The organism is Haemophilus sp. HMSC061E01 (assembly GCF_001810345.1).
GTDB lineage: Bacteria > Pseudomonadota > Gammaproteobacteria > Enterobacterales > Pasteurellaceae > Haemophilus_D.
This window is the reverse complement of sequence record NZ_KV800998.1, coordinates 1-57,671: the sequence shown is the minus strand read 5'-3', so window position 1 is coordinate 57,671 and position 57,671 is coordinate 1. Positions and strand designations below refer to the sequence as shown.

54 protein-coding genes (1 of these 54 running past the window's edge) are annotated in these 57,671 nt (G+C 40.2%); 20 read left to right on the top strand and 34 right to left on the bottom strand.

Features of this window, described 5'->3' with window-relative positions; translation table 11 throughout:
* The 3 genes in view from proC to xerD are tightly spaced (at most 2 nt apart) and all read left to right on the top strand, a layout consistent with a single transcriptional unit that may run on beyond the window.
* A protein-coding gene (gene proC / locus HMPREF2732_RS00715; RefSeq protein WP_070590125.1) for a pyrroline-5-carboxylate reductase crosses the window boundary here: on the top strand, positions 1-215 show its 3' end. 601 nt of this gene lie to the left of the window's left edge; the window shows 215 of its 816 coding nt (coding positions 602-816); its start codon lies off the left edge, out of view; the stop codon is at positions 213-215.
* Positions 215-1,375 carry a 3-phenylpropionate MFS transporter gene (locus HMPREF2732_RS00710; RefSeq protein WP_070590122.1) on the top strand — a complete coding sequence of 387 codons (1,161 nt, stop codon included), beginning with the start codon at positions 215-217 and terminating at the stop codon, positions 1,373-1,375. Before proC ends, HMPREF2732_RS00710 begins: the two co-directional genes overlap by 1 nt.
* A gap of 2 nt (positions 1,376-1,377) precedes the next feature.
* A complete protein-coding gene (xerD, locus tag HMPREF2732_RS00705) occupies positions 1,378-2,271 on the top strand; it encodes a site-specific tyrosine recombinase XerD (RefSeq protein WP_005698164.1) in 894 nt (297 codons plus the stop codon).
* Between the two features lie 58 nt (positions 2,272-2,329).
* Here the strand turns inward: xerD and HMPREF2732_RS00700 are convergent, their stop codons facing one another.
* The 9 genes from HMPREF2732_RS00700 to epmB all read right to left on the bottom strand — a co-directional run bounded on the left by HMPREF2732_RS00700 (position 2,330) and on the right by epmB (position 12,661).
* Positions 2,330-3,460, bottom strand: coding sequence for a glycerate kinase (locus tag HMPREF2732_RS00700; protein ID WP_070590119.1), 1,131 nt, complete (start codon positions 3,458-3,460; stop codon positions 2,330-2,332).
* 14 nt (positions 3,461-3,474) lie between these two features.
* Complete coding sequence (locus HMPREF2732_RS00695; protein WP_070590115.1) at positions 3,475-4,731, bottom strand: GntP family permease; 1,257 nt, start codon at positions 4,729-4,731, stop codon at positions 3,475-3,477.
* A 148-nt stretch (positions 4,732-4,879) separates the two neighbouring features.
* Positions 4,880-5,236, bottom strand: coding sequence for a diacylglycerol kinase (locus HMPREF2732_RS00690; protein WP_049364783.1), 357 nt, complete (start codon positions 5,234-5,236; stop codon positions 4,880-4,882).
* A gap of 20 nt (positions 5,237-5,256) precedes the next feature.
* Positions 5,257-7,506, bottom strand: a complete 2,250-nt coding sequence (gene relA / locus HMPREF2732_RS00685; RefSeq protein WP_070590111.1) for a GTP diphosphokinase — start codon at positions 7,504-7,506, stop codon at positions 5,257-5,259.
* 101 nt (positions 7,507-7,607) lie between these two features.
* Complete coding sequence (rlmD, locus tag HMPREF2732_RS00680) at positions 7,608-8,918, bottom strand: 23S rRNA (uracil(1939)-C(5))-methyltransferase RlmD (RefSeq protein ID WP_070590105.1); 1,311 nt, start codon at positions 8,916-8,918, stop codon at positions 7,608-7,610.
* Positions 8,919-8,953: 35 nt separating this feature from the next.
* Positions 8,954-9,658, bottom strand: a complete 705-nt coding sequence (gene recO / locus HMPREF2732_RS00675; RefSeq protein WP_070590100.1) for a DNA repair protein RecO — start codon at positions 9,656-9,658, stop codon at positions 8,954-8,956.
* A 7-nt stretch (positions 9,659-9,665) separates the two neighbouring features.
* Entirely contained in the window at positions 9,666-10,073 is a 408-nt protein-coding gene (locus HMPREF2732_RS00670) for an MliC family protein (RefSeq protein ID WP_049364780.1), read from the bottom strand.
* 105 nt (positions 10,074-10,178) lie between these two features.
* Positions 10,179-11,570, bottom strand: a complete 1,392-nt coding sequence (oapA, locus tag HMPREF2732_RS00665; protein WP_070590096.1) for an opacity-associated protein OapA — start codon at positions 11,568-11,570, stop codon at positions 10,179-10,181.
* A 74-nt stretch (positions 11,571-11,644) separates the two neighbouring features.
* Positions 11,645-12,661, bottom strand: a complete 1,017-nt coding sequence (gene epmB, locus HMPREF2732_RS00660; protein ID WP_070590660.1) for an EF-P beta-lysylation protein EpmB — start codon at positions 12,659-12,661, stop codon at positions 11,645-11,647.
* A gap of 36 nt (positions 12,662-12,697) precedes the next feature.
* Here epmB and efp point away from each other — a divergent pair, with 36 nt between their 5' ends.
* Positions 12,698-13,264 carry an elongation factor P gene (efp, locus tag HMPREF2732_RS00655; protein WP_005695259.1) on the top strand — a complete coding sequence of 189 codons (567 nt, stop codon included), beginning with the start codon at positions 12,698-12,700 and terminating at the stop codon, positions 13,262-13,264.
* Positions 13,265-13,385: 121 nt separating this feature from the next.
* Here the strand turns inward: efp and HMPREF2732_RS00650 are convergent, their stop codons facing one another.
* From HMPREF2732_RS00650 to rdgB, 7 genes are all read right to left on the bottom strand, one after another.
* Complete coding sequence (locus tag HMPREF2732_RS00650) at positions 13,386-13,889, bottom strand: surface-adhesin E family protein (protein ID WP_070582679.1); 504 nt, start codon at positions 13,887-13,889, stop codon at positions 13,386-13,388.
* A gap of 53 nt (positions 13,890-13,942) precedes the next feature.
* Complete coding sequence (pflA, locus tag HMPREF2732_RS00645; protein ID WP_049364777.1) at positions 13,943-14,683, bottom strand: pyruvate formate lyase 1-activating protein; 741 nt, start codon at positions 14,681-14,683, stop codon at positions 13,943-13,945.
* Positions 14,684-14,812: 129 nt separating this feature from the next.
* Entirely contained in the window at positions 14,813-17,125 is a 2,313-nt protein-coding gene (gene pflB / locus HMPREF2732_RS00640) for a formate C-acetyltransferase (protein WP_049364776.1), read from the bottom strand.
* 55 nt (positions 17,126-17,180) lie between these two features.
* Positions 17,181-18,035: a formate transporter FocA gene (gene focA, locus HMPREF2732_RS00635; RefSeq protein WP_049372705.1), complete on the bottom strand. Its 855-nt coding sequence runs from the start codon at positions 18,033-18,035 to the stop codon at positions 17,181-17,183.
* A gap of 218 nt (positions 18,036-18,253) precedes the next feature.
* On the bottom strand, positions 18,254-18,616 hold the full coding sequence (locus HMPREF2732_RS00630) for a helix-hairpin-helix domain-containing protein (RefSeq protein ID WP_070590092.1): 363 nt from the start codon (positions 18,614-18,616) through the stop codon (positions 18,254-18,256).
* A 145-nt stretch (positions 18,617-18,761) separates the two neighbouring features.
* Positions 18,762-19,079 (bottom strand): heavy metal-binding domain-containing protein, encoded by a 318-nt coding sequence (locus HMPREF2732_RS00625; RefSeq protein ID WP_005695251.1) that lies wholly within the window; start codon positions 19,077-19,079, stop codon positions 18,762-18,764.
* Positions 19,080-19,117: 38 nt separating this feature from the next.
* Positions 19,118-19,717, bottom strand: a complete 600-nt coding sequence (gene rdgB / locus HMPREF2732_RS00620) for an RdgB/HAM1 family non-canonical purine NTP pyrophosphatase (RefSeq protein WP_070590088.1) — start codon at positions 19,715-19,717, stop codon at positions 19,118-19,120.
* 131 nt (positions 19,718-19,848) lie between these two features.
* Here rdgB and HMPREF2732_RS00615 point away from each other — a divergent pair, with 131 nt between their 5' ends.
* Positions 19,849-20,220 (top strand): CopM family metallochaperone, encoded by a 372-nt coding sequence (locus tag HMPREF2732_RS00615; protein WP_049357924.1) that lies wholly within the window; start codon positions 19,849-19,851, stop codon positions 20,218-20,220.
* A gap of 48 nt (positions 20,221-20,268) precedes the next feature.
* Here the strand turns inward: HMPREF2732_RS00615 and ispH are convergent, their stop codons facing one another.
* From ispH to glmU, 3 genes are all read right to left on the bottom strand, one after another.
* Positions 20,269-21,213, bottom strand: coding sequence for a 4-hydroxy-3-methylbut-2-enyl diphosphate reductase (gene ispH / locus HMPREF2732_RS00610; protein WP_049376185.1), 945 nt, complete (start codon positions 21,211-21,213; stop codon positions 20,269-20,271).
* Positions 21,210-21,701, bottom strand: coding sequence for a signal peptidase II (gene lspA, locus HMPREF2732_RS00605; protein ID WP_049369834.1), 492 nt, complete (start codon positions 21,699-21,701; stop codon positions 21,210-21,212). Before lspA ends, ispH begins: the two co-directional genes overlap by 4 nt.
* Before the next feature lie 116 nt (positions 21,702-21,817).
* Complete coding sequence (gene glmU / locus HMPREF2732_RS00600) at positions 21,818-23,188, bottom strand: bifunctional UDP-N-acetylglucosamine diphosphorylase/glucosamine-1-phosphate N-acetyltransferase GlmU (RefSeq protein ID WP_049369835.1); 1,371 nt, start codon at positions 23,186-23,188, stop codon at positions 21,818-21,820.
* 258 nt (positions 23,189-23,446) lie between these two features.
* Between glmU and pyrG the strand changes: the two genes are divergently transcribed.
* Together pyrG and HMPREF2732_RS00590 are read left to right on the top strand one after the other, a co-directional pair.
* Positions 23,447-25,084 (top strand): glutamine hydrolyzing CTP synthase, encoded by a 1,638-nt coding sequence (gene pyrG / locus HMPREF2732_RS00595; RefSeq protein WP_070590085.1) that lies wholly within the window; start codon positions 23,447-23,449, stop codon positions 25,082-25,084.
* 122 nt (positions 25,085-25,206) lie between these two features.
* The gene (locus tag HMPREF2732_RS00590; protein ID WP_070590082.1) at positions 25,207-26,142 is read left to right on the top strand and encodes a glycosyltransferase family 2 protein; all 936 of its coding nucleotides are present in this window, start codon (positions 25,207-25,209) and stop codon (positions 26,140-26,142) included.
* Between the two features lie 132 nt (positions 26,143-26,274).
* On the opposite strand, the gene HMPREF2732_RS00585 is transcribed toward HMPREF2732_RS00590, so the two are convergent.
* Entirely contained in the window at positions 26,275-28,044 is a 1,770-nt protein-coding gene (locus HMPREF2732_RS00585) for a DUF4153 domain-containing protein (protein ID WP_070590078.1), read from the bottom strand.
* A 287-nt stretch (positions 28,045-28,331) separates the two neighbouring features.
* Between HMPREF2732_RS00585 and eno the strand changes: the two genes are divergently transcribed.
* The 7 genes from eno to HMPREF2732_RS00550 all read left to right on the top strand — a co-directional run bounded on the left by eno (position 28,332) and on the right by HMPREF2732_RS00550 (position 34,508).
* Positions 28,332-29,642 carry a phosphopyruvate hydratase gene (gene eno / locus HMPREF2732_RS00580; RefSeq protein ID WP_005627703.1) on the top strand — a complete coding sequence of 437 codons (1,311 nt, stop codon included), beginning with the start codon at positions 28,332-28,334 and terminating at the stop codon, positions 29,640-29,642.
* Positions 29,643-29,713: 71 nt separating this feature from the next.
* On the top strand, positions 29,714-30,352 hold the full coding sequence (locus tag HMPREF2732_RS00575; protein WP_070590075.1) for an NUDIX hydrolase N-terminal domain-containing protein: 639 nt from the start codon (positions 29,714-29,716) through the stop codon (positions 30,350-30,352).
* Positions 30,353-30,360: 8 nt separating this feature from the next.
* Positions 30,361-30,780, top strand: a complete 420-nt coding sequence (locus HMPREF2732_RS00570; protein ID WP_049364766.1) for a DUF2251 domain-containing protein — start codon at positions 30,361-30,363, stop codon at positions 30,778-30,780.
* Positions 30,781-30,788: 8 nt separating this feature from the next.
* Entirely contained in the window at positions 30,789-31,496 is a 708-nt protein-coding gene (locus tag HMPREF2732_RS00565; protein ID WP_070590071.1) for an HAD-IA family hydrolase, read from the top strand.
* A 7-nt stretch (positions 31,497-31,503) separates the two neighbouring features.
* A complete protein-coding gene (locus tag HMPREF2732_RS00560; protein ID WP_070590657.1) occupies positions 31,504-32,130 on the top strand; it encodes a DUF1190 domain-containing protein in 627 nt (208 codons plus the stop codon).
* A 2-nt stretch (positions 32,131-32,132) separates the two neighbouring features.
* Entirely contained in the window at positions 32,133-33,314 is a 1,182-nt protein-coding gene (locus tag HMPREF2732_RS00555) for a glutathionylspermidine synthase family protein (protein ID WP_070590068.1), read from the top strand.
* Between the two features lie 48 nt (positions 33,315-33,362).
* Positions 33,363-34,508 (top strand): iron-containing alcohol dehydrogenase, encoded by a 1,146-nt coding sequence (locus HMPREF2732_RS00550; RefSeq protein WP_070590065.1) that lies wholly within the window; start codon positions 33,363-33,365, stop codon positions 34,506-34,508.
* A 155-nt stretch (positions 34,509-34,663) separates the two neighbouring features.
* Here HMPREF2732_RS00550 and rplA read toward each other — a convergent pair whose 3' ends face one another.
* The 8 genes from rplA to lysM all read right to left on the bottom strand — a co-directional run bounded on the left by rplA (position 34,664) and on the right by lysM (position 40,981).
* Positions 34,664-35,353: a 50S ribosomal protein L1 gene (rplA, locus tag HMPREF2732_RS00545; RefSeq protein ID WP_005695230.1), complete on the bottom strand. Its 690-nt coding sequence runs from the start codon at positions 35,351-35,353 to the stop codon at positions 34,664-34,666.
* A gap of 4 nt (positions 35,354-35,357) precedes the next feature.
* Positions 35,358-35,786: a 50S ribosomal protein L11 gene (gene rplK / locus HMPREF2732_RS00540; protein ID WP_005695228.1), complete on the bottom strand. Its 429-nt coding sequence runs from the start codon at positions 35,784-35,786 to the stop codon at positions 35,358-35,360.
* Positions 35,787-35,957: 171 nt separating this feature from the next.
* Positions 35,958-36,515, bottom strand: a complete 558-nt coding sequence (gene nusG, locus HMPREF2732_RS00535) for a transcription termination/antitermination protein NusG (RefSeq protein WP_005695227.1) — start codon at positions 36,513-36,515, stop codon at positions 35,958-35,960.
* Position 36,516: 1 nt separating this feature from the next.
* A complete protein-coding gene (secE, locus tag HMPREF2732_RS00530) occupies positions 36,517-36,933 on the bottom strand; it encodes a preprotein translocase subunit SecE (RefSeq protein WP_070590060.1) in 417 nt (138 codons plus the stop codon).
* Positions 36,934-37,054: 121 nt separating this feature from the next.
* Positions 37,055-38,293, bottom strand: coding sequence for an ATP-dependent protease ATP-binding subunit ClpX (gene clpX, locus HMPREF2732_RS00525; RefSeq protein ID WP_014064253.1), 1,239 nt, complete (start codon positions 38,291-38,293; stop codon positions 37,055-37,057).
* Positions 38,294-38,302: 9 nt separating this feature from the next.
* Positions 38,303-38,884: an ATP-dependent Clp endopeptidase proteolytic subunit ClpP gene (gene clpP / locus HMPREF2732_RS00520; RefSeq protein WP_049364030.1), complete on the bottom strand. Its 582-nt coding sequence runs from the start codon at positions 38,882-38,884 to the stop codon at positions 38,303-38,305.
* Positions 38,885-39,028: 144 nt separating this feature from the next.
* Positions 39,029-40,327 carry a trigger factor gene (gene tig / locus HMPREF2732_RS00515; RefSeq protein ID WP_070590053.1) on the bottom strand — a complete coding sequence of 433 codons (1,299 nt, stop codon included), beginning with the start codon at positions 40,325-40,327 and terminating at the stop codon, positions 39,029-39,031.
* 213 nt (positions 40,328-40,540) lie between these two features.
* Complete coding sequence (gene lysM / locus HMPREF2732_RS00510) at positions 40,541-40,981, bottom strand: peptidoglycan-binding protein LysM (RefSeq protein WP_070590049.1); 441 nt, start codon at positions 40,979-40,981, stop codon at positions 40,541-40,543.
* A 177-nt stretch (positions 40,982-41,158) separates the two neighbouring features.
* On the opposite strand from lysM, the gene HMPREF2732_RS00505 reads away from it, so the two are divergent.
* A complete protein-coding gene (locus HMPREF2732_RS00505) occupies positions 41,159-41,995 on the top strand; it encodes a KPN_02809 family neutral zinc metallopeptidase (protein ID WP_049384849.1) in 837 nt (278 codons plus the stop codon).
* Between the two features lie 102 nt (positions 41,996-42,097).
* Here the strand turns inward: HMPREF2732_RS00505 and ileS are convergent, their stop codons facing one another.
* Genes ileS through murJ form a run of 3 tightly spaced genes read right to left on the bottom strand, consistent with a single transcriptional unit; the run spans position 42,098 to position 47,506 of the window.
* Positions 42,098-44,923 (bottom strand): isoleucine--tRNA ligase, encoded by a 2,826-nt coding sequence (ileS, locus tag HMPREF2732_RS00500; RefSeq protein WP_070590044.1) that lies wholly within the window; start codon positions 44,921-44,923, stop codon positions 42,098-42,100.
* Between the two features lie 32 nt (positions 44,924-44,955).
* The gene (gene ribF / locus HMPREF2732_RS00495) at positions 44,956-45,882 is read right to left on the bottom strand and encodes a bifunctional riboflavin kinase/FAD synthetase (RefSeq protein ID WP_070590036.1); all 927 of its coding nucleotides are present in this window, start codon (positions 45,880-45,882) and stop codon (positions 44,956-44,958) included.
* Positions 45,883-45,931: 49 nt separating this feature from the next.
* The gene (gene murJ, locus HMPREF2732_RS00490) at positions 45,932-47,506 is read right to left on the bottom strand and encodes a murein biosynthesis integral membrane protein MurJ (protein WP_070590031.1); all 1,575 of its coding nucleotides are present in this window, start codon (positions 47,504-47,506) and stop codon (positions 45,932-45,934) included.
* 266 nt (positions 47,507-47,772) lie between these two features.
* Here murJ and rpsT point away from each other — a divergent pair, with 266 nt between their 5' ends.
* From rpsT to rlmB, 3 genes are all read left to right on the top strand, one after another.
* Positions 47,773-48,036 carry a 30S ribosomal protein S20 gene (gene rpsT / locus HMPREF2732_RS00485; RefSeq protein ID WP_070590027.1) on the top strand — a complete coding sequence of 88 codons (264 nt, stop codon included), beginning with the start codon at positions 47,773-47,775 and terminating at the stop codon, positions 48,034-48,036.
* A gap of 159 nt (positions 48,037-48,195) precedes the next feature.
* Entirely contained in the window at positions 48,196-50,541 is a 2,346-nt protein-coding gene (gene rnr / locus HMPREF2732_RS00480; RefSeq protein WP_070590024.1) for a ribonuclease R, read from the top strand.
* Positions 50,542-50,557: 16 nt separating this feature from the next.
* Complete coding sequence (gene rlmB / locus HMPREF2732_RS00475; RefSeq protein WP_005698098.1) at positions 50,558-51,298, top strand: 23S rRNA (guanosine(2251)-2'-O)-methyltransferase RlmB; 741 nt, start codon at positions 50,558-50,560, stop codon at positions 51,296-51,298.
* 65 nt (positions 51,299-51,363) lie between these two features.
* Here rlmB and brnQ read toward each other — a convergent pair whose 3' ends face one another.
* Positions 51,364-52,665, bottom strand: coding sequence for a branched-chain amino acid transport system II carrier protein (gene brnQ / locus HMPREF2732_RS00470; protein ID WP_070590021.1), 1,302 nt, complete (start codon positions 52,663-52,665; stop codon positions 51,364-51,366).
* 202 nt (positions 52,666-52,867) lie between these two features.
* On the opposite strand from brnQ, the gene nhaA reads away from it, so the two are divergent.
* Both nhaA and HMPREF2732_RS00460 read left to right on the top strand, forming a co-directional pair.
* Positions 52,868-54,055, top strand: a complete 1,188-nt coding sequence (gene nhaA / locus HMPREF2732_RS00465) for a Na+/H+ antiporter NhaA (protein WP_070590016.1) — start codon at positions 52,868-52,870, stop codon at positions 54,053-54,055.
* Positions 54,056-54,063: 8 nt separating this feature from the next.
* Positions 54,064-55,596 (top strand): glycosyltransferase, encoded by a 1,533-nt coding sequence (locus HMPREF2732_RS00460; protein ID WP_070590011.1) that lies wholly within the window; start codon positions 54,064-54,066, stop codon positions 55,594-55,596.
* A 78-nt stretch (positions 55,597-55,674) separates the two neighbouring features.
* Here the strand turns inward: HMPREF2732_RS00460 and HMPREF2732_RS00455 are convergent, their stop codons facing one another.
* Positions 55,675-56,814, bottom strand: a complete 1,140-nt coding sequence (locus HMPREF2732_RS00455; protein ID WP_070590008.1) for a DUF2827 family protein — start codon at positions 56,812-56,814, stop codon at positions 55,675-55,677.
* A 132-nt stretch (positions 56,815-56,946) separates the two neighbouring features.
* On the bottom strand, positions 56,947-57,671 hold a 725-nt coding region (locus HMPREF2732_RS00450), incomplete at its 5' end, for a YadA family autotransporter adhesin (RefSeq protein ID WP_261673754.1).

Sequence of the window (57,671 nt, the reverse complement as noted above, 5' to 3'; positions counted from 1 at the left end):
GTGAGCTAGTACAACAAGCTATGTTAGGCTCAGCGAAGTTGGTGATTGAAAACCCACAGACTTCGCTTTCCACATTACGAGAAAATGTGACCTCAAAAGGCGGCACTACTGCAGCCGCATTAAATGTATTCAATCAACACCAATTTAACGACATCATTAAACAAGCGATGCAGGCCTGCGTGGCACGCTCACAAGAAATGGAAAAATTATTCTAATGCAAGTTCGTCCTTTTACTTGGCTCGCTTTGAGCTTTTTTGGCTACTATTGTGCCTATGGTGTGTTTCTTCCGCTTTTCCCTGCATGGTTGAAAACGCAATCTTATAGCGAAGAAAGCATCGGCTTATTGCTCGCCTGTGCCTACATTTTCCGTTTCAGCGGCGGTATTTTATTTTCTGGCTTAATCAAACGTGTTTCCCTCTTAGTAAATGGCTTACGTTATTTAGGTGTGGCCAGTGCCATTACGATGGCCTTAATTGGACTGATGTCGCACAATTTCTGGCTATTATTTATTGGACTTGCGTTGTATTCCATGGTGAATGCGGCCGGAATGCCGATTGGTGATAGCCTCGCCAGCACATGGCAACAACAAATTCATTTAGATTATGGCAAAGCGCGCTTAATTGGTTCCTTTGCATTTGTTGTTGGTGTGATGGTATTCGGGTATTTTGTTGGACTCGTGGGTGAACAATATATTACTTGGATGATCACAGGCATACTCGTTTTTTACTGTATTGTGCAATTACTTCATCCGAACCCAATGCCGCAGGATGAACCTCAAAGTGCAGTCGAAAATTCCGTTGGATTTTTAGACTTGCTGAAAAATAAAACTACCCTTCGCTTGTTTATTGCGATTGCACTGATTCAAGGATCGCACGCAGCTTATTACTCATACAGCACTATTTTTTGGACAAATCATGGCCACTCCGTTTCCGATGCAGGCTTATTTTGGGGAATCAGTGTATTAGCTGAAATCGTGGTCTTTTTCTTCTCTACTCGATTATTCAAAAACTGGACCATTACAGCCCTTTTCTATCTCACCGGTATTGCGGCTATCGTGCGTTGGCTCGCGTTCGGTTATGCCGATACCTTTGTTGAAATCGTCCTATTGCAATGTTTTCACAGTCTTACTTATGTCGTTGGCCATTACGCAACCGTGCGTTACATCACCACTCAACCTCAAACCCATATTGCGAAATTACAAGGCTTATACAATGCCTTGGCGGGATGTGCAGCCATTGCGATTTTCACTGCGCTTTCTGGCGTACTTTATCCAATTTTGCCAGTTTATGCCTTTAGTTTAATGGCCGCCTTTGCTTTCATCGGATTATTTATCACTCCACGTGGCGTGAAAGCCTTTTTGGTACATAGAGTGTAAACATGAATAACCTTACGCTAGTCGATTTATTCTTGAATGAATATTGGATTGAAAAAGGATTGTCTGAAAACACCGTGCAGTCTTATCGTCTCGATTTGACTGCACTTTGTGATTGGTTGGATAAACAAAATTTATCCCTCGAAACCCTAGAACCCTTAGATCTGCAACAATTTTTGGGCAGCCGTTTAGAACAAGGCTACAAAGCCACTAGCACCGCGCGAATGTTGAGTGCGATGCGGAAATTATTCCAATATTTGTATCGTGAAAAGTATCGTACGGATGATCCGAGTGCCGTACTGAGCTCGCCTAAATTGCCAAGCCGCTTACCTAAGTATTTAACCGAGCAACAAGTCACGGATTTATTAAATACACCTGATGTCGAAATTCCGCTCGAGTTACGCGATAAAGCCATGTTGGAATTGCTATACGCCACTGGATTACGTGTCACGGAATTGGTCACGCTCACTATTGAGAATATGAATCTGCAACAAGGTGTCGTGCGTGTGATTGGCAAAGGCAACAAGGAACGCATTGTACCAATGGGGGAAGAAGCCGCGTTTTGGGTGCGACAATTTGTACTTTATGGTCGCCCCATTTTGCTTAATGGGCAAAGCTCTGATGTAGTCTTTCCCAGTCAACGGGCTCAGCAAATGACTCGACAAACCTTTTGGCATCGTATAAAGCATTATGCCGTATTAGCGGGAATCGATACGGATGCGCTATCTCCACACGTTCTCCGTCATGCCTTTGCGACGCATTTAGTTAACCACGGTGCGGATCTCCGTGTTGTGCAAATGCTCCTCGGACACAGCGATCTCTCTACCACGCAAATTTATACTCACGTGGCTAAAGAACGCTTGAAACACCTTCACGAAAGATTTCATCCGAGGGGATAAAATAAAAAAGTGCGGTCAAATTTATCATTATTTTTGAGCGCACTTTAGTATGAAAAGCTTATTTCAATGACAACAATCTCGCCACATTTTGAGCTGTTGAGATTAAATTCTGCTCGCCTTGCTTGAGAATTGTCGGTAAATCACTCAGACTTCGAATTATCGGGAACACCGCATCAATTCCATGTTCATACACCACTTCATAATCCTCACGCAAACAACCTACAATCGCGATAACAGGCTTATTAAATTGTTTTGCTGTGCGTGCCACACCGATTGGGGTCTTACCTAAGATACTTTGCGCATCCATACGGCCTTCACCAGTAATCACTAAATCAGCCTCTTTAACTTGCTCAGCGAGTTTCAAATTATCTAACACGATCTGCACACCGGCTTTGAGTTGCACATTAGGTAAGAGCAATAAACCACCGCCCATACCACCAGCCGCCCCCGCACCTGGTTGCTCTTGAATTTGTTTACCACAATCCCGCTCGGCAATTTCGGCGAAATGGGCTAACGCAGTATCGAGTTCCTTCACCATCTCAGGCGTCGCACCTTTTTGAGGACCAAAAATCGCAGAAGCGCCTCGTTCGCCACAAAGTGGATTATTCACATCACAAGCTACTTCGATTTGTACGTGTTGTAATCGAGGATCTAAATCAACCAGTTGAATTTCAGTAAGATTGGATAATTCCGCACCGCCAAAGCCAATGGATTGACCATTTTTATCCAATAAACGTAAGCCTAATGCTTGTAGCATACCTGCCCCACCGTCATTTGTGGCACTCCCACCAATCCCTAAAATGATGTGTTGAACACCCAGGTCAAGGGCTTGCTTAATCAGTTCACCCGTACCAAAACTGGTGGTTTGACAAGGATTGCGTCTATCCATTGGAACAAGATGTAATCCCGATGCGGCCGCCATTTCGATGATTGCTGTTTTACCATCACCCGATAAACCGAAAAAGCTTTTTACTTGGTTGTCTAACGGTGCAGTGACTTCTGCCTCAATTAAGCGCCCCTGAGTAGCATCTACCAAAGATTGTACGGTTCCCTCTCCCCCATCTGCCATTGGTAGTTTCACATATTCAGCGTTTGGGAAAATACGTTTAAAACCAGTTTCAATCGCATTAGCCACTTCAAGTGCGGTTAAACTTTCTTTAAATGAATCAGGCGCAATGACAATTTTCATATTCTCTCCTTAAACTAACTAAATACACCAAAAATTAAGGTGGACACAATGGTCATCATTAACCCCACTGCACTTTCATAAGGAATCAATTTTAAGCGCTCTTTCATGTCCATATTTACGCTACCACCAGTTGCATGGAAAAAAGAACCATGTGGCATATGATCGAAAACTGTTGCCCCCGCATGAATCATCGCCGCACCAGCTAGACTACTCACCCCCAACTCTAATAGCGTTGAACTAAACACATTCGAAGCAACAGCAGTACCTGCAGTTGTTGATGCCGTCGCAAGCGACATGAGTGCACCTGAAATTGGCGCAAGGATATAAGAAGGTAAACCCGAATGTTTTAAGCCTTCAATGAGCACATCTTTCATGCCGGAATTGGCAATAATACCGGCTAAAGCTCCCGTACCAAGTAGCATAATCGCCACCGGAGCCATTTTCCCTAAACCGCTAATCGCATAGTTATTGGCTTGGCGAAGCTTGCCCATACATAATGCGCCAATCAGACCACCAAGTGGTAAAGCGATTAAAGGATCGACTTTAATATCGGCTAACGGACGAAGTGCCAGTAAGAAGATGGCAACCAAAGGTGCCACAAGTGCGGTTAAAAATGAGGGTAAATTCTGCGTTTCGACTGTTACAACTTCTTGGGCAGAAACGCGCGAACCTTTGTTTCTTAACCGTTTTGCTAAGAAATACGTCAATATTAAGCCAAAAATAGCGGGGATAATCCCTGCCATCATCACTGACGTTAAAGGAAGATGGAATGTATCTGCTGCAGCAATCGCATTAGGATTCGGTGACATTAAGTTTCCTGCTTTTCCCCCACCAATCATCGCTAAGAGAATAGCGGGTTTTGATAAGTCAGTACGACGAGCAAGTGCTAAGGCAATTGGAGAGACCGTAATCACGGCAACATCAATAAATACACCAACAGCGGTTAAAATTAATGTAGCCAACGCTAACGCTAATAATGCTCTGGTTTCACCTAACTTGTTGGTAATGGTTTCAGCAATGGTATTAGCCGCACCTGATTCAATCAGTACTCCCGCCAATACCCCTGCTGCAAGAATTCGCATGACTGCGGTAGTTATACCTTGAGCGCCTCCGATCATGAGACTCACGGTTTGAGATAAATCAGCGCCGCCAACTAATCCCCCTACTAAAGCCCCGACTAACATACCATAGGCTGGTGAGACTTTTTTCAAAATAAGGAAAATAGCGACAATGAGTGCAATGAGTGCACCTAAGGCTGAGACTGTAGGCATAGCGTCCTCCTGTTGATATAAATATGCAAAAATCTTTCTTATTTATATCAGCAAAAGTAGAGGAATAAAATCTTGTCCGACTTCCACCAACAAAAACGGCTTATGTAAAACACATAAGCCGAAATTATTACTGAAAATTGACCGCACTTTAGAAAAATAAAATACTTCCCCAAACCACGACAACAATGCAAAGTGCAATGAATACCGCTGCTGAGCCTTGGTCTTTGGCTCTCCCTGAAAGCTCATGTCGTTCTGTGCCAATGCGATCCACCACGGCTTCAACGGCGCTATTTAAGAGTTCTACTGCCATCACAAGTAAAACCGATGAAATCATAAGTGCGATTTCAATTTTAGTGTCACCCAGCCAAAATGCGAGCGGAATCAGAATGCACGCAAGAAAACATTCGTGGCGAAATGCGGTTTCATTTTTGAATGCACTTTTTAAGCCTTGTAAAGAATATTTTGTAGAGTTAATTAAATGGGTTAATCCCGTGGTTTTATACATAAAAGTTCCTATGTTGTAATCTATAAACGTTTTGCTTCGATAACGTCGTCTAACTTCGCTAATCTGGCCAGTATTTTACTTAAACTTTCGACATTTTTCAGTTCAATTTCCATGTCCATCGTTGCCACTTGTTTTTTGGTGTCTGCACGGCTTGAAACCCCTAACACGCTGACTTTTTCATTTGCAAGCACGGTCGTAATATCGCGCAATAAACCGTTACGATCACTGGCCACAATGCGAATATTAATATGAAAACCAGCCGCATAATTATCCCCCCAAAGGGCTTCTACTACACGTTCCGGATGGGCAGCTTGTAATTCAATAAACTGTTCACAATCGCAACGATGAATTGAGATACCTCGTCCCATCGTAATGTAACCTGCAATCGCATCACCTGGAATTGGCTGACAACAACGTGCCATGTGGTGCATTAAATTACCGACCCCTTCAACAATGACATAGCCTTTATTCTGTTGTTGCTCGGCTTTCTGCTGCGCCTTTTGCTGTGCAGTATTTGCACTTTTACTCGCCACATGACGGAGAATTTCTTGATCTGCTTCTTCAGCCGTCACTTTGATCAATCGGCTTTGCAAGAAATTCATTAACTGATTTAAACGGATATCCCCACTACCAATACCCGCGTATAAATCTTCAAGGTTTTTTAAGTTATAACGCGGCAAAGCAAGCTGCTCAACCTGTTTCAAACTTATATTCAAACGAGCAAGTTCATTATCTAACTGCTCTTTACCCGCTGGAACGTTTTTATCACGATCTTGTTTCTTAAACCACGCTTGGATTTTGGCGCGCGCTTTTGAGGTATGGGTAAAGCCTAAGTTCGGATTGACCCAATCTCGGCTTGGGTTAGGATTTTTCTGCGTGATGATATCCACTTGCTCACCCATTTGCAGGTGATAAGTGAATGGCACAATACGTCCCCCAACTTTCGCCCCGATACAACGGTGGCCAATCTCACTGTGGATCGCATAAGCAAAATCGAGAGGCGTGGATCCCGCAGGTAAATCAACCACTTCACCTTTCGGTGTAAACACATATACGCGATCATCAAAAACTTGGCTACGTAATTCAGCCATCACTTCGCCAGAATCCGTAATATCATCTTGCCATGCAAGTAATTTACGCAACCAAGTGATTTTTTCTTCGTAAGCGGAAAGGCTACCTGTCGTACCCTCTTTGTATTTCCAGTGAGCCGCTACACCAAGCTCCGCATCATCATGCATTTGCTGGGTTCGAATTTGCACTTCGATTGGCTTACCACCTTTGCCTAACACCACAGTATGAATGGATTGATAGCCATTTGGTTTCGGGTTGGCGACATAATCATCAAATTCTTTTGGCAAGTGTTTGAAATGTGTGTGGACGATACCGAGCGCCGTATAACAATCTTGCAATTTATGTACGATCACCCTAACCGCTCTGACATCATATAAGCCACTGAATTCCAAATGTTTCTTTTGCATTTTTCGCCAAATGCTATAAATATGTTTCGGACGGCCGTAAACCTCAACCTGGTCGATATTTTCTTTTAAATAACCGGTTAACTCTGTGACGAAATCTGCAATATACTGCTCACGATCTAAACGGCGCTCATGTAATAATTTGGCAATATTTCGATATTGTTCTGGATGCAAATAACGGAAGCAGTAATCTTCAAGCTCCCATTTCAATTGACCGATACCTAAACGGTTCGCCAACGGGGCATAAATATTGGAACATTCTTTGGCTGCCAACACTTTTTCTTCTTCGCAAAAATGATTTTCCGCATCGCGAAGAAACGTAATACGTTCAGCAAGTTTGATGATCACACAGCGGAAATCGTCCACCATCGCGAGGAGCATACGGCGCACATTATCCACTTGGGAAGCATTGGCAGAATGACTGGCGTTGAGCTGACGGATGTTATCCATCTCTTCCACACCTTTGAGTAATTTGGTGATTTTAGGACCAAAATCTTCTTGAATTTGTTCCCAATCTACGAGCTGGTTGGCTACTAATGGGAATAGCATCGCAGTGAGCAAACTCTCACTGTCCATATTCATTTCATGCAGAATTTCCACCATTTCCACACCAGATTGCAATGTGAGCACTGCATTTTCCATTTTATCGGCGTGTTCAGCTATTTTAGCTTGAGCGTAATACCAGGCATCAATCAGGGATTTTTCAGTGGCGGCAGGAAGTTTAAGGCTCGAACACCATTGCTCGATCACAAAATCTTGCGGATTTAATAAGTGAGAACCACGAACTGCAACCATAATACCCCCTTGTTGATGAATATGGCTCGGTGACATCCTGTCAACCGAGTTGTCTTTTTAAGACAACAAAAAAGTCTGACTATTCTATCAGAATTTACACCTTATTTGATAAATAATGTCACTGACTCCAAATGACTGGTATGCGGGAACATATCAATCATGGCCGTTTTGATGATGCGATACCCGAAAGAACGGAGAATTTCTGCATCTCGTACTAAAGTTGCAGGATTGCAAGATACATAAAGAATTTTTTCTGCACCAAGCTCACATAACGCATTCAGCGCAAAAGCGGCACCACTGCGAGGCGGATCGAGAAGAATTTTATTGAAATGTTGTTTTGCCCAAGGTTGTTCTGAAAAAGCTTGGTCTAAATCGGCTTGATAAAATTCAACATTCTCAATGTGATTAAATTGTGCATTCGATTGGGCTTTTTGAACCATATCAAAAACACCTTCAATTCCAACCGCACTTTTCACGCGTTTGGCTAAAGGCAACGTGAAATTGCCCATGCCGCAGAATAAATCTAAGACATGATCATCCTGATTCAAATCAAGCCAATCTAAAGCCGTCTCAACCATTTGCTGATTTAGATGAGTATTCACTTGAATAAAATCGCGGATATCAAAAGATAAACGAATACCGTCTAACGCATAATAAGGCATTTCACCATGCACAAGTTGGATGTTTTGATCATCTTGCAGAAACAAATTCACAGCATTTACGCGTGCAAACTCGAGCAACAAAGTGCGGTCAGTTTCGGCTAAATTTCCTTTGTAACGTAACAACATGGCTACGCCATTATCCGCTGAAACTAATTCAATATGCCCTAATTGTTTCGGGGTTGAATATTTAGCCCAAAGTGCGCTCAATTTGGGGATAAGATGATTAATCGCAGGCTCTGCGACTAAGCATTGCTGAATACTCACTAGCTGATTGGAGTTTTTCTGACGAAATCCCATTTCAACGGTTTTGTTTTTAGCATTCCATAGCAAACTTAATCGTACACGACGGCGATAGCCCCATTGTTCGCCACAAATCATTGGCATTAATTGAATAGGCTCTGCCTGCAGTTTACTTAATCGAGAAAAAAGGGCTTTCTCTTTCGCTTTACGTTGCATTTCCACAGGAATATGTTGGCCTTGACAACCACCACAACGTCCATAATAACGACATTGTGGCTCAACACGCTGACTACTCTTTTGTAACCACTTTTGCGCCGTGGCTAAACCATATTGACGCTTTTCATCAGTCACTACCGCTTCCACTTTTTCCATTGGCAAAGCATTTTCAATGAACCAGGTTTTACCTTGAACTTTGGCGACACCTAACCCTTGATAATCTAAATCCTGAATCTCAGCGACAACTTTTTGGGTGGTTTTCTGTTTTTTTTGTGGAGCGTAAAGTAAAGCCATGATGGTGTATTAATCTGTTTATATCAAAGAAAGGATTATTTTAAATAAAGCACGTTTTGCGTAAATAACTCTCGACTTTTCAGCGGCTTATCGCCTAAATAAGGTTTGAGCGCGATTCGAGTAAAGCGCTTTGCTGCTTGCAAGACGGACTCATCGGTGAATTCCAAACGGTCAAAAGCAAGCAAATCTCGCCCATAAAAGGTTAAGTTATCTTTCACTAACGAGGCGATAAACCCCTTTTCCGCACGGTATTGGTAAGTCATCGATTCATCTACTGGTAAACCTGAGCCTGCACAATGCAAAAAATCGATGCCATAACCTAAGATTTTAAGTAAATGAAATTCAAATAGACGCAGTGTAGGCTCAACCTGTGGTTGAGTGGCTAAGCCTGTTAAGCATTGAAGATAATGCTGAAAAAGTTGTGAATTGGCCGTTTCGGGCTCGATCACTCGAGTAATCAGCTCATTTACATAAAACCCGCTATATAAAGCCGTTTGCTGCAAAGGCAACGTAATTGCTGCGGGCTCTGCTTTCGTGAGTGTTTTTAATGCGCCTTTTCCTGACCAACGAAGAAGTAATGGCGTAAAAGGCTGTAAGACAGATTTCCATGCCGAACGTTTCGCACGTGCACCTTTTGCAATAACCGTCAAACGTCCCGTTTCTTCAGTGAATAAATCCACCAAAAGGCTGGTTTCACTATAAGGACGACGATGTAACACAAAGCCGCGTTGGAGATCCATAAAAGAATTATTTGCCTGATTTTAATTCACTTGGTTGTTTAACACAGCGTTCCGCGAGCACTTCACCTACGCTAGTTTGTAATTGACTGAAGTCATCACGCTCCTGCCAATACCAACGAATATTCGCATAATTTCTCCCACGCTCAGAAATCACTCGTGTCAATTTTTCGGTTACATCATTAAAAGTAACGGTCACCTGGCTGAGTGTTTTTTTACTTTTTTGTTTTTGCTTGGTATGAACCACACTCACTTCTTTATTGCCTTTACACAAATAAACCGTCGCTGAACCCTTTTGGGATTTTTTATCAACGGTTTGCACTTTCATTTTCTGTGGTGCGGGTTTGCTTAATTCAACATTTTGTGAACAAGCGGAAAGACAAAGTGCGGTCAAAATTACGCTTAACTTTTTTAACATGAATTCTATTTCCATCAAGGGTTGTTTATGATTGCTCACTTTGCGAAATGAGCAAGGATAAACAATCTTATCTAGAAAAATGGGCGATTACTCGCCCACTAAAAATTATTTTTTATACTGATATGAACCGTCGGCTTGACGAATGAACTTGCCGCCATTTGATAAGCGAAGCTCACTTACTCGACCTTGACTATTCACAGAAACCTGTACTTTATCACCAGGTTTGAAACTGCTTAATGCATTACCAGCACCGCTTGCTTTGGTCATCGCATTCACATCTGAAATATTCAGTTTATTATCACGGAATACTTGCATAAGTGACACACCTTGTGGCACCGTTAATGTTTTTGTTGCACCAGTTGAAGCGGTTTGTGCTGCCGGTTCAGCTGCTTTCACTGCATTGTGGGTTGCTGATTTCGCTTCCACAATTTGAACCTTACTGTCTTTAGTCGCAACAGGTTTCGCTTCTTGAATTTTGCTTGACTCTTTTTTCACGGTTTGAGTCGGTTGAGCTGTCGCTTTTTCAGTTACTGGTTTAGGTTGTTTTTTCTCTTGAACCACTGGTGTCTGTTCACGACGTGGTTCTACTTTATGCTCAACCATTGCGGTATGTTTTTCTACAGTTGGTTGTACTGTTTTCACTGGTTCTTTAACTGGTGCTGGTGCAACAGCTGGTTGAACCGGCGCAGGTTGTGTCGCTGGTTGTTGAGTAACAGTTTGTTGTGCAGGTTCTGCAGTTTGTGATTTAGCGGCATCTGCTCTATCACCTACATATTCCATTGCTGGAGGTGTATCTGATTTAGCATCATTTGCTGTTTGTTCTGTGGTTGCAGGAGCCGTAGTATTATTGTTATCTAATACTGTAGTTTCAACTGGTTGAGACTGATCCAATGATTGGAATTGAACTGGAATTTCATTACTGGTTTGTTGTTCAAAAGACTCCACCGTATCTGAGTTTGGTTTTAGGGTGAAGAAAATGATCAGTAATACCACTAAACCTAAAATTGCAATAAATAAACGACGATGTTTTTCTGGTAACATTTGTAGAACCTTCCATTTTTCAGGTGATTTCAAGCTTGCTGCCGCAGCGGCTGCCGGTGCAACTGTTTCAGCTTGAGTTGTCACTTCTTCCACAATCTCTTCTGCAGGCGAATTTTCAAAAATCACTTTTTCTTCCGCTACGTTTTCTACCTGAACATTCTCAACGGGCTCTTGAGTTCCGAAAGCACTTGATGGCGCTGATTGTTCAGTATTTTCACTTTGAAATGCTTGAGAAGGTGAAAAAGGTTGGCTTGCTGCCGCACCAAAAGTTGGTTCGCGACGAACATGGAATTGCGTATCTGGTTGCTCTTTTTTACCAAATAAACCTTTGGCTTTATCAAAAATTGAGCCACTTTGTTGAACCGGTTTTCTTGGGGTCACAGAGTCAGAGTGATTAAATCCTAAATCTAATTCATTTTGAGATGAATTGTCGTTAGGTTGATTTTTATTATCCACGGTATTACCTCGATTTGCTAAACTAAAGATCGCACAAAAGTGCGGTGAAAAATTGAATCGTATTTTATCGGATCTTAAGCGGTGTATAAAGTCTTATTTGGCTCTCCACCGATTTCTCGTGCTAATTTGGGCACTAAATAGCCAGAAGTGAGCGTCTGCAATTCTTTATAAATTTGTAAGGCACGCTCATCCGAGATATAGAAATGGCTCGCCCCCTGCACTTTATCCAATAAATGCAAGTAATAAGGCAGAATACCCGATTGAAACAACTTATCGCTCAATACTTTTAATATATATGGGTTATCATTCACATCTTTTAAAAGGACTGATTGATTGAGTAAGGTAACTTTAGCGCCTACCAGTTTTTGCATAGCCAAAGAGAGCGCCTCATCAATTTCATTTGGGTGATTGATATGCGTTACAAACACCGCTTGTAATCGGCTTTTTAGCAATAAATCACAAAATTCATCCGTAATGCGATCTGGAATCACGACTGGCAAACGAGAGTGAATACGTAAGCGCTGTAAGTGCGGTATTTTTTCAAGGCGTTCTAATAGCCATGCCCATTCACTATCCTTTGCCATCATCGGATCGCCACCCGAAAAAATCACTTCTTCAATTTCTGAATGGGTCGCAATATAGTCTATTGCTTGTTGCCAACTCGTTTTATTGCCTGGGTTTTGATCATAAGGAAAATGGCGACGGAAACAATAGCGGCAGTTAACTGCACAGCCCCCTTTTGCCATGAACAGCAAGCGATTTTGGTATTTATGCAGAATATTAGGCACGGCATTTTTTTGCTGTTCATCTAAAGGATCTTGGCTAAACCCTTCGGCCTCAATAAATTCTTGTTGAGCCGTCATCACTTGTAAAAAAAGTGGATCTTTCGGATTCCCTTTTTCCATTTTTTCAACAAAAGGCAAAGGCACTCGCATAGCAAAAAGTTTACGAGCGGCGATATCCTCGGCAAAATCGTCAACGGGCAGATTTAAGGTTTTTAATAAGATTTTCGGATCAGAAATCGCATTTTTTAGGGTTTCTAACCAATTTTGTTCTTCTCTAATCGCAATATTTCGGGTTAAAATACGCACTTTCAAACAATCTCTATTTTTTAGGATATTTTTAATATGGCTACATATACTACCAGTGATTTCAAACCAGGTCTAAAATTTATGCAAGACGGTGAGCCTTGTGTGATCGTTGAAAACGAATTCGTTAAACCAGGTAAAGGCCAAGCTTTTACTCGTACTCGTATTCGTAAATTAATTTCAGGCAAAGTATTAGATGTAAACTTCAAATCTGGTACTTCGGTTGAAGCTGCTGATGTTATGGATCTTAACCTGACTTATTCATACAAAGATGATGCATTCTGGTACTTCATGCACCCAGAAACATTTGAACAATACTCTGCTGATGCAAAAGCAGTGGGTGATGCTGAAAAATGGTTATTAGACCAAGCAGATTGTATCGTGACTTTATGGAACGGTGCGCCAATTACTGTCACTCCACCAAACTTCGTAGAATTAGAAATCATCGATACTGACCCTGGTCTTAAAGGTGATACTGCGGGTACAGGCGGTAAACCAGCAACATTAAGTACTGGTGCTGTGGTGAAAGTACCTCTTTTCGTTCAAATCGGTGAAGTAATTAAAGTCGATACTCGTTCAGGCGAATACGTTTCTCGTGTGAAATAATCTTTCATTGAGAGATAAAAAGAGCGGTCAATATTTGATAAATATTGGCCGTTTTTTATTGCCTGCTCATTAGTTTCATAGAGATAAAAAATGCGGTTATTTCTAACCGCACTTTGATTGATTATTTCGCTTTTGAGCCTTCTAAATCTAAAGAAGGTTTTCTATCTGAGTTAACACAAATGATTTGTGCCGCCGCATAAAGCGTTGTATTAGGTTTTAAGCTAATAGTGTATTTCTCTTGTTTTTTCGGTGCGGCACGTAAGCCTTCGCCCCAGAAATCATCATAAAAATCAGTACGAACTTGGGTTAAATGGTAGTTCTTACAGTTTAAGATTTTATATTGGCGAACAGAACGTGCATAACGTCTTTTCTCATTTGGATACACATATAAACCTTTATCCAAATTCACCACGGCATCAAAATGCACTTGGTTTAAATCTTGGTTGTCCACCCAAATTGAATCGGTATCAATGTAGTAATTTTTATCTTTTACTAATCGAACATACCCTACTCTATCTTTTGAAGGGGGCGTTAATGTCACCTCTTCTTGTGTAACTGGCGATTGAACAGCTGAACAGCCTGCTAAAAGGGCTACACCTAAAAACGTTAATGCTAATTTTTTCATTTTTCCTCCTTAAAGCTTTCTAAAGCCTGCTGTTAATCTTTTTACACCTTAGCTTAATATTTTACCGTATGTCCATATCCTTCAAGGATTGTTTTAATATGCTCAAGTGATTCTTTCGTCGGTGGTAAAACATCTGCGAGCTCATATTCAAAACCAAGGGTTTTCCATTTATGAGCGCCTAATCGATGATAAGGGAGAAGTTCGACTTTTTCAATATTGGTCATACCTTCAATAAACTGTCCGAGCAGATGAACATCATGATCGTTATCGGTATAGCCAGGAACCACTACATAACGAATCCAGGTTCGCTGATTACGTTTTTGCAGATATTTTGCAAATTCCAACGTACGTTTGTTTGGCACTCCAATAAGATTTTGGTGCACTTGATCGTTCAGTTCTTTTAAATCAAGCAAAACAAGATCGGTTACATCGATCAGTTCATCAATAATGTGATCATAATGACGTACAAACCCATTAGTATCTAAACAAGTATTAATGCCTTCTGCTTTACAAGCTCGGAACCAATCTCGTACAAACTCAGCTTGAAGAATGGCCTCACCACCTGATGCTGTTACACCACCACCGGTTGCATTCATAAAATGGCGATAGCTCACGACTTCTTTCATGAGTTCTTCCACACTAATTTCGCGACCACCATCAAGATCCCAAGTATCACGGTTGTGGCAATATTTGCAACGCATTAAACAGCCTTGCATAAATAAAATAAAACGAATGCCGGGACCATCCACGGTTCCACAGGATTCAAAAGAGTGAATTCTTCCTAGAACAGACATACATAAATTTCCAAAAAATAAATCTAGCTAAATTTTACCAAAAATATCATCTATAAAAAATGAGCCTGACTTAAATCAGGCTCATAATTTTTATGTTCCCGCTAAAGTGCGGTTAAATTTTATCGTGTTTTAGAACGATTCTGTGAATGTACGAGTTACAACGTCTTGTTGTTGCTCTTTAGTTAAAGAGTTAAAACGCACTGCGTAACCAGATACACGAATAGTTAATTGCGGATATTTATCCGGATTTTCCATCGCATCTAATAACATTTCACGGTTTAATACGTTCACATTTAAGTGTTGACCACCTTCTACTGCAGCTTCGTGGTGGAAGTAACCATCCATTAAGCCTGCAAGGTTGCGACGTTGTGCTTCTGGATCTTTACCTAATGCATTTGGTACGATTGAGAAGGTATAAGAAATACCATCTTTCGCGTAAGCAAATGGAAGTTTAGCTACAGAAGTTAATGATGCTACCGCACCTTTTTGGTCACGACCGTGCATTGGGTTAGCACCTGGTCCAAATGGCGCACCTGCACGACGACCATCTGGGGTGTTACCTGTTTTCTTACCATAAACTACGTTAGAAGTAATGGTTAATACAGATTGTGTAGGCACAGCATTGCGGTAAGTTTTAAGTTTTTGAATTTTCTTCATGAAACGTTCAACTAAATCACAAGCGATGTCATCAACACGGTTGTCGTTGTTACCATATTGTGGATATTCACCTTCGATTTCGAAGTCGATCGCGACGTTGCTTGCTACAACATTGCCATCTTTATCTTTGATGTCGCCACGAACTGGTTTAACTTTCGCATATTTAATTGCTGAAAGTGAGTCAGCTGCAACAGAAAGACCTGCGATACCACAAGCCATGGTACGGTATACATCACGATCATGTAATGCCATTAATGCTGCTTCGTATGAATATTTATCATGCATATAGTGGATGATATTTAAGGCAGTCACATATTGTTTTGCCAACCAATCCATAAAGCTGTCCATACGAGTCATTACGGTGTCGAAATCTAACACTTCATCAGTGATTGGTGCAGTTTTCGGACCTACTTGCATACCTAATTTTTCATCGATACCGCCGTTGATTGCGTATAACAATGTTTTCGCTAAGTTTGCACGCGCACCGAAGAATTGCATTTGTTTACCAACAACCATTGGTGATACACAACATGCGATTGCGTAGTCATCATTGTTGAAGTCTGGACGCATTAAATCATCGTTTTCGTATTGAACTGATGAGGTATCAATCGATACTTTCGCACAGAAACGTTTGAAGTTTTCAGGTAATTGTTCAGACCAAAGAATGGTTAAGTTTGGTTCTGGAGAAGTACCCATGTTGTAAAGGGTGTGTAAAATACGGAATGTATTTTTGGTTACTAATGTACGGCCGTCTAAACCCATACCTGCGATGGTTTCAGTTGCCCACATTGGGTCACCAGAGAATAACTGATCGTATTCAGGTGTACGTAAGAAACGAACCATACGAAGTTTCATGACTAAGTGGTCAACTAATTCTTGCGCTTCAGTTTCAGTAAGTTTACCTGCTTTTAAATCACGCTCGATATAGATATCGATGAAGGTTGCAGTACGACCGAATGACATCGCTGCACCATTTTGTGATTTGATTGCTGCTAAGTAAGCAAAGTACATCCATTGAATTGCTTCTTTAGCGTTAGTTGCAGGGTTAGAAATATCGTAACCGTAGCTTGCTGCCATTTGTTTCATTTGGCCTAATGCACGGTGTTGTTCTGCGATTTCTTCACGTAAACGAATAGTTGCTTCTAGATTTACGCCATCTTCTAAGTCTTTTTGTAAAGAAGAGAATTGTGCGTATTTATCTTTCATTAAGAAGTCAACACCATAAAGTGCGACACGACGATAGTCACCGATGATACGACCACGACCGTAAGCATCTGGAAGACCAGTTAATACACCTGATTTACGACAACGTAAAATGTCTGGCGTATAAACATCGAATACACCTTGGTTGTGGGTTTTACGATATTCAGTGAAGATTTTTTTCACTTCAGGATCTAATTCACGACCGTAAATTTTGCATGACCCTTCCACCATTTTAATACCACCAAATGGCATAATAGCACGTTTTAATGGAGCATCGGTTTGAAGACCTACGATTTTCTCTAAGTCTTTATTGATATAACCTGGTGCGTGAGAAGTAATCGTTGAAGGCGTATGTTCGTCAAAGTCTAATGGCGCATGTGTGCGGTTTTCAACTTTAATTCCTTCCATTACGGTTTCCCAAAGTTTTGTTGTCGCTTCGGTTGGACCTGCTAAGAAAGAATCATCACCTTCATACGGGGTGTAGTTCTTTTGAATAAAATCACGCACGTTGACGTTTTCTTGCCAATCACCGGCAACGAATCCTGCCCACGCAACTTTTTGTGCTTCATTAAGTTCTGACATAGTCATTTCCTTTTTTAATTGATAAAAAATAAGTCTTGTTTAGTTCGTTAGTACATTAGTGAGCTTTGGTTAAATAACGTTGGAATAAGCCGATACAAACCGCACCACCCACAATGTTTCCTAACGTTACTGGAATCAAATTCTTCACAATGAAATGATAGAGATCTAAATCTGCATATTTCATTGGATCCACACCAATTTGTTGCCAAAATTCTGGCGTACTAGAATGAGCTGTGATAATGCCTAGTGGAATCATAAACATATTTGCCACACAGTGTTCAAAACCAGATGCGACAAATAAACCAATCGGCATGATCATAATAAATGCTTTGTCTGTAACAGTTTTACCGGAATAAGACATCCATACCGCTACACACACCATAATGTTACATAAAATACCAAGGTTAAATGCTTCAAACCAAGTATGATGAATCTTATGTTGAGCGGTTGCCAAAATGGTTAAACCCCATTGACCATTTGCTGCCATGGTTTGTCCCCCAAACCAAATCACTGCAGCAATAAATAAACCGCCCACAAAGTTGCCCAAATATACCACAATCCAATTTCGGATCATTTGAGTTGTGGTTATCTTACCGCCTACGCGGGCAACTAAGGTTAAAGTAGAAGAGGTGAATAATTCAGATCCTAAAATTACCACCATAATTACGCCTAAAGAGAAGACTAACCCACCGACTAACTTGGTTAATCCCCAAGGCGCTCCTGCGCTTGCTGTTTGTGTCGTCGTATAGAATACAAAGGCTAAAGCAATACAAGCCCCAGCACTAATACCAGACAGAAATGATAAAAATGGGCGTTTTTGCGCTTTATACGCAGCGACGCTTTCAGCATAATCCGTTGCTTCAACTGGTGTGAGAGCAACAGAAGATTGATTTAAATTTTCTGATGCCATATCTAACTCCAAATAGTTGGTTTATTATTTCTTATACTACAACATAGGTATTCCTATACCCATTTGGTATTCTACTCTCTTATAAAACCATTGCAAGAAATCCCCAACTTATTCCAAAAAAATTTGATATTTTGCAAGTTTTGGTAAATTTTCTGCTCAAAAAATAAAAAAGCGGAATATCATATCACTATTCCGCTTTTCATATAAAAATAACAACATTAAAACACGATACGATCTCGGTTTTTTTCTAACGTAGCTTTACCAATGCCTTGTACTTCAAGTAGTTGTTCTGCCGCAGTGAAACTACCGTGTTTTTCACGGTATTGCACAATGGCTTCTGCTTTTTTCGCCCCAATACCAATCAGCGCTTTTTGAATGTCTGATACGCTAGCGGTATTGATATTTAATTTATCACTCACCGTTTGTTGTACTGTTTGTGATGGTGCTTGTACAGCTGTTTGTTGCTGCACTTGCGTTTGCGGTTGAGCCTGCTCAGCTGTTTTTTCTTCTGCAAGCGCTTCTGTGCTCAACATCGCGCCTGCAATAAATAATGAACTAAATAAATGTTTCATCAATTTCATAAAAATGTCCTTTATTAACAAATAAGTACCGTTGATTCATATCAACAGTGACATTTTTAAGAAACACAGAAAACACGCAAGAAATCAACCGCACTTTTGCGATCTTGATCGCAAAAATTACATTTAAGCAAATAAAAAAACGACCTTATCGCACCACTACAGCTGTGCCACTCGCAATCACCATAAACATACTTTTATTGCTTACTGTTGCGTAATTAATCTCTACGCCAACCACAGCATTTGCCCCTAAAGCAATTGCTTTTTCTTCCAACTCTTTCAAGGCATCTTGGCGTGCACGACTAATACGACGCTCATAAACACTCGAACGCCCACCAATCACATCGGTAATAGCCGCAAAAAAATCACGGATGAAGTTTGCCCCAGCAATCACTTCCCCAAAGACGACTTGTTTATATTCTACGATTTGTTTACCTTCAATATTAGGCGTAGTGGTAATAATCATTTTGTATCCTTTAATTCTCGTTAAAAATCAACCGCGCTTTAGGCCGTTAATTTTGATTTCAAAACAGCTAATGCCTTCGCACGATGAGAAATTTTCTTTTTCTCTACGGTTTCTAATTCGGCAAAAGTACAGCCTTTTTCAGGGCTAAAAAAGAGCGAGTCGTAACCGAAACCATTTTCACCTTTTTCTTCATAAATAATCTGCCCGTCACATTCACCTTGAGCAATGATCGGAGAAGGATCACTTAGGTGTTGTAATAACACAATCGTACTCACAAATTTTGCTTGGCGACGTTCAGTCGGTACATCGGCTAATTCTGCCAATAATTTTTCTCGGTTTTTCGCATCAGCTTCGTCACCATCCACACCGGCATAACGAGCAGAATACAATCCAGGCGCACCATTTAACGCATCCACTACAAGACCGGAATCATCTGCAATGGCCGGTAAACCTGATTTTTCAGATGCATAACGTGCTTTCAAAATCGCATTTTCAACAAACGTTAATCCTGTTTCTTCTGGACTTTCGATGCCTAAATCCGTTTGAGCAATGACTTCAAAACCGAAATTGGCTAATACATCCGCCATTTCTTTTACTTTGCCTTTATTACCTGTGGCAAGCACAATTTTTTGTTTCATGATTCTGTCCCTCATATCAAACATTGTCTTATTTTAGCATCTCACCAAAAATTTTCGGAATAAATATTGACCTTAACCTTAGGTCAAAGTTTATGATTGGTGCGCATTCAGTTATCACATAGGAGAAAAACATGAAAAAACTTATGACTTTTATCACACTTAGCGCTGCTGCAGTTTCAATTTATGCCCAAGCGAATGAACAACCGCATCAAGCACACATGAATATGCCAATGTCGACAGATTCTGCAATGCAACAAGAATTAATGCAAGGTATGAGTCAAATGCATCAAGACATGATGGCAGCTGCGCAATATAAAGATCCTGATGTTGCTTTTGCAGCAGGTATGTTGCCACACCATATTGGCGCAGTAAAAATGGCGGAAGTTGAATTAAAATACGGAAAAGATCCTGAGATGCGTAAGCTTGCTGAGAATATTATTAACGCTCAACAGGCAGAAATTGAACAAATGCAAAAATGGCTTAAAGTGCACAATAAAAAATAAAATAACACAAAAAAAGTGCGGTAAATTAACCGCACTTTTTTAATAGAATTAGTTTACTTCTTTTATTCGTAGCTCTTTTGGCACTTCAAAGAACATATTCTCTTCTAAGCCTTGAAGCTCTTCGATACTATCCGCACCAAATTCTTTTAATCGAGCAATTACGGATTGCACCAACTCTTCCGGTGCTGAAGCCCCTGCTGTCACACCAATTGTTTCAACGCCTTCAAACCAATCTGCTGCCACATCATTTGGATCATCAATCAATTTTGATTTCACGCCCATACGCGATGCCAACTCAGCTAAGCGGTTAGAATTCGATGAGTTTTTAGAGCCTACAACAACCACTAAATCACATTGTTTTGCTAATTCACGCACCGCTTCTTGACGATTGGTTGTGGCATAGCAAATATCGTTTTTATGTGGGCCTTGAATAGCAGGATATTTGTCTTTCAATGCACTGATAGTTTCCGCCGTATCATCAAGAGAAAGTGTGGTTTGTGTCATAAAGGTTAAATCATCATTTTCTTGAACCGGCAAACGAGCAATATCTTCCACGCTTTCAATTAAGAAAATACCACCTTCAGCGTTATTATACTGCCCCATTGTGCCTTCCACTTCGGGATGCCCTTTGTGTCCGATCAAAATCGCTTTCGTCCCTTTGCGGCTCGCACGCGCCACTTGCATATGTACTTTGGTTACCAACGGACAAGTTGCATCAAATACTTTTAACTGACGATCTTTCGCTTCTTGACGAACGGCTTGTGACACACCATGAGCAGAGAAAATCACAATAGCGCCATCAGGCACTTCGCTCAGTTCTTCCACAAAAATCGCTCCACGCTCACGCAAACCATTTACCACGAAACGATTGTGCACCACTTCATGACGCACATAAATCGGTGCGCCATGAATTTCAAGCGCTAATTCAACAATGCTAATGGCTCGATCGACACCTGCGCAAAATCCGCGAGGATTGGCTAAAATTATCTTCATTTTTGACCGCTCTTTTTATCACCTTTAAAGGCATCTAATGCTAATAAACCCGCACCAATACAAATCGCAATATCTGCTACATTGAATACCGGATAATGATAAATATCCCAATAAAAATCTAAGAAATCCACCACAAAACCGTTGTACACACGATCTACCATATTCGCTAACGCACCGCCAATAATCAACGCATAAGCCGAGTTTTGTAATTTTTGTTCTGCAGAATTCTTTTTCATAAAGTAAGCCAGCATTAAAGAAATCCCGATTGCTAGCACGATAAAGAAATATTTCTGCCAACCATCATGCTCAGCTAAAAAGCTAAACGCTGCGCCATAGTTACGCACATAGGTTAAATTAAAAACGGGTAATAGGTTCACGCTTTCATAGAGATCAAAGCGTTGCACTACGATATATTTGGTCAGTAAATCAAGGATAAATGCGACCGCACTTAACCAAAGGAATGAAAGTCCTGTTTTATTTTTTGTCATAGGAAATTATCTGTCTTTATAAATGGACGATGATTTTAGCAACTCGAACAACCTTTATAAAGTAAAAGGCATCAAATCATAAAAGGCGAACACATTGGTTCGCCTTTCAATGTTAATTACTTTTTCTTCACCGGTCTTTGCCAACCTTGAATATGACGTTGTGGCACACGAGTAATCACAAGCTCATCTTTCTCAATATTTTGAGTAATCGTTGAACCAGCACCAATGGTTGCTCCATCTGCGACGGTAACTGGCGCGACTAACTGCGTATCCGATCCAACAAATACATTGTTACCAATGATTGTTTTAAATTTATTCGCACCGTCATAGTTACAAGTAATAACACCAGCACCGATATTACAGTTTTCACCTATTTCGGTATCACCGACATAAGTGAGGTGGTTTACTTTAGAACCTTTACCTACTGTGGATTTTTTAATTTCCACAAAGTTACCCACATGGGTTTCAGCGGCTAATTCAGCACCTGGACGTAAACGAGAGAATGGACCAATCGCTGCTTTCTCACCAATTGTGGCATCTTCTAAAACAGAGTAAGGCTTGATCTCAACATCATCACCAATGGTTACATTTTTCAATACACAACCCGCACCGATTTTTACACGATCACCTAAACGCACATTGCCTTCCACAATTACGTTCACATCAATTTCAACATCTTTACCGTGTTCTAATGTACCACGTAAATCAAAACGCTCAGGGTCAATTAACATCACGCCTGCAAGTAAAAGTTTTTCTGCTTGTTTACGTTGATAAAAACGCTCTAATGCAGCAAGTTGTAAACGGTTATTGGCACCTTCTACTTCCATAAATTCAGAGGCTTGAACGGCAGTAACCTGACAACCATCTTGATTTGCTAAACCAATCACATCCGTTAAATAAAACTCGCCTTGTGCATTGTTATTTTTCACACGAGAAAGCCAGTTTTTGAAATGTGCGCCATCTGCTACTAATACGCCAGTATTCACTTCTTGGATTTTTAATTGCTCTGCGTTGGCATCTTTTTGTTCTACGATCGCCACCACATTGCCATTTTCACGAATAATACGACCGTAACCCGTTGGGTTATCTAAATTGACAGTAAGTAATGCAATCCCATTTTCTGGTTTCGCTGCAATGAGTTTTTCCAATGTTTCTTTGGTCACTAATGGCGCATCACCATATAAAATCACAATATTTTCATCATCTTTGAAGAATGGTGCTGCTTGTTGAACCGCATGGGCTGTACCTAATTGTTCTGCTTGAACGACCCAGTTCACACTTTCATTTGCCAAACGTTCACGCATTAATTCGCCACCGTGACCATAAATTAAATGCACGTTTTCTGCACCTAATTGATTCGCCGTATCGATCACATGTTTTACCATTGGTTTACCTGCCACTTTATGCAAGACTTTAGGTAAATCAGAATACATACGAGTGCCTTTACCGGCCGCTAAAATCACCACGCTTAATGCTTTATTTGTCATAAATTCTTCTCTTCTTTATAAAAAATTTGGGCGTATTCTATCGTAGAATGGAGAATATGATAAGCCATTTAATTTTCATACATTCCTGACAAGACAAGATTGTATAAAAATCTCAAATCCTGTAAACTATCCTCCCGTCTTGATAGCTAATCATCTTTTTCTTTTATTTTTGGCCGCACTTTTCAGCATTCTGCACAAATTTGCATAAAAGATGATTGGCTATAATCATTTTTATCCCAACATTTTAGGTCTCTCACTATGGCTACAAATTATATTTTCGTTACAGGCGGTGTGGTTTCATCGTTAGGTAAAGGTATTGCTGCAGCATCATTGGCAGCAATTTTAGAAGCACGTGGCTTAAACGTGACTATTATGAAATTAGACCCTTACATCAACGTGGATCCGGGTACAATGAGCCCAACCCAACACGGCGAAGTATTCGTGACACAAGACGGGGCGGAAACCGATTTAGACTTAGGTCACTACGAGCGTTTTATTCGTACCAAAATGACAAAACGCAACAACTTCACCACAGGTAAAATTTATTCTGAAGTATTACGCAAAGAGCGTCGTGGTGATTATTTAGGTGCGACAATTCAAGTTATCCCACACATCACCAATGAAATTAAAGATCGCGTGATTGCCGGCGCACAAGGCCATGATGTGGTTATCGTGGAAGTAGGCGGAACAGTGGGTGATATTGAATCGCTTCCATTCTTAGAAGCACTTCGTCAACTTGCCGTACAAGTGGGCCGTGAGAATACTCTCTTTATGCACTTAACGTTAGTGCCATATATTCCAACGGCAGGCGAAGTAAAAACCAAACCGACACAACATTCTGTAAAAGAATTACTTTCAATTGGTATTCAGCCAGATGTGCTTATCTGCCGTTCAGATCGTATGATTCCACCAAACGAGCGTGCAAAAATCGCCTTATTCTGTAACGTACCAGAACGTGCGGTCATCTCATTAAAAGATGTGAATTCGATCTACCAAATTCCGGCATTATTAAAATCACAAGGTTTAGATGAATTCATCTGTCAACGTTTCCACTTAGACTGTCCTGAAGCTGATCTTTCTGAATGGGAACAAGTGCTTTATCAAGAAGCCAACCCTGTGGGCGATGTCACCATTGGTATGGTCGGTAAATACATTGAATTACCTGATGCCTATAAATCAGTGAATGAAGCCTTAAAACACGCAGGTTTGAAAAACCGTTTAAGCGTGCATATCAAATATATTGATTCACAAGATGTCGAAACCAAAGGCACTGAAGTATTGAAAGGCGTCGATGGTATTTTGGTACCGGGCGGCTTTGGCTATCGCGGTGTAGAAGGCAAAATCTTGACTGCAAAATATGCGCGTGAAAACAATATTCCTTACCTAGGCATTTGTTTAGGGATGCAAATTGCATTAATCGAATATGCGCGCAACGTTGCTGGTCTTGAAAAAGCGAACTCATCTGAATTTGATCGCCACTGCGAACAACCAGTAGTTGGTTTAATTACAGAATGGCAAGATGCGGAAGGCCACATTGAAACCCGTGATGATAATTCAGATCTGGGTGGTACGATGCGTTTAGGTGCGCAACAATGTCATTTAATTGAAGGCTCAAAAGCGCGTGCATTATATGGTAAAGAAACTATCGAAGAGCGTCACCGTCACCGTTATGAAGTGAACAATAACCTGCTTCCACAAATTGAAAAAGCGGGACTTAAAGTGACTGGCTTATCTGCGGATCGTAAATTAGTGGAAATTATTGAAGTACCAAACCACCCATGGTTTGTAGCATGTCAATTCCATCCAGAATTTACGTCAACGCCACGTGATGGCCACCCATTATTCGAAGGCTTTGTCAAAGCAGCCAGAGAAAATCAGTTAAAAACTGAAAAGTAATTTACTGATAATTCAATAAACAAGTGCGGTCAAAAATTCTTGTGTTTTTGACCGCACTTTGTATTAATAAGGAATAATGTCATCTGTGCCTTATTCACTCATTTAATAATGGATAACTAAAAATGAAACTTGCTGTTATTTTACCCGCATATAATGCAGAAAATTTTATCACTGAATGTTTAGATTCATTATTGAATCAAACCTTTAGTGATTTTTGTATTCTGGCAGTTAATGATGCTTCTACCGATAACACAGGTGACATTCTCGAAAGCTATGCGACAAAAGATGCTCGCTTACGTGTTTACCATTTACCTCAAAACCAAGGTGAACCAGCTGTCATGCAATTTGCCATGGATATGCTTAACTATATGAATGTTGAATATGTTGCACGTATGGATGCCGATGATATTTGTGTGCCACACCGTTTTGAAAAACAAGTTCAATATTTAGATGAGCATCCCGAAATTGATATTTTAGGAAGTAATGCACTGCTCTTTAATGATGGGCAAACTGATAAAATGTCTAAAGTAAGTACACTTCCTCTTTTAGATAAAGATATAAAAGCACATTTTTCTTTAGCTCGTGACCATATAATTAACCCATCTTCAATGTGGCGACATTCTAGTATCAAAGCACTCAACATCAATTATGCACAAACAGCCACAGCGCCCGATTTTCACATGTGGGTACAATGTGCATTGCACAAAAAGACATTTGCGAATTTACCGGAGCCCTTGTTGCTTTATCGACTACATCCAGGGCAAGAAAGTAAAAAACATGACAAAATTAGCGAATCTGTTCAATACTCTATGGAACTCTGGATCAGTCATTTATTTCCAGAATTAACACCTAAAGAAGTCAGCCTATTAAGTCTTATACTGCACGGGAAAACCATTAAATTACGCACTGAAGAGTTTGAAATCGCTTTTTCTGCTTATGACAAGGTTCGTTCAAATAATGAAATCTCACTATTTGGTGAAGATCGGGAAACGATGTTTAGTATTTTAGATGCACATACACAATTTTTGAAAAAGCTTTTGTATCAAAGAACGCAATAAAGCTTTTACTTCATCAGACTACTTCCCCAATCTGAATAGGATTAGGGAAATTTTTATCCGTTTTAATATCAAAGTGCGGTCATTTTTAGCCAAATTTTTTGCAATAACATCACCGTACTTTACATATCTAACCTATTTCTCAAAAATGGCTTCGACGGTTAATTCCTTGTAGTGATAGCCCTTTTCTTGACTAAATTGCATTTCAAGTGAACCTAAATAGATAGCAAAACTTGGTGCATCAATTTTTAGTAAGTCTTTACGGATGAGTTTAAGATCTGATTCCGCCAGTTTTTTCATTGAATCTAAATGATGTTGTTGAAAGACCTGTTTAATATGCTGATCCATATTGGTACAATATCTATCATGCTCTTCAACAAAACAAACTTCGGCTCGTTCTTTTGGCTCATTCTCTTCTTTTTTCGAGCTGTTATCGTCCACACGATAGAATTGATAGACTGGCACATGGATCCATTTTTTATACGAACTCACATCAATTGATGACCATTCAAACTCCGCTTCTCTAATCGGACTATTTTGCAGAGCCATAATGTCGCTATCATTGATACGGAAAGAATGCTCATAAACATCCAATGAAATCAGTTCATTCGCTTTTTCACCATATTTTTTTACAAAGGCTTTTCGTTTCTCTTCATAACTAGAGCTGTCATAAGGCCCTAAGTCCAAACGATGGACTAAATAATCAGATACATCATCTAATTCACTCCAATCTTGACGTTCGTTTTCGGGCATATTTTCTAAACGACTTAAAAAATCCACATCATCACGAATTTTTCCTTGTCCATCAGATAAATTAAGCTTTGTGAGTAAATGCTCAAAACGTTCCGTTTGGCTTTGATAAGCAATTTCTTTGGGTTTCACCACCCAAGTCATGGCAAAAATTGCGGCCATTACAACGACAGAAATCAAACGATATTGACGAATTTTAGGGATGATTAAAATAGCATAAGCAATCGTAATCGCCGAGGCTAATGCCACTAAATAAATCCGTTGTTCAGTCCAAGCATAGGCACTAATTCGACGGTCAATTGCCAACCATAACAATGCAATTGGCACAATGGAAAGGTATGGGAAAAACTTAAAGAAACCATCCCAATTTGGTTTAACACTAATACTACGTAAAGCGTAAACACCTAAGCCACCAACTAAATAAGGCAACGCAATATTCGACACCATCCCTTTTGGCAACGCCCCTGCTAAGATAATTTTGCCAACGTAAGCATAAAGTAGAACAGTAAAAATCATTAAGGCTGGCACTAAGATCAAATTTACTAAAATTTCAATGCTACGATTTAGCGTCATCTCTGTATTTTCTTGGCGCTGTTGAAAGACCAAAAAGAACAAAGGAAGACAAAATGCGGTAATTGAGGAATAAAGATGCTTTTGAAACCATTCACTAAAATCAATGTTAAATAATGCACTGATTGAAGCTAAAATTGCAGCGACCAAACCAGAAATGAGCCCCCAACCAGCAATGGATGACGTGATGTAATATAGCGTCGTAAAATTACGATAAGTAAAGGCTTGATTGTTTCTGACAAATGGAAAACCACATAATATCAATAATACAATAAATTGAGCGCCCCAAAACTTAGGACTATAAGCATAAAAATCAGCATTATCATTCACTTGCCAAATGGTGAAAACGGCAATAAGCGGCACAATCCACGAAAAACGATACCAGGCATAAGGACGAGACAAATAAACAAAGGCAAACAGCATCGGCTCAAATAGCCAATAAGCTAAATGATCTTTTTCTGAATTCATATCCACAAACCAAATTCCAAGAGCAAACGTAGCAATCATGAAGATTTCAATCGGATGAGTTGATATCGCTGATTTTATTTGTGTTTTGATCTGCTGAAAAAAAGTCGAAAGAGACATAATGATTCCTTTTTCAATGCTAGAAAGTCTCAATTAAGAATAAATAATTCGTCGTAAAATAATACGAAATTTCGGGCAACTTTAACCAACTTTTGAAGGCAATTCCACTGAAATAAAAGAAATAATTGGCGAAAAAGAGATAAAAACTAACCGCACTTGATTGAAAAATAAGATACAGATCAAAGTGCGGTCATTTTTCCAAGACAAATTTCTAAATTTGCTTTATTATATTCCCGTTTTAGGTTCGCCTAACTAATTTTAATTAACTTTAAACAGAGGAAAACAAAATGGCAAAAATCGTTAAAGTCATTGGTCGTGAAATCATCGACTCTCGTGGTAACCCAACTGTAGAAGCTGAAGTTCATCTTGAAGGTGGTTTCGTTGGTTTAGCAGCTGCTCCATCAGGTGCATCTACTGGTTCTCGTGAAGCATTAGAATTACGTGACGGCGACAAATCTCGTTTCTTAGGTAAAGGTGTATTAAAAGCGGTTGCGGCTGTAAACGGTCCTATCGCAGATGCATTAGTGGGTAAAGAAGCGTCTAACCAAGCTGAAATCGACCAAATCATGATCGATTTAGACGGTACTGAAAACAAATCTAACTTCGGTGCAAACGCAATCTTAGCGGTATCTTTAGCAAACGCAAAAGCTGCTGCAGCGTCTAAAGGTTTACCACTTTACGCTTACATCGCAGAACTTAACGGTACGCCAGGCGTTTACTCTATGCCATTACCAATGATGAACATCATCAACGGTGGTGAGCATGCAGATAACAACGTTGATATCCAAGAATTCATGATTCAACCAGTTGGTGCGAAAACATTACGCGAAGCACTTCGTATTGGTGCTGAAGTATTCCACAACCTTGCGAAAGTATTAAAATCTAAAGGCATGAGCACTGCTGTAGGTGATGAAGGTGGTTTCGCACCTAACTTAGCCTCTAACGCTGACGCTTTAGCATGTATCAAAGAAGCTGTAGAAAAAGCAGGTTATGTATTAGGCAAAGACGTCACTTTAGCAATGGACTGTGCATCTTCTGAGTTCTATAACAAAGAAACTGGCAAATACGAAATGAAAGGCGAAGGCCGTTCATTCACTTCTCAAGAGTTCACACACTATCTTGAAGAGTTAACTAAACAATACCCAATCGTGTCTATCGAAGATGGTCAAGATGAATCTGACTGGGATGGTTTTGCATACCAAACTAAAGTGTTAGGCGACCGCGTTCAATTAGTGGGCGACGACTTATTCGTCACTAACACCAAAATCTTAAAAGAAGGTATCGAAAAAGGTATTGCAAACTCTATCTTAATCAAATTCAACCAAATCGGTTCTTTAACTGAAACTTTAGCAGCAATCAAAATGGCTAAAGATGCAGGTTACACTGCTGTTATCTCTCACCGTTCAGGTGAAACCGAAGATGCGACTATCGCTGATTTAGCGGTTGGTACAGCAGCAGGTCAAATCAAAACTGGTTCTATGAGTCGTTCTGACCGTATTGCGAAATACAACCAATTAATCCGTATCGAAGAAGCATTAGAACGCGCTGGTACACCAGCTCCGTTCTTAGGTTTAAAAGCGGTTAAAGGTCAAGCATAATTTTTGCTTAATTTAAGGTAAAATAGCACCGCACTTTGCACAAAAGTGCGGTGTTTTTTTAAGGTGTTTTTATGAAGACACAATCTGATTCACTGCTTACTGAACCTTGGTTATCTTGGGCAATCGAAATTCAAAGCATTGCACAAAACGGGCTAACTTATTGCAAAAATATCTATGATATTGAACGCTATGAACGCTTGCGTGATTTGTCGGCTGAAATGCTCTCTTATAAAACAGCAATCCCAAAAGAAACCGTTAAATCACTTTTCTGCAATGAGGCTGGTTATCAAACTCCTAAAATCGACTCGCGGGCAGCTATTTTCAAAGATGATAAAATTTTATTAGTACAAGAAAATGATGGACTTTGGTCACTGCCTGGCGGCTGGATAGATGTGCTAGAAACCATTCATAGTAATACGATTAAAGAAGTACGCGAAGAAGCGGGGCTTAATGTTAAACCGACTTTCATTATTGCTATTCACGAACAACATAAACGCAATTTTCCGCCTTTTGCGCATCCTGTACTCAAAACCTTCGTCATGTGCGAACCATTAAGTGGTGAATTTCAACCAAATAGTGAAACCGTTCAATCTGCCTATTTTGCATTAAATGAACTGCCACCAATGAATGAAGAAAAAAATACGCCCGCACAGGTTGAACTTTGCTTTCAAGCACACCATAGTAGTCACTGGACTACACAATTTGATTAGGAAATACCATGTTACATTTAACCCTCGAAGACCAACTTTTTCTCGGTCAACCAAAGCAAGTCGGCACACACTCAACTGTGCATGATCACCTAGCAGTGATGTTTGAAGATGATGGTGAAACGGGCTATTTTTATGCGTTAGATATGCGTCAAAATGCGCAGCCTATTGTCGATTGCTTACATGTTTATAACGTCGATAACACTCGCAATCACCACGAAGCACGTAAATTAGAAATCTGCTGGGATGAAAGTGGTTATTTAGCCTTATTGCTTATTAACGGCTATCCACACGCTGTATTTGATTTTGCTCATTTGATCGGCTATAACACCAACAAGCATCCTCAGCCTGACTTAATGAGCATGTGGACACACGAAGAAATCACCAATGAACGTGCAACAGCATGGCTTGGTGTGAATACCATTAAATAGGATTAACTATGCGATTTTACCGCGGTCTTCAGCCTTTCAAGGTCATGAGTTTTGATCTTGATGACACCCTTTACGATAACAGTGACGTCATTCGTTTAGCCGAAGAACGCTTTCTTCAATGTGTGCAAGAACAGGCTCAACTGAGCGACTTCACTCTAGAATATTGGCGAGAATGGAAATGGCAACTGGCGGAGAAAGATCCCTTGATTGCTGAAGATGTGATTGCCTGGCGTGTCGAAACGTTACGGCACTTACTGACGCATCATGGTAAAAGTGCGGTTGAAATTGACCGCACTTTAGCGATTGCCATGGAAGAGTTTATTGAATGGCGACATAAAATTGATGTACCCGCAGAAAGTATTGAAGTGCTGAATCAACTGAAAGATCGCTACCCGCTTAGCGTGATTACCAATGGTAATGTAATTGCAAAACGCATTGGGTTTGAACACTTTCAGCTGAACTTACGTGGTGGAGAGCAAGGCAGAGCGAAGCCTCATCAAGATTTGTTCCACCAAACCGCCCATTATTTTGGCGTAAAACCAAGTGAAATTTTACATATCGGTGACAACTTAACCACGGATGTTCAAGGCGCCATTCAAGCCGGGTGCCAAGCTGTATGGATTAATTTATCAGGCAAAAACCTCAATTCATTTACTGAAGCAAGTGTTTTGCCTACATTAGAAATCAATCATTTAACTGAATTATTAACACTTTAACCCTATGATGAAAAAGAAAAATCAAGTTCTCGTCAGCCTTTCCATTGTGGCTTTATTGGGCGGCTGCTCAGAAGAGCAAGTTCAACGAGATGTTTATAACAGCCTTGAGGATTGTTTAGCCGATTGGCAAAAAATTGAATTGTGCGAAGCTGACCAATCTAGTGAAAATAATAGCGGCACAACTGCACATGCTGGATCTGGCTCCTCTCTCTCGGGCAATTTAAATACACGTCCAAGCAATAATAGCGAATGGTCAGAAGATAATCAGACCGTTAAACAAACCTTAAATCCAGATGGAGCAACTCACTCTGGCAATTCAAACAGCACTGAGGGAACAAGCCACACTAGCTCTGCAACAGGAGAAGGACACGGCAGTATGGGCAGTGCGATTGCTGGTGCCGCAATGGGTTATATGATTGCGCGTACTATGGGTTCATTTTTAGGCCCTAGCTACAATCCGAGCAATCGGGCCGTTTCAACACCAACGGGGCAAGTTATTCAACCGCAAACTAATCGTTCTGTCGGTAAGCCCGTATTAGTTAAAGGCAATGCAGGCAGCACTTACAGCAGACCAGTTTCACGCGGCGGCTTTAAAAGTTCTAACTCAAGCAGCAGCCGTAGCTCAGGCGGTTAAATATGAAACGAATCACGGGCTTTCCTACTCGTCCCAATATGGTGCAACAATTATTAGATGTGGGCTTTGATTACTATAATCTGCCTTCCTCTGATGGCTCCCATTATTGGTCGGACAATGTGGCGTATGAATTTACCCTAGCGGAAATCGATCATATTGAAGACGCCACCAACGAATTGCACGCTATGTGTATGGACTTTGTTGCCGATGAAGTGAAACAAGGTGATTATGCCCATTATCGCTTCACCGATTTACAGAAAAATTTGATTGAACAAACATGGGCTAAAAACGTACCGCACTTATATGGTCGTTTTGATTTTGGTTATGACGGCGAAAACCTCAAAATGTTTGAATACAATGCCGACACGCCCACTTCCCTGCTTGAAGCTGCCGTGGTGCAATGGCAATGGTTAGAGCAAATTGAAGGCTTAGCACATCGTGACCAATTTAATTGGATTCACGAAGAATTGCTTAATCGCTTTCAGTTTATTCAACAGCAAACTGGACTAAACGATTTCCATTTTAGTGCCATGCAAGAAGCGGGGCGTGAAGATTGGGGCAATATTGATTACCTGGCGGATGTGGCTTACAACGCGGGTTGGCATATTCATCAGCTTGCCATTGAAGATGTAGGCTACGATAAAGACAGTCAGCAATTCCTCGATCTGAATAATCAACCTATTGATTGTTTATTTAAGCTCTATCCGCTTGAATGGATGACCACGACAGAATATGCACCACACATGCTTAATTCATCCACCACCTTTATTGAACCGGCGTGGAAATTACTATTAAGCAATAAAGTACTATTGGCAAAATTATGGCAAAAACATCCAAACCATCCTTTATTACTACCCGCTTACTTTAGTAAACATGATATTACTGATCGCCAATCAATATGGGTGAAAAAACCGACCTTAGGTCGTGAGGGCGCCAATGTTTCTTACTATGAAAAACGTAATGGTCTAGAATTTGCTGCCAAAGGCAGTGAACATTCAGCCTTTTATGATCAAGCAGGCTACATCTATCAACAAAAATTTGAACTGCCAAATTTTGATGGTATGTATCCAATGATTGGTTCTTGGGTTATTGGTGATGTGGCTTGTGGCATCGGATTGAGAGAAGATTTCACCCCAGTTACCGGCAATGATAGCCACTTCATTCCGCATTACTTTGTGGAATAAAAACAACGCAAAAACTGACCGCACTTAACTGATAATAAGGAGATAAATATGTATCCATTTAGTTTTCAAAACCCTACTCGCATTGAATTTGGTCTCGATAAAGAAAAAGAGATGGGTCAATATATGCACGAATACGGTGCAAAAAAAGCCTTGATTATCTATGGTAGTGAGCGTGTCAAACAATCCGGTTTATTTGAAGATGTGGCGAAAAGTTTGCGTGAGCATGGCATTGAATACATTGAATGTGGTGGCGTAAAAAGCAACCCAACAATCAGCAAAGTCCGTGAAGCCGTTGCAATGGCTAAAACCTTTGATGCAGATAGTGTGCTGAGTATCGGTGGAGGCTCTTGCCTTGATAGTGCGAAAGCAATCGCGGCAGGTGCGTGCTATGAGGGTGATACTTGGGACTTCTTTAAAGGTACACCTGTGCAAAAAGCGTTAATGATTTTCGATGTCATCACTCTTGCGGCAACAGGCAGCGAAATGAACTGGGGTTCAGTCATTACCAATGAAGAAACACAGCAAAAATATTCGATTCATAGCAATCATTTATTCCCAAAAGTATCAGTCATTAATCCGAAATTACAAGCGACTGTCAGCCGTGATTATTTAGTGTATTCTGCTGCAGATATTATTGCTCATTCGATTGAAGCCTATTTCACGGCGGAATATCGCCCTGAAATTATTGATTTCTTAGTAGAAAGCAATATTAAAACCGTTATTCGTACGACTGAAATCCTGCTCAATGATCCACAAGATCTCAATGCACGTGGTGAATTTGCCTGGGCAGCTACACTTGCGTTGAACGGTTTAACGCATTTAGGTATCTCACCTTACGGTTTCCCAAATCATATGATTGAGCATTCCATGAGTGCGATTTCAGATGTGCCACATGGCGCGGGCCTTTCCGTGATTATGCCTGCGTGGATGCAATGGTATCAATCTCAAAGACCTGCTCAATTCAAACGCTTTGCTAAAGAAATATTTGGTTTAGATAAGGCTGAAGACGGTATCTTCGCCTTAAAAGCCTGGTTTGATAAAATCGGCACACCAACTCGTCTTGAACAACTTGGTATTGATGATGAAACCTTAGCTGAAATTATTGAAAATGCGGCTCAAACTGCAATCAGAGCGAAAGTGGAAAAAACGTATACTAAAGAAGCTATTGAAGCCATTTTCGCTTTAGCGAAGTAATCTCTCATAAAAAAGAGCGGTCAAATTCATTATGCTTTGAATTTGACTGCTCTTTTTATATTCTCAATATTTCACTTTATTGAAAAGCATGTAAAAAATAACCGCACTTTAGTTACCCAAAGTGCGGTTATTTTGAATTAAGTTTTAACGCTTAATTATAGTGAAGCTTGATCAACAGCCACACCAGCACCCATAGTTGTAGAGATGCTTACTTTCTTGATAAAGATACCTTTTGCAGTAGTTGGTTTTGCTTTGTTTAAAGCAGCCAATAATGCTTGAAGGTTTTCTTTTAATTGAACTTCAGAGAAGTTTGCTTTACCAATTGTTGTGTGGATGATACCGTTTTTATCGTTACGATAACGGATCTGACCAGATTTAGCATTTTTAACTGCTTCAGCAACGTTTGGTGTTACGGTACCAACTTTAGGGTTTGGCATTAAACCACGTGGGCCTAATACTTGACCTAATTGACCAACAACACGCATTGCATCAGGAGAAGCGATAACAACGTCGAAGTTCATTTCGCCTTTTTTGATTTGCTCTGCTAAATCTTCCATACCGACTAAATCAGCACCAGCTTCTTTAGCTGCATCTGCGTTAGCACCTTGGGTGAACACAGCTACGCGTACTTCACGACCAGTACCGTGTGGTAATACAGTTGCACCACGAACGTTTTGGTCTGATTTACGAGGATCGATACCTAAGTTTACTGCAACGTCAACACTTTCAACGAATTTAGCCGTTGCGAATTGTTTTAATAACGCGATTGCTTCGTTGATTTCGTATGCTTTAGTAGAATCTACGCCAGCTTTGATTGCTTTCATTTTTTTAGTCAATTTAGCCATCGTATTATTCCTCCACCACTAAGCCCATTGAGCGAGCAGTACCAGCAATTGATTTCATTTTAGTTTCGATAGTCGCGCCAGTCATATCTGCTGCTTTAGTTTCAGCGATTTGACGAACTTGATCTAAAGTTACTTTACCCACTTTATCTTTGTTCGGTTTACCAGAACCAGATTTGATACCTGCAGCTTTTTTCAATAATACTGCTGCTGGTGGAGTTTTAGTAATGAAAGTGAATGAACGGTCTGCATATACAGTGATAACAACTGGAATTGGTAAACCTTTTTCAATGCTCTCAGTACGAGCGTTGAATGCTTTACAGAATTCCATGATGTTCACACCTTGTTGACCTAATGCTGGACCAACTGGTGGTGATGGGTTTGCCATACCAGCTGCAACTTGCAACTTAACGTATGCTTGGACTTTTTTTGCCATTTTTTAGTTTCCTCTAAATGGGTGATAACGCCGAAATCGGCTCCCCTGTTAATTAAAGGCTGTATTTTAATTAATCAGCCTCGAAATATCAAGTAGAAAAACTACTCGAAAAACAACCGCACTTTATTGCTTAAGTGCGGTCATTAAATCTCTTGTTTTGGAAAAGGGAAATTAACGTGTTTTTTCCACTTGACCAAATTCAAGCTCAACTGGTGTTGCACGACCGAAGATAGATACAGACACTTTTAAGCGACCTTTTTCGTAATCCACTTCTTCAACCGTACCATTAAAGTCTGCGAATGGACCTTCTGTTACACGTACTTCCTCACCAGGTTGATATTCTTTACGATGACGCGGTTTTTCAGCACTTTGCTCTAAACGATTTAAAATTAAATCTGCTTCACGTTTAGAAATTGGTGCTGGCTTATCTGGAGTACCACCGATAAAGCCCATTACACGTGGTACACTTTTCACTAAGTGCCATGTGTCATCGTTCATTGCCATTTCAACTAATACATAGCCAGGGAAGAATTTACGTTCACTTTTACGACGTTTACCTGCTACGTTTTCAACGACTTCTTCAGTCGGCACTAACACTTCGCCAAACTGATCTTCCATTTGTTGTTGTTTGATATATTCACGCAATGTGATTGCTACACGACTCTCAAAGCCTGAGAATGCTTGCAATACATACCAACGTTTTTTGGATACGTTTTCAGTTTCGCTCATTTTAGAATCTCAAATCAGTTAAGAAGTTAATCAATGCAATGATAATTGAATCAATTGCCCAGAAGAATAAAGAGGTAAGCACGGTTACCGCAATCACGATTAAAGTGGTTTGACGTGTTTCTGCACGAGTTGGCCATACCACTTTACGACCTTCAACTTTTGCTTCGCTAAAGAATGTACGTGCTTTTGTACCTTGGTTAGTAATTACAGCGAAACCAAAGGCAATTAATAAGGCGACAACTACGCCAACTACACGTACAGGTAAAGAGAAGGCGTCTTTAAAATAAACGTTACCAATTGCTGCAGCGGTAAAAAATGCCACAGAAAGAATCCAAAGAAGAGTGTTTAAGCCTTTTGATTTTCCTTCTACGACTTGTTCTTGGTCGTGTTTCTTTTTCTCAACAATTTCAGTTGCCATAAGTGAATCCGTATAAAATAAGGGATAAATAATTTTTAGATTAATTTTAGAACGTGCGATTGTAGCATTTTCTTTCGGGATTGCCTATGAAAAATATTAGAAAAAACAACCGCACTTTCTGTTAATTTTTATATTCGAGTTTTGGTGGTTTGTTATCAACGATGGTTTCTTCATCCACAATCACTTTTTGCAAGTTTTCGATTGAAGGTAAATCATACATCGTATCTAACAACACAGCCTCAACGATTGAGCGTAAACCACGCGCACCGGTTTTACGTTCAAGGGCTTTTTTCGCCATTGCTTTTAATGCTTCTGGGGTGAATTCAAGTTCCACATCTTCTAAGCCAAATAATGCTTGATATTGTTTGGTCAGTGCATTTTTCGGTTGAGTAAGGATCTGAATCAACGCCTCTTCATCCAATTCGCTTAATGGCGCAATCATTGGAAGACGACCAATAAATTCTGGAATCAAGCCAAATTTCATTAAATCATCCGGCTCAACTTGACGGAATAATTCAGAAAGATTTTCTTTGTCTTCTTCTTTCTCTACTTTCGCATCAAAACCAATTCCAGTATCAGTTTGTGTACGTTTACCGATGATTTTATCTAAGCCAGCAAATGCCCCACCACAAATAAAGAGAATTTTCGAAGTATCCACTTTCAACATTTCTTGTTGTGGGTGTTTACGTCCACCTTGTGGTGGTACAGATGCGATAGTGCCTTCAATTAATTTTAATAAGGCTTGTTGTACACCTTCACCAGACACATCGCGAGTAATAGACGCCCCTTCTGATTTACGGCTGATTTTATCAATTTCATCAATATAGATAATGCCCTGCTCTGCTTTTTCTGTATCATAATCGCAGTTTTGCAATAATTTTTGCAGAACATTTTCCACGTCTTCGCCCACATAACCAGCTTCAGTTAACGTCGTCGCATCAGCCATAGCAAAAGGTACATTTAAACGACGCGCTAAGGTTTGTGCTAATAAGGTTTTACCGCTACCTGTTGGACCGATTAACAAGATGTTACTTTTACCTAATTCCACATCATTGCTTTGGTGGTTCGTGCGTAAGCGTTTATAGTGATTGTAAACCGCCACTGACAAGACTTTTTTCGCATAATCTTGCCCAATTACATAATCATCTAAGTGAGCACGAATTTCGTGCGGTGTCGGTAATTTTTCTTCAACTGCCAGTTCGCTAGGTGTTTCGATTTCTCCACTGTCTTCTAACATACTGTGGCAAAGCTCGATACACTCGTTACAAATGTAACCATCTGTACCTGCAATTAATTTACCTACTTCACTTTTTTCTCTTCCGCAGAAAGAACAGTGAAGATCATTATCATTTGTTGTCATGTTAAATCCTTAACGTTTAATCAACACATCGTCCACTAAGCCGTAAGCTTTTGCTTCTTCTGCCGACATAAAGTTGTCACGATCGGTGTCTTTTTCGATACGCTCGATGCTTTGACCTGTATGGAAAGCAAGACGCTCGTTTAAGGTTTGTTTAATTTTTAAAATTTCTTGTGCGTGGATCTGAATATCTGATGCTTGTCCACGGAAACCACCTAACGGTTGGTGAATCATCACTCGTGCATTCGGTAATGCAGCTCGTTTTCCTGCTGCTCCCCCTGCAAGTAAAAATGCGCCCATTGAGCAAGCTTGACCAATGCAAAGAGTACGCACATCCGGTTTAATAAATTGCATGGTATCGTAAATTGCCATACCCGCAGTCACCGAACCGCCTGGTGAGTTAATATAAATATTGATATCTTTTTTCGGATCTTCTGATTCTAAGAAAAGTAGCTGTGCCACGATCAAATTTGCCATACGATCTTCTACCTCACCACTCAAGAAGATCACGCGCTCTTTTAATAGGCGGGAATAAATGTCGTACGAACGTTCACCACGAGAGGTTTGTTCGACAACCATAGGAATTACACTCATTTTTGCCCCTAAATATGTGCTAAAAAATCGGGCAATATTCTACCCGAAAATCAGTAAAAACAAAAATGCGGTCGCTTTTCATTGAAAAAACAACCGCACTTTTCGATGATATACCTGTGAATTTAATTCACATTCTATCAATTATTATGCTTGTGGATTCATGATCTCATCAAATGAAGACGCTTTTTCAGTCACTTGAGCTTTAGCAAGAACGGCATCAACTGCTTGTTCTTCTAATACTACGTTGCGAATGTTGTTCATTAACTCTTCATTTTTGCTGTAATATTCAACTACTTCAGCTGGTTGTTCGTAAGCAGAAGCGATATCCGCGATCATTGCTTTCGCACGTTCTTCATCCGCTTTCAATTCGTTTGATTTGATTACTTCAGAGAATAATAAACCTACTTGAACACGACGTTTTGCATCAGCTTCAAATAATTCACGTGGTAATTGTGCCGCTTGTTGCGCATTGCCACCGAAACGTTGTGCAGCTTGGTTACGTAATACATTGATTTCTTCTTCTACTGCAGAAGCTGGAACATCAATTGGGTTTTGTTCGATTAAACCGTTGATTACTTGTTGTTTAACACGAGAAACTAATGCATTTTTCAATTCACGTTCCATGTTTTTACGGATTTCTGCACGTAAATCTGCCACAGTTTTGGTGTTTGGACCAAATTTAGCAACGAATTCATCTGTTAATTCTGGTAATTCCATTTCTTCTACTTTTTTCAAGGTAATCACAAATTTTGCATCTTTACCTTTTAAGTTTTCAGAATGGTATTCCGCTGGGAAAGTCACATTGATATCGAATTGTTCGCCTGCTTTGTGACCTACGATACCCTCTTCAAAACCTGGGATCATACGACCTTGGCCCATGAATAGAACGAAATCAGTTGCTTTACCGCCTTCGAATTCTTCGCCATCTACTGAACCAACGAAGTCGATTGTTACGCGAGAATCTGCTTTCGCTGCGGCTTTGCTTTCAACCCAAGTGGCTTGTTGTTTACGTAATACCTCAATCATTTTATCGATATCAGCTTCAGTGATTTCAACAGTTGGTTTCTCAACTTTGATATTTTCTAAGCCTTTTAATTCAACTTCTGGGTACACTTCGAAAGTTGCAGTGAATGATAAATCTTTACCTGGTTCGAACGTTTCGATAGCGAAAGTTGGACGACCTGCGATGTTGATTTTCTCAGCGATTACTGCGTCAAAGAAATGACGTGGTAATAAATCGTTTAATACATCTTGACGGATTGATGCGCCAAAACGTTGTTCAATGATGTGAGCTGGCACGTGACCTTTACGGAAACCATCAACACGTACATTTTTTGCTGCACGTTTGAATTCTTCACGAGTTGCTTTTTCTACAGCTTCAGCTGGAACGGTGATCGTCACACGACGCTCTAAACCTTGAGTTGTTTCAATATTTAATGACATTTGTAACCTCAATTAATGTTGCACTCGGTAAAAACCACACCGAACACGTTATTGTTTGTAAAAGTAAAAAACCGCCAAATTATAGCGAAAGAAAATCAAACAGTCGATAGAAACCGGAAAATTCACTGGAAAACCGGCTAAAATTGCACAATTTATCAACAATTTTAGATAAAGAAAAAAGTGCGGTCAAAAATAACCGCACTTTTTATCGAATTATAAACCTTTCGGTAAACGAATTTTTTGACCTGGGAAAATCTTATCCGCGTCTTTAATCACTTCTTTATTTGCTTCAACGATCGCGGTGTATTTTGCGCCATTTCCGTAAGCTTTCTCAGCGATTTTCCACAAGGTGTCACCTTTTTGGATTACATAGAATGTATCATCACTGCTTAAGGTTTCACCGTTATTGATGCTTGCATCACTTGTTACTGAGTGGATACCTTGAATGTTACCTGCCATTAATACTGCTTTTTCTAATGCTGCTGCAGTTGATGCCACACCTTGGATATTTGCTACACCATTTTCAACGGTAACAGATAAGTTTTCTACACCTGGATTGTCTTCCGCGATGTGTTGAGTCACTGCTTTAGACGCCTCTTCTTCTTTAGAGAAAACTTTCTTACCAATGTCACTGACAAAATCAAATAAACCCATTTTAAAGTTCCTTTTGTATGTTTGTTTAAGGGATTGTTACGATACTGAAATTCCCTTAAGAAGTCTATAAATCAGAGTGTAAAGCTATGTAAATATTTCAAGAAAACGGATCTAAAATTAACCGCACTTTGATAGAATACGCCGATTTTTAATTTACTCACTCAAAAAGGACAATTTATGCGTTGGGAAGGTCGTAGAGAAAGCTCAAATATTGAAGATAGACGTGGCTCTGGCGGCGGTAACTTTGGTGGCGGAAAAGGCACCGGTGTGCTCGGTATTATCATTCTTTTAGTCGGCGCTTATTATGGCGTGGATCTTTCAAGCTTAGTGGGTACACCTGATTTTTCAGGACAAAGCTCTCAACAATTAGAAACCCAAGAAGAACAGCAGCTTGCGAGTCTTTCTAAAGTTGTATTAGCTGATACTGAAACCGTTTGGGGACAATATTTCAGACAAATGGGGAAAACCTATAGCGAGCCAACCATGGTACTTTACAATGGTGTAACGCCAACCGCTTGTGGTACGGGTCAATCTGCAATGGGCCCATTCTACTGCCCGAGCGATCGCAAAGTTTACCTTGATTTATCATTCTATAATGAAATGAAAAATAAACTGGGTGCCGCAGGTGATTCAGCCTTTGCTTATGTGATTGCACACGAAGTTGGTCACCACGTACAAAATATGCTTGGAATTCTGCCGCAAGTGAATCGCGCACAACAAAGCAGCGATCGTAAAACAGCAAATCAACTTTCTGTTCAATTAGAACTTCAAGCTGACTGTTTTGCCGGTGTTTGGGCTAGCCAAGCGGTGAAAAGTGGTTTATTTGAACGCGGCGATGAAGAAAAAGCGTTTAATGCAGCAGAAGCTGTGGGCGATGACCGTTTACAAAAACGCAGCCAAGGTTATGTGGTACCTGATAGCTTCACTCACGGCACATCGGCACAGCGTCTAGAATGGTTCAGAAAAGGCTTACAAAGTGCCAACCCTTCTGTATGTAATACCTTTAACCAATAAGATCTTTAAGGCTGGTTAATATCAGCCTTTTTTATTTCTGTTCATTTAAACATAAAAAAGTGCAGTCAATTTCGACCGCACTTTTTCTTTATGATATTAAGATTACGCAAACTGACGTACTTCGCCGTTACCCGCTACGTTTTCCACACAACGTGGACAAAGTGTCGGATGTTCAGGGTTCACGCCGATTTTGTTAGAATAATGCCAACAACGTGGACATTTTTCACCGTTAGAACGTGCAACGCTTACCGCAATTCCCTCTAACTCGCCCGTAGCTACATCTGCAGGTTTGTCAGCTAATGGTTTCACTTCCGCTTTTGAGGTAATTAACACGAAACGTAATTCATTGCCTAATTGCTCTAACAATGCACGATATTCATCGTTAGCATAAACCGTTACTTCTGCTTCTAAACCACCACCGATCACTTTGTCGTTACGGGCGATTTCTAATACACGGTTCACTTCAGAACGAACTTTAATCAGTTGTTGCCAGTAAGCATCATCTAATTTTTCATTCTCGCCTAAACCAAATAAGCCTTCGTAGAATTCTTCAGTAAAGACAAATTCAGCACGTGGCGTCGCCGTTTGTGGCAAGTAGCCCCAAATTTCATCTGCAGTGAATGACAAGATTGGTGCCATCCAACGAACCAATGCTTCTGCAATGTGCCATAACGCTGTTTGGCAGCTACGACGCGCAAGGCTGTCTGCTTTGGTGGTGTATTGACGGTCTTTGATAATATCAAGGTAGAACGAGCCCATTTCCACAGAACAGAAACGCATTAAACGTTGTACCACAGTGTGGAATTGATAGTTATCGTACGCGTCTTTAATTTCTTTTTGTGCATCTAATGCACAAGCTACCGCCCAACGATCCAAGCTAATCATGTCTTCCGGTTTAACGGCATCACGTTGTGGATCGAAACCATTCAAGTTAGCTAGTAAGAAACGTGCGGTGTTACGAATACGACGATAGCTATCCGCGGCACGTTTTAAGATCTCATCAGAAACGGTCATTTCACCGGTATAGTCGGTAGAAGCGACCCATAAACGTAAAATATCACCACCGAATTTATCCATGACTTCTTGTGGGGTTACGATGTTACCGATAGATTTTGACATCTTACGGCCTTGACCATCCACCGTGAAACCATGGGTTAATACTTGTTTGTATGGTGCTTTACTGTCTGTTGCGGTAGAAAGCATTAAAGAAGACATAAACCAACCACGGTGTTGGTCAGAACCTTCTAAATACATATCGATATCTTGACCGTTAAATTCTGGGCGATTCGCCACAACAGAAGAATAGGTTGATCCTGAGTCAAACCATACGTCAAGGGTATCAGGCACTTTGCGATAAGTTTCTGCATCAGCCCCTAATAATTCTTTTTCGTCTAAATCCCACCATGCTTGAATACCCGCTTTCTCTACACGTTTCGCTACTTCTTCAAGCAACTCTAAGGTACGCGGATGAAGCTCTTCGGTTTCTTTGTGCACGAATAAGGTCATCGGCACGCCCCAAGTACGTTGACGGGAAATACACCAGTCTGGGCGGTTTTCAACCATTTTCTCGATACGTGCTTGACCCCAATCTGGAATCCAACGTACACCTTTGATTTCGCCTAATGCTTGTTGACGTAAACCCTGTGTTTCCATACCGATAAACCATTGCGGTGTCGCACGGAAAATAATCGGAGTTTTGTGGCGCCAGCAGTGTGGGTAGCTGTGTTTGATTTTCTCAACTTTTAATAAGTTGCCCACTTCTTGTAATTTTTCAACAACCAATGGATTCGCTTCAAATACGCCTTTGCCTGCAAAGAATTCAGTCGTTGAAATAAATTTACCGTCATTAGATACAAGACCCGCCATCGGTAAATTATATTTTTGTCCTACAATAAAGTCGTCCAAACCGTGGTCTGGTGCGGTGTGAACTAAACCCGTACCACCATCAGTAGTCACGTGATCACCTAAAATCACTGGTACAGTGAAATCATAGAACGGATGATTAAAGCGTACTAACTCAAGCGCTTGACCTTTTACTGAACCTAACACTTCAACGTGTTCTACACCCACCGCTTTCGCCACAGACTCAACTAATTCAGCAGCTAAAATCACACGCTCATCGCCAAGTTGTACTAAGTTGTATTCTAAGTCTGCATTTACCGCAATCGCACGGTTAGATGGCATTGTCCAAGGTGTGGTTGTCCAAATCACCGCAGATAATTTGCCATGGCCTTTGCCTACTGCGTTAAATTTCTCTTCAATTTCAACCGCACTTACTGCTGGGAAACGAACATAGATAGATGGAGAAACTTTGTCTTCATATTCCACTTCTGCTTCTGCTAAAGAAGAGCCACAATCCAAACACCAATGCACTGGTTTTGAACCTTTGTATAAATGGCCATTCGCAATCACTTTACCGAGTGTACGGATGATGTTTGCTTCTGTGTTGAAGTTCATTGTTAAATAAGGATTATCCCAATCGCCTAACACACCTAAACGGATAAAATCTTTTTTCTGACCTTCTACTTGCTCTGCGGCGTATTCACGGCATTTTTGGCGGAATTCAGCTGCAGTCACTTTCTCGTTTGGTTTGCCCACTAAACCTTCTACTTTTAATTCAATTGGCAAGCCATGACAGTCCCAACCTGGGATATAAGGCGAGTCAAAACCTAATGCAGTTTTAGATTTAACAATAATATCTTTCAGAATTTTATTAACGGCGTGACCGATATGAATATTGCCGTTCGCATATGGAGGGCCATCATGCAAAATAAAGGATTTTTTGCCTTTAGTCGCTTGGCGGATTTTTTGATACAACTGTTTGTCATACCAATTTTTTAACATTACAGGTTCGCGTTTGGCTAGATCGCCACGCATTGGGAAACCTGTTTCAGGTAAATTTAACGTGTTTTTGTAATCAACTGTCATGTTATTTTCCAATTTTATATTTCAATATAATTCTATTTTGCAAAAAAGGCTTTCGCTGTTTTTACGTCTTGTTCAATTTGAGCTTTCAACGCTTCAAAAGAAGGAAACTTTATCTCATTGCGAATCTTATGGCAGAATTCCACTTCAACCATTTGCCCATAAATATTCTGAGAAAAATCAAATAAATGGACTTCTAATAATTGTATCGTACCGTTAATAGTTGGGCGTTTTCCCATGTTTGCAACGCCGTTAAAAATCTCGCCCGATTTTAACCGCACTTTCACCGCATAAACCCCTTTTACTGGGTTCACTTGGCGATGTAAGCGAACATTCGCGGTAGGAAAACCAATGGTTCGCCCTAATTTATTACCGTGTATCACACGACCAAAAATACGATAAGGCTTACCGAGTAAATTTTCCGCATGCTGTAAATCATCTTTAGCCAACGCTTCTCGAATAGCGGTGCTACTGATACGTAACTCATCTAAACAGAAGGTGCGACTGTCTTCGACTTCAAAACCAAACTGCTTTCCTGCTTGTTGCAACATCGCAAAATTGCCTAAACGTTTCGCACCAAATTTGAAATCATCGCCAATGCTGAGAAACTTCACATTTAATTTGCGTACAAGCCAATCTTCAATAAATTGTTCTGCTGGAAGATCAGCAAAAGTGCGGTCAAATTTCGCGACGATCACCACATCCACACCCGCCTGAGCCAAATAATGCAATTTATCTCTTAATCGCATTAAGCGCGCAGGGGCTTTGTCGCCCATAAAATATTCACGCGGTTGTGGTTCGAAAAGCATCACCGCCATAGGTAAATTCAGCGCATTCGCTTTCTGACGAAGATGACGCAAAATCGCCTGATGCCCCAAATGCACCCCATCAAAATTGCCAATGGTTAATGCGCACCCTGACAAATATGGCTGTGAATTATGAAGCCCACGAATTAATTGCATTACATCTTATCCAAAAAACAAAAAATAATCGGTGCATTATAGCGGTAACTTAATGTTTTGTCAGTAAATGGTGTTTACGAACACCCAAGAGCACCAATACGCCTAAATAAACGACCGCAGCCAGCCCAATTAACCAAACCAACCAATAGATACGTATTAAAAATGTCATGGCAGCCCATTCTTGAATCAACGGGCAGTTATACCAAACCACACCGCCCATGGCTAAGGCTGCGCCTAAAACTTTCAGAAAAAAGACCGCACTTTTACGTGAAAAATGGTATACATCTTCTTTCGCTAAACCACGATAAAGCAAATAAGCATTTAAGGTTGCTGACATGGCAGAAGCAATCGCTAAACCCACATAACTAAATGGAATCGCCAAGACATTAAAGCCCATATTGCTCACCATGGCGATGATCCCGATTTTTACAGGCGTTTTAGTGTCTTGGCGTGCATAATAGCCATTAGCTAGGATCTTAATCAGCATAAAACTAAGCAAACCAGCATTGAATGCCCATAAAGAATAAGAGGCTGCGTGCACATCTGTTAAGGTAAAACTGCCACGCATAAACAATACCAGTAACATCGGCTGGGCTAACACGGCAATCCCAATAGCGGCAGGCACGCCGAGTAATAAAATCATTCTTACACCCCAGTCCATGGTGTTGCGAAAATCAACCGCACTTTGGGAAGAATTATCTTCTCGATTTACATGATGGCGAGCAAGCGTCGGTAAAATCACGGTGGAAATGGCGATACCAAATAGACCAAGTGGAAACTCTAATAGACGATCAGAATAATAAAGCCAACTAATAGAGCCCGTCATTAAGAAACTAGCAATGACCGTATCAAGCAGCAAGTTAATTTGACTTACGGAAACCCCGAACAAGGCAGGAATCATCAATCGACGGATTTTGGCTACTCCTTCATCATGCCATGCCCACTTAGGTTTTACGAGCAAGCCCGCTTTCTTCAAGAAAGGGATTTGGAATAAAAATTGTAATAAACCGCCTAAGAAGATCCCGATAGCAAGGGCAAGATCGGGATTGTCCAATCTTGGCGCGAGGAAAAGTGCGGTTGCAATCATGGCGATATTGAGTAAAACAGGCGAAAACGACATCACGCCAAATTTACCTATCGTATTTAAAATTGCGCCAGAAAGTGCCACAAAGGTGACAAACCATAAATAAGGAAACGTAATTTTTAAGAGTAACGACGCTTGTTCAAATTTGTGTGCATCAGGTCCGTCATTTAGCCAATCGGTAAACCAGCCCACCCCGAAGATCGCCGCCACAACAGGCGATCCCACCATAGCAAGCAAGGTGACAATACTGACTAATCCGCCAAGTGTACCCGACACTTTCCCGATAAATTCTCTCGTTTTAGAAAGATCGCCCGATTTTTGATATTCGGCTAACACAGGGACAAAAGCCTGAGAAAATGCCCCTTCCGCAAATAAACGACGTAAAAAGTTTGGGATACGGTTAGCGAATAGAAACACGTCCGCCGCTGCACCAGCACCGATTAAATGGGCAATCACCACATCGCGGACTAAACCTAACACACGGGACACTAATGTCATCCCACTCACGATAATGCCGGATTTTAAAAGTCGTTTACTCAAAATAGGGGTCTCTTCAAAAAAATTTGCCTTAATTGTATAGAATTTTTGTTTTTACGCTATATTCCAACGAAAAAAACTGATAAAATCCTGCCCACATCGTTTGTGTGAGCCAATAGAAAGCGCTTTTTTTAAATAACGATGCTTACTTTCGGTTGTGTCTCACCGAAATCAACACAAATTATTCATTGACAAAAGTATAAAAAATCGGCATATTCTACGCCCTTATTTTGTCATAATCATCTAACAGAAATTTTAGGAGTTTGACCTTGGCTAATATCAAGTCAGCAAAAAAACGCGCGGTTCAATCTGAAAAACGCCGCCAACACAACGCAAGCCAACGCTCTATGATGCGTACTTACATCAAAAAAGTATATGCTCAAGTAGCAGCAGGTGAAAAAGCAGCAGCTGAAGCAGCATTCGTTGAAATGCAAAAAGTTGTTGACCGTATGGCTTCTAAAGACTTAATCCACGCTAACAAAGCAGCAAACCACAAAGCTAAATTAGCTGCTCAAATCAAAAAATTAGCGTAATTAAAGCATTAAAACAGCTTAAAAATAAAACCGCACTTTGGTGCGGTTTTTGTTTGCCGTAAACCTCCTGCCACAAACACCTCATAACGAGCTTGCATTCCCTCCTTTAACCTGTAAACTACCCCACAACTTAAAAATTAATCATAAAATAAACAATAAATGACCAAAAAATCTTTTAAAAAAGCGGATCCAAATTATCAAAAAGAATTAGCCAAATATGGTAATCCGATCCCAAGCAGAGACTACATTCTGCAAATCATCCGTGAAAATAATGCCCCGATGAGTCGGGAAGAAATTCTGACCGCACTTTCAATTAAAAGTGATGAACAACAAGAAGCCATGCGCCGCCGCTTGCGCGCCATGGAGAATGATGGACAATTAGTTTTCACTAAACGTAAATGCTATGCCTTGCCTGAAAAATTAGATTTATTCAAAGGCATGGTCATTGGCCATCGCGAAGGCTATGGCTTTTTACAAGTCGAAGGTAAAAAAGAGGATCTCTTTATTCCTAATCACCAAATGCAACGTGTAATGCACGGTGATTTTGTATTAGCCCAACCTGCAGGCTTAGATCGCCGTGGTCGTCGCGAAGTCCGCATTGTTCGCGTACTTGAAAGTCGCAAAAAACAAATTGTCGGCCGTTTCTTCTTAGAAAATGGTTTTAGCTATGTGGTGCCTGATGACAGTCGTATCGGACGAGATATTTTAGTCCCTAATGAACACCGCAATGGAGCACGAATGGGGCAAGTTGTCGTGGTTGAATTGCAGGAACGCTCTGCCTCCTTTACTCAACCAGTTGGCATCATCACCGAAATTCTGGGTGACAATATGGCAAAAGGGATGGAAGTGGAGATTGCTCTTCGTAATCATGACATTCCTCACCAATTCCCAAGTGCGGTCGAAAAATACGTTAAAAAATTCACGGAAGAAGTGCCTGAAGAAGCAAAAAAAGGCCGTGTAGATTTACGCAATCTGCCACTGGTTACCATTGATGGCGAAGACGCACGCGATTTTGATGATGCCGTATATTGCGAAAAAAGCGGTAAAGGCTGGAAACTTTGGGTGGCAATTGCCGATGTCAGCTATTATGTGCGTTTACGTTCTGCACTAGACACTGAAGCCTATAACCGAGGTAACTCCGTTTACTTCCCAAATCGTGTCGTGCCAATGCTGCCAGAGATTTTATCAAACGGATTATGTTCACTGAATCCACAAGTTGATCGCTTGTGTATGGTGTGTGAAATGCACATCTCCGCAAAAGGTAAACTCACCGATTATCGTTTTTATGAAGCAGTAATGAACTCCCATGCACGTTTAACCTACACGAAAGTCGCGGCAATTTTAGATGGTGATGATGAGCTCCGCACGCGTTATCAAGGGCTTGTGCCACATTTAGAAGAATTGCATCACCTCTATCAAGCGTTACTCAATGCACGCAAACAACGTGGTGCCATCGATTTTGAAACCATCGAAACCAAATTTATTTTCAATGCCATGGGACGAATTGATCGCATTGAACCAGTTGTGCGAAATGATGCTCACAAAATCATTGAAGAATGCATGATTCTTGCGAATATTGCAGCGGCAAACTTTATGGAAAAACATAAAGAGCCAGCACTCTATCGTATTCATGCCACACCGAGCGAAGAAAAACTGACGTCTTTCCGTGCATTTTTAGGTGAATGTGGCTTAAGCCTTGAAGGCGGCATGAAACCGACCACAAAAGATTATGCGAAATTATTAGAGCAAGTGAAAGATCGTCCGGATCACGAACTCATTCAAACCATGTTACTTCGCTCATTAAGCCAAGCAGTTTATCATGCGGATAATATCGGCCACTTTGGTTTGGCGTTAGAAGAATATGCACACTTCACTTCCCCGATTCGTCGTTATCCAGATTTAACCCTACATCGTGGAATTAAATATTTATTAGCAAAAGAAAAAGGTGCTAAACGTAAAACCACAGATACTGGCGGCTATCATTATTCTTTTGATGAAATGGATTTATTAGGCGATCACTGCTCTATGACAGAACGCCGTGCCGATGATGCCACTCGTGAAGTAGCAGATTGGCTGAAATGTGAATATATGCAAGATCACGTAGGTGCTGAATTTAGCGGAGTGATCTCATCTGTAACGGGCTTTGGCTTATTCGTACGTTTAGATGATTTATTCATTGACGGCTTAGTCCATATTTCCACTTTAGATAACGACTACTATCAATTTGATGCGGCAAAACAACGTTTAATCGGTGAAAATAGTGGTATGATCTACCGTCTTGGCGATAAAGTAAAAATTCGTGTAGTTGCCGTTCATTTAGAACAAAAAATGGTAGATTTCAGTTTAGTCGAAAGTGCCAGAAAACCACGTAGTGTGGGCAAAACAGCGAAACAAAAAGCGAAAAAAGTCTTTAAGGAACTGCCACCTAACGCGTCAAAAAAACGTAAAAGTGCGGTCAAAAATAAAGACGTTTCTAAGAAACCGACGAGAAAACGGAAGAAATAATAAATAAGAGAACCCTATGTCAGAAAATATCTATGGTATCCATGCTGTAAACAGCATTTTAGCAAATAGCCCTGAACGTTTAATTGAAGTATTTGTGCTGAAAGGCCGTGAAGATAAACGCCTACAACCCTTACTCAATGAGCTCTATGCTTTAGGCATTGCGGTGCAATTTGTAAACCGTCAAACATTAGATAAAAAATCCAATGGAGAGGTGCATCAAGGTGTGATTGCGCGTGTGCAAGAAGCGAAAGAGCTGAATGAACATGATCTGGATGAACTTCTTACTCGTAAACAAAATCCACTTTTATTGGTGCTTGATGGCGTGACAGATCCCCATAACCTGGGTGCCTGTTTACGTACTGCAGATGCTGCTGGTGTGAGTGCTGTTATCGTACCAAAAGATAAATCCGCTCAACTCACTTCTATCGCACGTAAAGTGGCTTGCGGTGCTGCAGAGACTGTGCCATTAATTCGTGTAACTAACTTAGCGCGTACTTTACGAGATCTACAACAAAATCATAATATTTGGGTGGTAGGTACAGCTGGCGAAGCAACAGAAACCATTTATCAAAGTAAACTGACTGGTTCTCTTGCTTTAGTGATGGGAGCCGAAGGTGAAGGCATGCGTCGCCTTACCCGTGAGCACTGCGATCAACTCATTAGTATTCCAATGGCAGGCTCTGTTTCATCTCTGAATGTTTCCGTTGCGACAGGCGTATGTTTATTTGAAATTGTGAGACAACGTCTTGCCGCCTAAAAACGCGTGAAAAAACGACCGCACTTGATATAAAAAATGCCGATAAATCATTATCGGCATTTTTATTATTTTGAAATCGTTTTCCCGAATATCATGGAAAGCACTAAAGTACATAATGCGGGCACAAGCCACGCAAGCCCTTGTGAATAGAGCGGGAAATGAGTCATGATCTGATGTAACCCTTCTGGCAACATATCCAAGTTTTTCAGGCTATCAATCAAACTAAAACAAACTGTCACAAAAATAGTGGTGTAATAGCTCAATCGAATAGAAGGCAATTTATTACGCACTAGCTGTAAAACCACTAACATGATCGCCATTGGGTAAATCAACAACAAGGCAGGAATCGTCACTCGGAGTAATTTTGTTAAGCCATATTGTGAAATAATTGTCGTCATGGCAGTGAAGAAGACAATCCAAAATGGATAAGAAAAACGTGTCGAAAACTTAGAGAAATAATCACCACAAGCACTGGTTACACCCACTAATGTGGTTAAGCTTGCTAAAGTAATAATCCCTGCCATAATCCACGTTCCCGCAGAACCAAATAAACTATTCACATAACGAGAGAAGATTTGGCCACCATTTGTTGCATCTTGCGCCACCGCATCAGAAGTCGCGCCTAAGTAGAATAAAGAAAAATATAAGCAACCTAATAAAATAACTGATACCAAACCAGCTGAAATCGTATATTTAACAATCTTTTGCAGATTCGTTACATTTTTTGCAGCCAATGCACGTGCAACAATGCCACCAAATGCAATCGCAGCCAGTAAATCCATGGTTTGATAACCACTAATTAAGCCTGTGGTTAATGCTGAATTCTCGGCATAAGCCTGTGAAGGCGCAACAATATCAGAAAGTGGTGAAACAAAAACGGTAATACCGACAACCACCAATAACACCAACAATGCTGGGGTCATTACTTCACCCACCGTTGAAATAATTGTGCTTGGACGAATCATGAATCCCATCGCGATAATATTAAAAAGCACAGAAAAAATAAGACGTGCCGTCTCGCTATCTTCAAAAAGCCCCAATGGTAACCATGCCATTTCATAAGCGACATTGGTAATTCGAGGCATGGCAAAGGTTGAACCGATGACTAAATAAAGAATGGTTAAAAAGGATACGCCTGCCCACTTGGGTAAGTCCTTAGTCAGTTCTTCACCACGTCCTAATACTGACACCACAACCAATGTAATAAATGGCATGAGTACGCCTGTTATCACAAACCCTAGCGAAGCCGTTGCCCAATGGTTGCCTGCGGAGTACCCCTCCATCGGTGGGAAAATAATATTTCCCGCGCCTAAAAATAAAGCAAAAATCATCATACCTAATACGATGATATCTTTTTTTGAAAACATAAGTATTCTCGAATAAATAAATTTTAAGAATTTTACTATTAAATTATTTTTTATTCCAAAAATGAAAATAAATTCTGTGAAACAGATCACGAAATCTATCACATTCCGATTAAATCACACATTATCCAATGCCTAGTTTCCCCAAATCAGTAAATTTGTGATAGTATCTAGCCTTTATTATTACTTTTTTAGGAGAGAATGAATGAATAAACTAAGTTTGATTCAACAAATTCAGCGTTTTTTCAAATTGGAATCAGCTGGCGGAATTTTATTACTTTTTTCAGCGGTAGTCGCAATGCTATTAGCCAATTCACCGCTCAATCAAAACTATAACGACTTTTTAAACTTACCAGTCAGCATTCAAGTAGGGACTTTTTCTATCGATAAAACCTTAATTCACTGGATCAACGATGGTTTTATGGCGGTATTCTTTGTTTTAGTGGGAATGGAAGTCAAAAGAGAATTATTTGAGGGTTCCCTTTCAAGCTATCAACAAGCGGTTTTCCCTGCTATTGCTGGCGTTGGCGGAATGGTTATTCCTGCCTTGGTTTATATTTTTATTGCCCAACAAGATCCTACTTTAGCCGATGGCTGGGCAATCCCAATGGCGACAGACATTGCCTTTGCACTGGGCATCATGGCGTTATTAAGTAAACAAGTGCCCCTCCAACTAAAAATCTTTTTACTTGCTTTAGCCATCATTGATGACTTAGGCGCCATTGTCGTTATTGCACTGTTTTTCTCACACGGATTAAGTGTACAAGCACTCATTTTTGCTGCAGTTGCTATTGTTGTACTTATCGCATTAAATCGCTTTAAAGTGACCGCACTTTGTGCCTATATAGTGGTGGGAACAATCTTATGGGCTTCGGTATTAAAATCAGGCGTGCATGCTACCCTTGCAGGGGTTATCATCGGATTTTGTATTCCATTGAAAGGCAAAAATGGCGAAACTCCATTACATGACTTTGAGCACATTCTTGCTCCTTGGTCATCCTTTGTTATCTTGCCATTATTTGCATTTGCCAATGCAGGGGTAAGCTTTGATGGCATTGATCTCAGCATGCTGGCATCACCATTATTGCTTGCGATTTCTCTTGGCTTAATTATCGGAAAACCACTTGGTGTATTTGGTTTCAGCTACCTTTCCGTTAAACTGGGCATTGCAAAACTTCCGCAAGGCATTAACTTCAAACAAATTTTTGCCGTAGCGATTTTATGTGGTATCGGTTTCACCATGTCAATGTTCTTAGCCAGCCTTGCCTTCAATGCTGATGCCGGTGAAAGCATTAACGCCCTTTCTCGATTAGGGATCTTATTAGGCTCCACTGTTTCTGCGATTTTGGGGTATATGGCGTTAAAAGCGACTACCGCGAAAAATAAAGGGTAATCAAAACGATGGAAAAACTAACCTGTTATGTGATTTATGCTTCTGAAAAAATAGAGAGGCTGAGTCATTTTTTACAATGTGCCTCTGACTCTCATGTTGTTCCTATTTCTGCAGTAACTAAAGAACAGGTTAGCTTACTCGGTAATTCTTCAGCCTTATTTAATTTAAAGAAAGCAGAAGAACTACTTGATCGGACTCCCAATAACAAAGAAATTGCCCACACGCTATCTCATATTCAGTGCTGGAAGACAATTGCTGAAAATAAACAGCTACAAGATAATGATTTTGCTTTAATTGCTGAAAGTGAAATACAACCTGTTGAAAACTTCATTCAGCATACTATCCATTATGCCAATAAATATTCCTCTTACGGAATTATCAAATTACAGCGCGATGGTGAAACTCCTGCTTGTGAACGCCTATACCAAGCTAGTGATGAGCCGAATGCATTAATCTATGGTGATACAAATCAGTACAACTATGGTTGTTCGCTTTATCTCATCCGCAAAGATGTCGCAAAAAAATTAACCGTACTTTTAAGTGAAACAAAACCCTACTGGCTTGCAGATCAATTTACTGCATTCCATGAACCTCAAAATATTGCTCAAGCACGTTATCTATTGGGGAAAAATCCAAGACAAAAACAACAAGATAAAGTTGAAAATCCACTATTTAGTATCATTGTACCAATCTATAATGTTGAACGTTACCTCGAGCAATGTATTGAATCTGTCTTAGCGCAAGATTATCAAAATTATGAACTTATTTTAGTTGATGATGGTTCACCAGATAATTCTATCGACATTTGCGCCAAATATGCTAAACAATATTCTAATATTGTTTTTATCCATAAAATTAACGGTGGAGTATCCGACGCAAGAAATGCAGGCATTCAAATTGCTCGAGGAGAGTATTTAATGTTTTTAGATAGTGATGATTATTGGGAAGGAACAACTGTTCTCTCTGATTTACAAAAGATAATTACTGAAAATAATCCCGATATTATCTTCAATTATATGAGCAGTATCTATCCTGACAAAATTGTAAACCATTACATCAACCGAGATAAGCTAATAGGTTCTTTTAGGGAAGACTTTCAAGGTCTTTATCAAGATGGAATTTATCTTGGGTTCCCCTTTACAAAAACAATAAAAAGAGAATTAATTTTAAAAAACCACCTCTTTTTTATAAAAGGACGATCTTTTGAAGATGTGGCATGGAGTTTTTTTCTTACTAAATATATTAGTAGTTATGCGATTTATAAAAACTGCTTTTATATGTATAGAAGAGAAAGAAAAGGTTCAATTAGTTCTGTTGCGACCTCTAAAAATCAAGTAAGTCTATTTCAAAATCTATCTAATGTAATAACTGAAATAGAAAATATGAAACTCAACAATGAGTTATTGCCTGGATTTAAAAAATATGTAGATGATATTTATGGGTATGTAATGACATGCTATGAACTGCTGCCAGAGAATGAAAAAGTAGATTTTCTTAATTTGAAAGAAAAATACGAAAAAGAATTTAATGCGTTGTGGTAAATATTATAGATATACTAATCAAGATTTATAAGTTGAATAAAAAATCCCTTAGCGCTCACTAAAGGATTTTCACAAGTCTTATTCAGAAAACAACCGCTTGATCTCTTTCTCATACAAATAAATATTCACAGGATTAGTTGGTAATTGCGAATCTAGATATTCATTTGCTCTTTTCACATATTCTTCATGATGCTTATCATGGTTATCAATCACATCAAGTAATACTTTTGCACCTTCAAATGCATCGAACTGATCGTAATAATACCCTACACCTTTCGGAATTAGTTTTGAATTATGAATAAATGGATAACCACCATACAAAGCATCATTGTAAGCATAATTCAAACCATTTTCCCACTGATGACTTAGCACAATATCTACATAGCGAGTAAGAAAATCAGGCATTTGATAACGCCCTTCTACCGTCATCACCCCATTTTTAACAAGATTAGTTCGACCTATGAAATTGAAAAAGGTTGGATTATCTTTTTTATCGTAGGTATTGCACATATAGACGTTTTTAATTTTCTCAGGCGCTTCACGATAGGCTTGTTCAGCAATTAACACTGGCGTAAAACACGTTTTTACAATGTTAATATTGGCTTCAAAAGAAGCTATACGCTTAGCTTTTTTCTCAGTATCTGGTTTATACCCAAAAGTAAGATTATGCTTCTCTTTGATTCGCTTAATTACTTGATCACAGAATACTGGCGACCAAATTGCTGGTACAACATAAGCAGGGCATCGATACATAATAGAAAAATAAGATTTGCAGGTGTTCTCATGCTGTGGAATCATCCATACAGAATCAAATAACGTACCATTAAACACTCTTCCTGCTTTCTTATCAAAAAGGAAATTTTCCATATCCATAATAAAGTCATTACCCATTTTATAGCAAACAACTTTACCACCATGTTGATGCATTCGAGTAACTTGATGAGGTTCAATCACCAATGTTCCCTCAATCAATACGTCTAATTGATCAATTACATCCTCAATATAAGCGTATTTCAAATTTAATCCATCAAGCATAAACCCTTCTGGAGGAGTAGTGCGTTTCTCAGGCCCCCAAGAGACCAAAACTACATCTTCTACAATGTCAGAGTGTTGAAACAAATGATAAAGGTGAATCACATTTTGGTTCGCACCATTTGCCCAAATATCTGTCACTTTTGCTTCTAAATTAAAAGTAATCCCAATTTTATATTTACGCATGCTTTCTTCCTTCTTCTATTACTTAAATTATCTAAAAGTGCGGTCAAAAATAAAACTGTTTTTTAAATAACTTAAATAATAAAAATCACTCGGATATTCCTACCCGAGTGATTTATCTAGTTTAGTGAGCGATTACCATTGATAACCTACACCGGCACCAACATTGTAATCACCTTGAGTGGTTGCAGCTCCACTCACTTTGAAGATAACTTTATTGTTATCGCTCGCACGAGAGTAACCTACTGCAACGGCACTTTCACCTTTGTAGTTACCTACACCAAGGCCAACCATTGAACCACCTGCTTTCGTTACTTGTGGGATGTTAGCTGCTGCTGTTGCACCAGCAATACCACCACGAAGTTTCTTATCAGTTTTTCTCAAGTCACTACGTACGGAACCAATTTTGCTATCAACATATTGTTTATTAGCCGCATCAGTACCACGAACAGGATCTGCGACATTTGTGATTCGACGTTCATTACCGACTGAGCCAACTGAAACAGTATTTGCTTCATTTGCTACAGAGCCTTGACCTAGAGCTACTGAGTTAGCTGCAGTTGCTTTCGCACCTTGACCAACAGCGGTTGAGTTTTTACCTGAAGCTTGTGAGTTATTGCCTAATGCAGTGCCATTTTCGCCACTTGCATTTGAACCATAACCAACCGCAGTTGCATCTTTACCTTTCGCTTTCGCACTATCACGTTTGCTGGTGTTATCCGCTGCAAATGCTGTTTTACCATCTTTACTGATCAAGCCTGAATCTTCAATACGTTTTGCTGTGCTTTCAGCTGCTGAAGCTGAAGAGCTTGCTGCTGTTGCAGAACTATCTGCTGCTGATGCTGATGAGCTTGCTGCAG

Excerpts from the sequence above, each read along its gene's own strand:
- HMPREF2732_RS00710 (WP_070590122.1), top strand. The coding sequence starts at position 215 with ATGCAAGTTCGTCCTTTTACTTGGCTCGCTTTGAGCTTTTTTGGCTAC.
- xerD (WP_005698164.1), top strand. The coding sequence starts at position 1,378 with ATGAATAACCTTACGCTAGTCGATTTATTCTTGAATGAATATTGGATT.
- HMPREF2732_RS00700 (WP_070590119.1), bottom strand. The coding sequence starts at position 3,460 with ATGAAAATTGTCATTGCGCCTGATTCATTTAAAGAAAGTTTAACCGCA.
- HMPREF2732_RS00695 (WP_070590115.1), bottom strand. The coding sequence starts at position 4,731 with ATGCCTACAGTCTCAGCCTTAGGTGCACTCATTGCACTCATTGTCGCT.
- HMPREF2732_RS00690 (WP_049364783.1), bottom strand. The coding sequence starts at position 5,236 with ATGTATAAAACCACGGGATTAACCCATTTAATTAACTCTACAAAATAT.
- relA (WP_070590111.1), bottom strand. The coding sequence starts at position 7,506 with ATGGTTGCAGTTCGTGGTTCTCACTTATTAAATCCGCAAGATTTTGTG.
- rlmD (WP_070590105.1), bottom strand. The coding sequence starts at position 8,918 with ATGGCTTTACTTTACGCTCCACAAAAAAAACAGAAAACCACCCAAAAA.
- recO (WP_070590100.1), bottom strand. The coding sequence starts at position 9,658 with ATGGATCTCCAACGCGGCTTTGTGTTACATCGTCGTCCTTATAGTGAA.
- HMPREF2732_RS00670 (WP_049364780.1), bottom strand. The coding sequence starts at position 10,073 with ATGTTAAAAAAGTTAAGCGTAATTTTGACCGCACTTTGTCTTTCCGCT.
- efp (WP_005695259.1), top strand. The coding sequence starts at position 12,698 with ATGGCTACATATACTACCAGTGATTTCAAACCAGGTCTAAAATTTATG.
- HMPREF2732_RS00650 (WP_070582679.1), bottom strand. The coding sequence starts at position 13,889 with ATGAAAAAATTAGCATTAACGTTTTTAGGTGTAGCCCTTTTAGCAGGC.
- pflA (WP_049364777.1), bottom strand. The coding sequence starts at position 14,683 with ATGTCTGTTCTAGGAAGAATTCACTCTTTTGAATCCTGTGGAACCGTG.
- pflB (WP_049364776.1), bottom strand. The coding sequence starts at position 17,125 with ATGTCAGAACTTAATGAAGCACAAAAAGTTGCGTGGGCAGGATTCGTT.
- focA (WP_049372705.1), bottom strand. The coding sequence starts at position 18,035 with ATGGCATCAGAAAATTTAAATCAATCTTCTGTTGCTCTCACACCAGTT.
- HMPREF2732_RS00630 (WP_070590092.1), bottom strand. The coding sequence starts at position 18,616 with ATGAAATTGATGAAACATTTATTTAGTTCATTATTTATTGCAGGCGCG.
- HMPREF2732_RS00625 (WP_005695251.1), bottom strand. The coding sequence starts at position 19,079 with ATGATTATTACCACTACGCCTAATATTGAAGGTAAACAAATCGTAGAA.
- rdgB (WP_070590088.1), bottom strand. The coding sequence starts at position 19,717 with ATGAAACAAAAAATTGTGCTTGCCACAGGTAATAAAGGCAAAGTAAAA.
- HMPREF2732_RS00615 (WP_049357924.1), top strand. The coding sequence starts at position 19,849 with ATGAAAAAACTTATGACTTTTATCACACTTAGCGCTGCTGCAGTTTCA.
- ispH (WP_049376185.1), bottom strand. The coding sequence starts at position 21,213 with ATGAAGATAATTTTAGCCAATCCTCGCGGATTTTGCGCAGGTGTCGAT.
- lspA (WP_049369834.1), bottom strand. The coding sequence starts at position 21,701 with ATGACAAAAAATAAAACAGGACTTTCATTCCTTTGGTTAAGTGCGGTC.
- glmU (WP_049369835.1), bottom strand. The coding sequence starts at position 23,188 with ATGACAAATAAAGCATTAAGCGTGGTGATTTTAGCGGCCGGTAAAGGC.
- pyrG (WP_070590085.1), top strand. The coding sequence starts at position 23,447 with ATGGCTACAAATTATATTTTCGTTACAGGCGGTGTGGTTTCATCGTTA.
- HMPREF2732_RS00590 (WP_070590082.1), top strand. The coding sequence starts at position 25,207 with ATGAAACTTGCTGTTATTTTACCCGCATATAATGCAGAAAATTTTATC.
- HMPREF2732_RS00585 (WP_070590078.1), bottom strand. The coding sequence starts at position 28,044 with ATGTCTCTTTCGACTTTTTTTCAGCAGATCAAAACACAAATAAAATCA.
- eno (WP_005627703.1), top strand. The coding sequence starts at position 28,332 with ATGGCAAAAATCGTTAAAGTCATTGGTCGTGAAATCATCGACTCTCGT.
- HMPREF2732_RS00575 (WP_070590075.1), top strand. The coding sequence starts at position 29,714 with ATGAAGACACAATCTGATTCACTGCTTACTGAACCTTGGTTATCTTGG.
- HMPREF2732_RS00570 (WP_049364766.1), top strand. The coding sequence starts at position 30,361 with ATGTTACATTTAACCCTCGAAGACCAACTTTTTCTCGGTCAACCAAAG.
- HMPREF2732_RS00565 (WP_070590071.1), top strand. The coding sequence starts at position 30,789 with ATGCGATTTTACCGCGGTCTTCAGCCTTTCAAGGTCATGAGTTTTGAT.
- HMPREF2732_RS00560 (WP_070590657.1), top strand. The coding sequence starts at position 31,504 with ATGAAAAAGAAAAATCAAGTTCTCGTCAGCCTTTCCATTGTGGCTTTA.
- HMPREF2732_RS00555 (WP_070590068.1), top strand. The coding sequence starts at position 32,133 with ATGAAACGAATCACGGGCTTTCCTACTCGTCCCAATATGGTGCAACAA.
- HMPREF2732_RS00550 (WP_070590065.1), top strand. The coding sequence starts at position 33,363 with ATGTATCCATTTAGTTTTCAAAACCCTACTCGCATTGAATTTGGTCTC.
- rplA (WP_005695230.1), bottom strand. The coding sequence starts at position 35,353 with ATGGCTAAATTGACTAAAAAAATGAAAGCAATCAAAGCTGGCGTAGAT.
- rplK (WP_005695228.1), bottom strand. The coding sequence starts at position 35,786 with ATGGCAAAAAAAGTCCAAGCATACGTTAAGTTGCAAGTTGCAGCTGGT.
- nusG (WP_005695227.1), bottom strand. The coding sequence starts at position 36,515 with ATGAGCGAAACTGAAAACGTATCCAAAAAACGTTGGTATGTATTGCAA.
- secE (WP_070590060.1), bottom strand. The coding sequence starts at position 36,933 with ATGGCAACTGAAATTGTTGAGAAAAAGAAACACGACCAAGAACAAGTC.
- clpX (WP_014064253.1), bottom strand. The coding sequence starts at position 38,293 with ATGACAACAAATGATAATGATCTTCACTGTTCTTTCTGCGGAAGAGAA.
- clpP (WP_049364030.1), bottom strand. The coding sequence starts at position 38,884 with ATGAGTGTAATTCCTATGGTTGTCGAACAAACCTCTCGTGGTGAACGT.
- tig (WP_070590053.1), bottom strand. The coding sequence starts at position 40,327 with ATGTCATTAAATATTGAAACAACTCAAGGTTTAGAGCGTCGTGTGACG.
- lysM (WP_070590049.1), bottom strand. The coding sequence starts at position 40,981 with ATGGGTTTATTTGATTTTGTCAGTGACATTGGTAAGAAAGTTTTCTCT.
- HMPREF2732_RS00505 (WP_049384849.1), top strand. The coding sequence starts at position 41,159 with ATGCGTTGGGAAGGTCGTAGAGAAAGCTCAAATATTGAAGATAGACGT.
- ileS (WP_070590044.1), bottom strand. The coding sequence starts at position 44,923 with ATGACAGTTGATTACAAAAACACGTTAAATTTACCTGAAACAGGTTTC.
- ribF (WP_070590036.1), bottom strand. The coding sequence starts at position 45,882 with ATGCAATTAATTCGTGGGCTTCATAATTCACAGCCATATTTGTCAGGG.
- rnr (WP_070590024.1), top strand. The coding sequence starts at position 48,196 with ATGACCAAAAAATCTTTTAAAAAAGCGGATCCAAATTATCAAAAAGAA.
- rlmB (WP_005698098.1), top strand. The coding sequence starts at position 50,558 with ATGTCAGAAAATATCTATGGTATCCATGCTGTAAACAGCATTTTAGCA.
- brnQ (WP_070590021.1), bottom strand. The coding sequence starts at position 52,665 with ATGTTTTCAAAAAAAGATATCATCGTATTAGGTATGATGATTTTTGCT.
- nhaA (WP_070590016.1), top strand. The coding sequence starts at position 52,868 with ATGAATAAACTAAGTTTGATTCAACAAATTCAGCGTTTTTTCAAATTG.
- HMPREF2732_RS00460 (WP_070590011.1), top strand. The coding sequence starts at position 54,064 with ATGGAAAAACTAACCTGTTATGTGATTTATGCTTCTGAAAAAATAGAG.
- HMPREF2732_RS00455 (WP_070590008.1), bottom strand. The coding sequence starts at position 56,814 with ATGCGTAAATATAAAATTGGGATTACTTTTAATTTAGAAGCAAAAGTG.